Source organism: Neobacillus sp. B24 (genome assembly GCF_055381825.1).
Map to the genome: position 1 here is coordinate 1240983 of NZ_AP035777.1, position 57671 is coordinate 1298653.

Annotated in this window: 59 protein-coding genes and 1 pseudogene (2 of these 60 cut by a window edge); 40 read left to right on the forward strand and 20 right to left on the reverse strand. The window is 39.4% G+C overall.

Annotated elements, in window-relative coordinates:
• Positions 1–1689, forward strand: partial view of an AMP-dependent synthetase/ligase gene (locus tag ACZ43M_RS06095; protein ID WP_464506526.1) — the 3' portion only. Its footprint begins 186 nt before the window's first position; 1689 of the gene's 1875 nt are visible here — the last part of the coding sequence; its start codon lies beyond the left edge, outside the window; its stop codon occupies positions 1687–1689.
• Positions 1690–1722: 33 nt separating this feature from the next.
• On the opposite strand, the gene ACZ43M_RS06100 is transcribed toward ACZ43M_RS06095, so the two are convergent.
• Entirely contained in the window at positions 1723–2811 is a 1089-nt protein-coding gene (locus tag ACZ43M_RS06100) for a copper resistance D family protein (protein WP_464506527.1), read from the reverse strand.
• The gene (locus ACZ43M_RS06105) at positions 2812–3423 is read right to left on the reverse strand and encodes a copper resistance CopC family protein (RefSeq protein ID WP_464506528.1); all 612 of its coding nucleotides are present in this window, start codon (positions 3421–3423) and stop codon (positions 2812–2814) included.
• A gap of 221 nt (positions 3424–3644) precedes the next feature.
• On the opposite strand from ACZ43M_RS06105, the gene ACZ43M_RS06110 reads away from it, so the two are divergent.
• The 5 genes from ACZ43M_RS06110 (at position 3645) to ACZ43M_RS06130 (ending at position 7301) form a co-directional block, all read left to right on the forward strand.
• On the forward strand, positions 3645–3902 hold the full coding sequence (locus tag ACZ43M_RS06110; RefSeq protein WP_464506529.1) for an amino acid decarboxylase: 258 nt from the start codon (positions 3645–3647) through the stop codon (positions 3900–3902).
• A gap of 135 nt (positions 3903–4037) precedes the next feature.
• The gene (locus tag ACZ43M_RS06115; RefSeq protein WP_464506530.1) at positions 4038–4337 is read left to right on the forward strand and encodes a DUF5658 family protein; all 300 of its coding nucleotides are present in this window, start codon (positions 4038–4040) and stop codon (positions 4335–4337) included.
• A 62-nt stretch (positions 4338–4399) separates the two neighbouring features.
• The gene (locus ACZ43M_RS06120) at positions 4400–5536 is read left to right on the forward strand and encodes a DEAD/DEAH box helicase (RefSeq protein WP_464506531.1); all 1137 of its coding nucleotides are present in this window, start codon (positions 4400–4402) and stop codon (positions 5534–5536) included.
• 102 nt (positions 5537–5638) lie between these two features.
• Positions 5639–7108, forward strand: coding sequence for an amidase family protein (locus ACZ43M_RS06125; RefSeq protein ID WP_464506532.1), 1470 nt, complete (start codon positions 5639–5641; stop codon positions 7106–7108).
• Positions 7109–7166: 58 nt separating this feature from the next.
• Positions 7167–7301: a hypothetical protein gene (locus tag ACZ43M_RS06130; RefSeq protein ID WP_464506533.1), complete on the forward strand. Its 135-nt coding sequence runs from the start codon at positions 7167–7169 to the stop codon at positions 7299–7301.
• Positions 7302–7667: 366 nt separating this feature from the next.
• Here the strand turns inward: ACZ43M_RS06130 and ACZ43M_RS06135 are convergent, their stop codons facing one another.
• From ACZ43M_RS06135 to ACZ43M_RS06145, 3 genes are all read right to left on the reverse strand, one after another.
• Positions 7668–9200, reverse strand: coding sequence for an FAD-dependent oxidoreductase (locus ACZ43M_RS06135; RefSeq protein ID WP_464506534.1), 1533 nt, complete (start codon positions 9198–9200; stop codon positions 7668–7670).
• Between the two features lie 84 nt (positions 9201–9284).
• The gene (locus ACZ43M_RS06140) at positions 9285–9431 is read right to left on the reverse strand and encodes a hypothetical protein (RefSeq protein WP_464506535.1); all 147 of its coding nucleotides are present in this window, start codon (positions 9429–9431) and stop codon (positions 9285–9287) included.
• Positions 9432–9501: 70 nt separating this feature from the next.
• The gene (locus ACZ43M_RS06145) at positions 9502–9879 is read right to left on the reverse strand and encodes a DUF1360 domain-containing protein (protein WP_464506536.1); all 378 of its coding nucleotides are present in this window, start codon (positions 9877–9879) and stop codon (positions 9502–9504) included.
• A 105-nt stretch (positions 9880–9984) separates the two neighbouring features.
• On the opposite strand from ACZ43M_RS06145, the gene safA reads away from it, so the two are divergent.
• From safA to ACZ43M_RS06185, 8 genes are all read left to right on the forward strand, one after another.
• Positions 9985–10596, forward strand: coding sequence for a SafA/ExsA family spore coat assembly protein (safA, locus tag ACZ43M_RS06150; RefSeq protein WP_464506537.1), 612 nt, complete (start codon positions 9985–9987; stop codon positions 10594–10596).
• A 153-nt stretch (positions 10597–10749) separates the two neighbouring features.
• Positions 10750–11097 (forward strand): lmo0954 family membrane protein, encoded by a 348-nt coding sequence (locus ACZ43M_RS06155; protein WP_464506538.1) that lies wholly within the window; start codon positions 10750–10752, stop codon positions 11095–11097.
• A 38-nt stretch (positions 11098–11135) separates the two neighbouring features.
• Positions 11136–11780: a PspA/IM30 family protein gene (locus ACZ43M_RS06160; protein ID WP_464506539.1), complete on the forward strand. Its 645-nt coding sequence runs from the start codon at positions 11136–11138 to the stop codon at positions 11778–11780.
• An 85-nt stretch (positions 11781–11865) separates the two neighbouring features.
• The gene (gene liaF / locus ACZ43M_RS06165; protein WP_464506540.1) at positions 11866–12600 is read left to right on the forward strand and encodes a cell wall-active antibiotics response protein LiaF; all 735 of its coding nucleotides are present in this window, start codon (positions 11866–11868) and stop codon (positions 12598–12600) included.
• Positions 12597–13646, forward strand: a complete 1050-nt coding sequence (locus ACZ43M_RS06170) for a sensor histidine kinase (RefSeq protein ID WP_464506541.1) — start codon at positions 12597–12599, stop codon at positions 13644–13646. Before liaF ends, ACZ43M_RS06170 begins: the two co-directional genes overlap by 4 nt.
• On the forward strand, positions 13639–14271 hold the full coding sequence (locus tag ACZ43M_RS06175) for a response regulator transcription factor (RefSeq protein WP_464506542.1): 633 nt from the start codon (positions 13639–13641) through the stop codon (positions 14269–14271). Before ACZ43M_RS06170 ends, ACZ43M_RS06175 begins: the two co-directional genes overlap by 8 nt.
• Before the next feature lie 116 nt (positions 14272–14387).
• On the forward strand, positions 14388–15719 hold the full coding sequence (locus tag ACZ43M_RS06180) for an oligosaccharide flippase family protein (RefSeq protein WP_464506543.1): 1332 nt from the start codon (positions 14388–14390) through the stop codon (positions 15717–15719).
• Between the two features lie 79 nt (positions 15720–15798).
• Positions 15799–17511: an aromatic amino acid hydroxylase gene (locus ACZ43M_RS06185; RefSeq protein WP_464506544.1), complete on the forward strand. Its 1713-nt coding sequence runs from the start codon at positions 15799–15801 to the stop codon at positions 17509–17511.
• A 41-nt stretch (positions 17512–17552) separates the two neighbouring features.
• On the opposite strand, the gene ACZ43M_RS06190 is transcribed toward ACZ43M_RS06185, so the two are convergent.
• Together ACZ43M_RS06190 and mscL are read right to left on the reverse strand one after the other, a co-directional pair.
• Positions 17553–18161 carry a Bax inhibitor-1/YccA family protein gene (locus tag ACZ43M_RS06190; protein ID WP_464507973.1) on the reverse strand — a complete coding sequence of 203 codons (609 nt, stop codon included), beginning with the start codon at positions 18159–18161 and terminating at the stop codon, positions 17553–17555.
• A gap of 83 nt (positions 18162–18244) precedes the next feature.
• Positions 18245–18634 (reverse strand): large conductance mechanosensitive channel protein MscL, encoded by a 390-nt coding sequence (gene mscL / locus ACZ43M_RS06195; protein WP_464506545.1) that lies wholly within the window; start codon positions 18632–18634, stop codon positions 18245–18247.
• Positions 18635–18901: 267 nt separating this feature from the next.
• On the opposite strand from mscL, the gene ACZ43M_RS06200 reads away from it, so the two are divergent.
• The 4 genes from ACZ43M_RS06200 to ACZ43M_RS06215 all read left to right on the forward strand — a co-directional run bounded on the left by ACZ43M_RS06200 (position 18902) and on the right by ACZ43M_RS06215 (position 23689).
• Positions 18902–19477 (forward strand): DUF6230 family protein, encoded by a 576-nt coding sequence (locus ACZ43M_RS06200; RefSeq protein ID WP_464506546.1) that lies wholly within the window; start codon positions 18902–18904, stop codon positions 19475–19477.
• Positions 19478–19490: 13 nt separating this feature from the next.
• Positions 19491–19877, forward strand: a complete 387-nt coding sequence (locus ACZ43M_RS06205; protein ID WP_464506547.1) for a DUF6114 domain-containing protein — start codon at positions 19491–19493, stop codon at positions 19875–19877.
• Positions 19878–19890: 13 nt separating this feature from the next.
• A complete protein-coding gene (locus ACZ43M_RS06210; RefSeq protein ID WP_464506548.1) occupies positions 19891–21180 on the forward strand; it encodes a hypothetical protein in 1290 nt (429 codons plus the stop codon).
• A gap of 1276 nt (positions 21181–22456) precedes the next feature.
• Entirely contained in the window at positions 22457–23689 is a 1233-nt protein-coding gene (locus tag ACZ43M_RS06215; protein WP_464506549.1) for an aminopeptidase, read from the forward strand.
• 32 nt (positions 23690–23721) lie between these two features.
• Here the strand turns inward: ACZ43M_RS06215 and ACZ43M_RS06220 are convergent, their stop codons facing one another.
• On the reverse strand, positions 23722–24993 hold the full coding sequence (locus tag ACZ43M_RS06220; RefSeq protein ID WP_464506551.1) for an MDR family MFS transporter: 1272 nt from the start codon (positions 24991–24993) through the stop codon (positions 23722–23724).
• Positions 24994–25162: 169 nt separating this feature from the next.
• On the opposite strand from ACZ43M_RS06220, the gene ACZ43M_RS06225 reads away from it, so the two are divergent.
• The 3 genes from ACZ43M_RS06225 to ACZ43M_RS06235 all read left to right on the forward strand — a co-directional run bounded on the left by ACZ43M_RS06225 (position 25163) and on the right by ACZ43M_RS06235 (position 29709).
• Entirely contained in the window at positions 25163–27352 is a 2190-nt protein-coding gene (locus tag ACZ43M_RS06225; RefSeq protein ID WP_464506552.1) for a DNA topoisomerase III, read from the forward strand.
• Between the two features lie 276 nt (positions 27353–27628).
• Positions 27629–29140: a histidine ammonia-lyase gene (gene hutH / locus ACZ43M_RS06230; protein ID WP_464506553.1), complete on the forward strand. Its 1512-nt coding sequence runs from the start codon at positions 27629–27631 to the stop codon at positions 29138–29140.
• A gap of 176 nt (positions 29141–29316) precedes the next feature.
• A complete protein-coding gene (locus tag ACZ43M_RS06235) occupies positions 29317–29709 on the forward strand; it encodes a YhcN/YlaJ family sporulation lipoprotein (RefSeq protein WP_464506554.1) in 393 nt (130 codons plus the stop codon).
• 604 nt (positions 29710–30313) lie between these two features.
• Here ACZ43M_RS06235 and ACZ43M_RS06240 read toward each other — a convergent pair.
• Positions 30314–31693, reverse strand: a complete 1380-nt coding sequence (locus ACZ43M_RS06240) for a cation:proton antiporter (RefSeq protein ID WP_464506555.1) — start codon at positions 31691–31693, stop codon at positions 30314–30316.
• A gap of 191 nt (positions 31694–31884) precedes the next feature.
• On the opposite strand from ACZ43M_RS06240, the gene ACZ43M_RS06245 reads away from it, so the two are divergent.
• The 4 genes from ACZ43M_RS06245 to ACZ43M_RS06260 all read left to right on the forward strand — a co-directional run bounded on the left by ACZ43M_RS06245 (position 31885) and on the right by ACZ43M_RS06260 (position 33459).
• Positions 31885–32214, forward strand: coding sequence for a PepSY domain-containing protein (locus tag ACZ43M_RS06245; RefSeq protein ID WP_464506556.1), 330 nt, complete (start codon positions 31885–31887; stop codon positions 32212–32214).
• 49 nt (positions 32215–32263) lie between these two features.
• Complete coding sequence (locus tag ACZ43M_RS06250) at positions 32264–32644, forward strand: DUF2680 domain-containing protein (RefSeq protein ID WP_464506557.1); 381 nt, start codon at positions 32264–32266, stop codon at positions 32642–32644.
• 69 nt (positions 32645–32713) lie between these two features.
• Positions 32714–33088, forward strand: coding sequence for a fluoride efflux transporter CrcB (gene crcB / locus ACZ43M_RS06255; RefSeq protein ID WP_464506558.1), 375 nt, complete (start codon positions 32714–32716; stop codon positions 33086–33088).
• 23 nt (positions 33089–33111) lie between these two features.
• A complete protein-coding gene (locus ACZ43M_RS06260; RefSeq protein WP_464507974.1) occupies positions 33112–33459 on the forward strand; it encodes a fluoride efflux transporter FluC in 348 nt (115 codons plus the stop codon).
• Positions 33460–33495: 36 nt separating this feature from the next.
• On the opposite strand, the gene ACZ43M_RS06265 is transcribed toward ACZ43M_RS06260, so the two are convergent.
• Entirely contained in the window at positions 33496–33891 is a 396-nt protein-coding gene (locus tag ACZ43M_RS06265) for a hypothetical protein (protein WP_464506559.1), read from the reverse strand.
• Positions 33892–34549: 658 nt separating this feature from the next.
• Positions 34550–35278, reverse strand: coding sequence for an amino acid ABC transporter ATP-binding protein (locus ACZ43M_RS06270; protein WP_464506560.1), 729 nt, complete (start codon positions 35276–35278; stop codon positions 34550–34552).
• Positions 35279–36055: 777 nt separating this feature from the next.
• Between ACZ43M_RS06270 and ACZ43M_RS06275 the strand changes: the two are divergent.
• The 3 genes and pseudogenes from ACZ43M_RS06275 to ACZ43M_RS06285 all read left to right on the forward strand — a co-directional run.
• Positions 36056–36454, forward strand: a pseudogene (locus tag ACZ43M_RS06275) (fatty acid desaturase); the annotation flags it as partial.
• Positions 36455–36496: 42 nt separating this feature from the next.
• Entirely contained in the window at positions 36497–36868 is a 372-nt protein-coding gene (locus ACZ43M_RS06280) for a LysE/ArgO family amino acid transporter (protein WP_464506562.1), read from the forward strand.
• Between the two features lie 149 nt (positions 36869–37017).
• Positions 37018–37347 (forward strand): LysE/ArgO family amino acid transporter, encoded by a 330-nt coding sequence (locus tag ACZ43M_RS06285; protein ID WP_464506563.1) that lies wholly within the window; start codon positions 37018–37020, stop codon positions 37345–37347.
• 1009 nt (positions 37348–38356) lie between these two features.
• On the opposite strand, the gene ACZ43M_RS06290 is transcribed toward ACZ43M_RS06285, so the two are convergent.
• The 4 genes from ACZ43M_RS06290 to tnpA form a co-directional block, all read right to left on the reverse strand.
• On the reverse strand, positions 38357–38491 hold the full coding sequence (locus ACZ43M_RS06290) for a S8 family serine peptidase (protein WP_464506564.1): 135 nt from the start codon (positions 38489–38491) through the stop codon (positions 38357–38359).
• A 362-nt stretch (positions 38492–38853) separates the two neighbouring features.
• Positions 38854–40476, reverse strand: a complete 1623-nt coding sequence (gene tnpC, locus ACZ43M_RS06295; RefSeq protein WP_464507943.1) for an IS66 family transposase — start codon at positions 40474–40476, stop codon at positions 38854–38856.
• 47 nt (positions 40477–40523) lie between these two features.
• The gene (gene tnpB, locus ACZ43M_RS06300) at positions 40524–40883 is read right to left on the reverse strand and encodes an IS66 family insertion sequence element accessory protein TnpB (RefSeq protein ID WP_464503325.1); all 360 of its coding nucleotides are present in this window, start codon (positions 40881–40883) and stop codon (positions 40524–40526) included.
• Complete coding sequence (gene tnpA, locus ACZ43M_RS06305; protein WP_464503324.1) at positions 40877–41203, reverse strand: IS66 family insertion sequence element accessory protein TnpA; 327 nt, start codon at positions 41201–41203, stop codon at positions 40877–40879. The genes tnpB and tnpA overlap by 7 nt, the downstream gene beginning before the upstream one ends.
• 240 nt (positions 41204–41443) lie before the next feature.
• Here tnpA and ACZ43M_RS06310 point away from each other — a divergent pair, with 240 nt between their 5' ends.
• The 8 genes from ACZ43M_RS06310 (at position 41444) to ACZ43M_RS06345 (ending at position 45535) form a co-directional block, all read left to right on the forward strand.
• Positions 41444–41656, forward strand: a complete 213-nt coding sequence (locus ACZ43M_RS06310) for a hypothetical protein (RefSeq protein ID WP_464506565.1) — start codon at positions 41444–41446, stop codon at positions 41654–41656.
• A gap of 160 nt (positions 41657–41816) precedes the next feature.
• A complete protein-coding gene (locus ACZ43M_RS06315; RefSeq protein ID WP_464506566.1) occupies positions 41817–42023 on the forward strand; it encodes a DUF1657 domain-containing protein in 207 nt (68 codons plus the stop codon).
• A 70-nt stretch (positions 42024–42093) separates the two neighbouring features.
• Positions 42094–42567 carry a YhcN/YlaJ family sporulation lipoprotein gene (locus ACZ43M_RS06320; protein ID WP_464506567.1) on the forward strand — a complete coding sequence of 158 codons (474 nt, stop codon included), beginning with the start codon at positions 42094–42096 and terminating at the stop codon, positions 42565–42567.
• 17 nt (positions 42568–42584) lie between these two features.
• Positions 42585–43064 (forward strand): stage V sporulation protein AC, encoded by a 480-nt coding sequence (gene spoVAC, locus ACZ43M_RS06325; RefSeq protein ID WP_464506568.1) that lies wholly within the window; start codon positions 42585–42587, stop codon positions 43062–43064.
• Positions 43064–44074, forward strand: a complete 1011-nt coding sequence (spoVAD, locus tag ACZ43M_RS06330) for a stage V sporulation protein AD (protein WP_464507975.1) — start codon at positions 43064–43066, stop codon at positions 44072–44074. The genes spoVAC and spoVAD overlap by 1 nt, the downstream gene beginning before the upstream one ends.
• Positions 44074–44430, forward strand: a complete 357-nt coding sequence (gene spoVAE / locus ACZ43M_RS06335; RefSeq protein WP_464506569.1) for a stage V sporulation protein AE — start codon at positions 44074–44076, stop codon at positions 44428–44430. The genes spoVAD and spoVAE overlap by 1 nt, the downstream gene beginning before the upstream one ends.
• A gap of 12 nt (positions 44431–44442) precedes the next feature.
• The gene (locus tag ACZ43M_RS06340) at positions 44443–44649 is read left to right on the forward strand and encodes a DUF1657 domain-containing protein (protein ID WP_464506570.1); all 207 of its coding nucleotides are present in this window, start codon (positions 44443–44445) and stop codon (positions 44647–44649) included.
• Between the two features lie 25 nt (positions 44650–44674).
• Positions 44675–45535 carry a DUF421 domain-containing protein gene (locus ACZ43M_RS06345; RefSeq protein ID WP_464506571.1) on the forward strand — a complete coding sequence of 287 codons (861 nt, stop codon included), beginning with the start codon at positions 44675–44677 and terminating at the stop codon, positions 45533–45535.
• A 294-nt stretch (positions 45536–45829) separates the two neighbouring features.
• On the opposite strand, the gene ACZ43M_RS06350 is transcribed toward ACZ43M_RS06345, so the two are convergent.
• From ACZ43M_RS06350 to ACZ43M_RS06360, 3 genes are all read right to left on the reverse strand, one after another.
• Positions 45830–46630: an ExeA family protein gene (locus tag ACZ43M_RS06350; RefSeq protein ID WP_464503089.1), complete on the reverse strand. Its 801-nt coding sequence runs from the start codon at positions 46628–46630 to the stop codon at positions 45830–45832.
• A complete protein-coding gene (locus ACZ43M_RS06355) occupies positions 46631–48007 on the reverse strand; it encodes a transposase (protein ID WP_464503090.1) in 1377 nt (458 codons plus the stop codon).
• Positions 48008–48209: 202 nt separating this feature from the next.
• The gene (locus ACZ43M_RS06360) at positions 48210–48806 is read right to left on the reverse strand and encodes a DUF6431 domain-containing protein (protein WP_464503456.1); all 597 of its coding nucleotides are present in this window, start codon (positions 48804–48806) and stop codon (positions 48210–48212) included.
• A gap of 1245 nt (positions 48807–50051) precedes the next feature.
• On the opposite strand from ACZ43M_RS06360, the gene ACZ43M_RS06365 reads away from it, so the two are divergent.
• Positions 50052–50564: a YitT family protein gene (locus ACZ43M_RS06365; RefSeq protein ID WP_464507976.1), complete on the forward strand. Its 513-nt coding sequence runs from the start codon at positions 50052–50054 to the stop codon at positions 50562–50564.
• 3077 nt (positions 50565–53641) lie between these two features.
• Here ACZ43M_RS06365 and ACZ43M_RS06370 read toward each other — a convergent pair.
• Together ACZ43M_RS06370 and ACZ43M_RS06375 are read right to left on the reverse strand one after the other, a co-directional pair.
• Positions 53642–54385, reverse strand: coding sequence for a hypothetical protein (locus ACZ43M_RS06370; RefSeq protein WP_464506572.1), 744 nt, complete (start codon positions 54383–54385; stop codon positions 53642–53644).
• A 927-nt stretch (positions 54386–55312) separates the two neighbouring features.
• Positions 55313–55516, reverse strand: a complete 204-nt coding sequence (locus ACZ43M_RS06375) for a hypothetical protein (protein ID WP_464506573.1) — start codon at positions 55514–55516, stop codon at positions 55313–55315.
• 432 nt (positions 55517–55948) lie between these two features.
• Between ACZ43M_RS06375 and ACZ43M_RS06380 the strand changes: the two genes are divergently transcribed.
• The 3 genes from ACZ43M_RS06380 to ACZ43M_RS06390 form a co-directional block, all read left to right on the forward strand.
• Entirely contained in the window at positions 55949–56137 is a 189-nt protein-coding gene (locus ACZ43M_RS06380) for a hypothetical protein (RefSeq protein WP_464506574.1), read from the forward strand.
• Positions 56138–56752: 615 nt separating this feature from the next.
• Positions 56753–57196, forward strand: coding sequence for a cell wall hydrolase (locus ACZ43M_RS06385; RefSeq protein WP_464506575.1), 444 nt, complete (start codon positions 56753–56755; stop codon positions 57194–57196).
• A 101-nt stretch (positions 57197–57297) separates the two neighbouring features.
• A protein-coding gene (locus tag ACZ43M_RS06390) for a hypothetical protein (protein ID WP_464506576.1) crosses the window boundary here: on the forward strand, positions 57298–57671 show its 5' portion. Its footprint extends 7 nt past the window's final position; only the first 374 of its 381 coding nucleotides appear in the window; its start codon is at positions 57298–57300; its stop codon lies beyond the right edge, outside the window.

Below are 57671 nucleotides of genomic sequence, written 5' to 3' on the forward strand. Positions count from 1 at the left end.
ATATTATCAGAAAACAATCCGTACTGGCCGGTTGCCGACCTGGCAATTATGAGTTTGGGGGCTGTCAGTGTCCCAATTCATTCCACGCTGCCATCTGACCAAATCTCCTATATTCTGCAAAATTCCGAATCTACATTTATGTTTGTACAGGATGAAATAAACTTAAATAAAATTCCTGAAGCCGACCGCTTGCCAACCGCCATCATTTTTCCATCAGAGAACTTCGTACCATCAGAACAATTCGTCTCACTTCAGCATGTAGCCTCACTGGGTTCAAATCACCCACATGAAAATTGGGAAGCGGAGTGGAGCGAACTGACAAGGGATGACCTTGCGACCATTATCCACACTTCGGGAACGACCGGGAAACCAAAGGGGGCAATGCTCACCCATGGGAACATTCTTTCCAATGTGGAAGGAGTCCAGTTCTGGGTGCTTGAAGCGAAACCTTCTGATATCCTGCTCTCGCACCTGCCGCTGTCCCATGTATTTGAACGGATGGCTGGCCAGTTCATGCCATTGTCCGTTGGGTCCACGATTGCTTACGCCGAAGGAATTGATAAAGTACAGGAAAATCTTTTAGAAGTACAGCCAACCGTTTTAGTCAGCGTTCCTCTCCTGTTTGAAAAAGTGTACGCAACCGCCCAGCAAATGGTGGAATCAGGGACCCCGATACGCAAGAAAATTTTTAAATGGGCCATTGATATTGGCTTGAAAAAATATGATCATTATTTAGGTCAAAGCTTTGATGAAATGATGAAAAATGGATTTTTGCCTAAGGAGATCAGTCGGAGCTGGAAAATTGCCAATGCCCTTGTTTACAACAAGGTAAAAAAGAAACTGGGAGGCAGAATTCGCGGACTTATTTCCGGAGGCGGCGCCTTGAATCCGGAAATCGGCCGGTTCTTCTGGGCGGTTGATATTCCGGCACTTGAAGGCTACGGATTAACAGAAACCTCTCCGGTTGTCTGCAGTAATCCGATGATTCGCTCAAAAGTGGGTACAGTCGGGAAGCCGCTGCCTAATCTTGAAATTAAAATTGCCGATGATGGCGAGGTCATGGTCAAGGGTCCGAGCGTGATGAAGGGCTATTACAAGGACGAAGAGGCGACTGCCGAGGCGCTAAGGGATGGCTGGTTTTTGACCGGAGATATCGGCAGCATTGATGACGATGGCTATTTAAAAATTGTTGATCGCAAAAAGCGGATTATTGTGTTAACCACCGGAAAAAATGTCGCCCCACAGCCAATTGAGAATGCAATGACCCAGAGCATCTATATTAACAATGCCGTTTTAGTCGGCCAGGACAAAAAATACGTCATAGCATTAATTACGCCTAGCTTTGAAAACCTGCTGCCGTGGGCAAAACAGAAAGGGCTGCAGACTGACATCAACCAATTGCTGAAGGAGCCTGCCCTTCAGAAGCTGCTCACAAAAGAGGTTGCCAAGTTTACCAGCAAATTTGCCCGCCATGAGCAGCCAAAGAAAATTATCATTATCGGCAAAGAATGGAACGTCGACGATGGCGAGCTAACCCCATCACTAAAGGTCCGTTTGCCGGAAATTCAAAAAAAATACAAAGAGGCCATCGAGCTGGCTTATAGTGAAGAAATGTTTACGGACATGATGATTGCCGCTAATGAAGCGGCCGTAGGATTATCGATGAATCCGGAGAGAAGCAGAGAATAGAGAAAGCGTGGATCCGGGGCAGGGTCCACGCTTTTAAATACTTAGCATCAATGCCAAATAGCCAGCAAGAATAAAGAGGAGGCTCATGACAAGAGCCAGCACTTTCGGCGCTTTTTTAATGAAAATGAAAATTATGAGGGCTAGGAAACCAACCGCTGCTAGGGAAAAAACAATTGACGGGATACCCGGCGCAATTTGTAAAGGCAGCGTGAGCTCTCCTTTGTGAAACAAGCTGAACAGAGGCGAAATACCATCTTCCTTGATGGTTGTTTCAATAACATGAGGTGGTGCCTGCTCACCAAGAGCACCGGTAATTCCAAAAACTAATAGCACTACCACACTCTCGAGTCTTGCCCATGGTAATGGATTAAATGTTGATTGTGCAGAGATTTTTTTCCGGACTAACGTACTATTAATAAAAGCAAACGCCAACAGTGGAATGATGGTTAGATGCTTCAGCAGCAAGGCCTGCCCATAAGATAACGACCAGCTATTGACATAGTCGCCTTCATTCATCGTGTAACCCATAAGGTCAAATCCTGTAAGGGCAACAAGTGCTAAACAAGTAAGGGCAACAGGTGTAAACCATTTTAAAAATCGCTGCCAATTGGCATGGTCACGTGAAAACCAGCTCACAACGATGAGGATGCCTGTCCAAGTGGTAACCGCCAAGAAATGTGTCGCATGGGTTAACGTCCCCTGCCATCCTGATATTGAACTGGCGTGACTTGATTGGCCTGCCAGAAAGATTAAAACCGAGACAATAAAAAGTCCTGTTAGTGAAAAACTGGGCTTACGTTCGAGTTTAATCGGTATAAGGTATATGAACAGAACCGTAGAAACAATCCCCGTCTTAACCCATGCCTTCCCAATCTCGAAATTGGTTAATACCGATTGAATCGTATACCCTAGTCCCAGGTCTTTATACAAATACAGTATGATATTTAGGACCGGAACAAACGAAAGAAAAGCAACTCCGAGAGTTGCTGTCAATAATATGCCTTTTGAGATTTTGATGTCAGGCCGGGACGTTTCCGGGACTAACTGTAAAATAAAACTGCCCAATAAGATGGAAAAGCTAAGATATAGAAATGCCTCGCTAAGAATAGTTAATAGAATCATCTAGACATGTTTCCTTCTATAGAATAACCAATAGCTTCCAGCACCCAGTACGATTAATAGTCCAGCGGAAGCTGGGATTAGGTAATCTTTAAGTGAGACTTCTTCTGTCACTGACTTTTCGGTTAGAGCTGCAGCAGCGTTTGCCTGTTTGGTGTCCGCAGCTGTTTCTTTTTCCTCATTAGCTGTTGTGGCCTCGTCATTGTTTGATGTACTTTCTGTAGCAGCGGGGACCGTTTCACTAGCAGCTTGAGTTTCTGGCAATCGCATGGAGAACGGAATATTGCCTTCCAAAGGATGACCATCACTACCGATAATCTTCCAATGGATAGTATACCCACCGTTTGCTAATTCATCCTTCAGCGTTCCAACTAACTGATTATTGTTCACCGAAATCTTTGATAGTGGAATATCTGTACCACTCTGGTCCTTTAATGTAAATGTGCTTGCAGCCTCTATCTTCGTTTCGTACGTAAGCGTAATGTCTTTAAAGGGTTCTGTCACAATTTCCCCGTTTTTAGGGGATGAATCCTCCAGATGAGAATGTGCGAATACATTTGTTCCTACTAGAAAAAACAGAATCGATATCATAAAGGAGATTTTCTTTAACATCATTTTCAACTCCGTTATATTGTTTAATACCTGTAGTTCATTCTATCATTGTTCCTACCCGCCGATACGATTTTGTCAGCATTGTTCACAAACATGTCATAAAGTGCAGCTTTTTAGATGATGTTCCCTACGTTAGATAATCAATCTTGGCTTGATTTATATCACATTTTTTATTGGCGATTTTGTTAAAGTAGGCTTATCCCAATAAAAGGAGTTTGATTGGAATGAATAATCTCCAAATAGATGGAAAAAGAATTATTATGGATGTGCGAGAACGGATAGCCAAAGGTGAACATCCGCGCCGTGAAATCTTAAATACCGTTAAAGCAGCGCCAGTTGGGTCAATATTAGAATTCCATATGCCATTTCGCGCTGAACCGTTAATTGCTAATTTGCAATCATTAGGTTTGAACGTTGTCGTGACCGAACTTGAGCCCATGCATTTTCGCCTGATGGCGGTAAAACTGGATGACATACAATAGCCCCTGTTATCGGGCTATTTTTTTTATTCTTCTTGTTCTTAATAATGAACATTAAGTTCTTAGTTGTGCTATGATAAAAATAAATGTATTAGCATATGTCTTAGTAGAAACAATGTATATAAAAGAGGGATTGGTATGAGGCTTTGTTTATTTCTGCTTTTCGCCGGCATTCTAGACGCAATCTTAACCCATTTTGGCATTCTATCTGGAATCATTGAGGAAGCAAATCCCCTGATGCAGGCCGTCATGGATAAAGGCTGGACCTATTTTTATTTCATTAAAATTCTTCTTCCCTTCATGCTTATCGGGCTATATTTCTTGCGTCCTTTAGAAGGAAGACTTCGCACCTTATTGATTTCTGCCTGTGTCATTTATTTCTCCGTACTCGTTTATCACATGGCCTGGATACTCCTCTACTTCCATACTTCGACGTAGCTAGACACCTTTAAATAATTAGGTTAGTATCAATACACATGCTAAACAAAAAGGAGTAAATCATGTTAAATAACTTAAAGCCATTTTTACAAGAGGGATGGAAAAAGTCAGGATTTCAAGAGACTACAGCCATTCAAAGAGAAGCGATTCCCCACATTCTCGAAGGAAAAGATGTTATTGCTGAGTCGCCGACTGGTACGGGTAAAACATTGGCCTATCTACTGCCGCTGCTTGATAAAATTGATGCTGATATGCAAACGCTGCAGACCGTTGTGCTGGCATCTTCTCAAGAGTTGGTCATGCAGATATTTCAAGAATTTCAGAAGTGGTCAGAAGGCAGCGGTATTAGAGGGACATCGATTATTGGCGGGGCAAATGTAAAGCGTCAGCTGGAAAAATTAAAAAAGCGCCCGCATATCATTTTTGCCACACCCGGACGGCTGCTAGAGCTAATCAAACAGAAAAAAGTAAAAATGCACGAAGTCAAACTCGTTGTGCTCGATGAGGGCGATCAGCTATTAACTTCAGAACACTTAGGCTCGGTTCAGAACATTATCAAATCGACAATGGCTGACAGACAAGTTGTGTTATTTTCAGCAACCCTCAAACCGGCAACAGAAAAAACGGCGAAGGAGTTAACGAGAGCACCAGAATTCGTGAAGATAGCCAAAGATGAAGCAGCATCTTCCGGAGAAGTGGAGCATGTTTATTTCACCTGCGAGCGCCGTGAAAAAATTAAACTGCTTGAAAAAGTAGCTCGCTTGAAAGACAGCAAATCGCTCGCATTTATCAACGATATTGGCGAGCTTCAGGTAATGAAGGAAAAGTTCGATTACAAAGCAATATCAGCCGGAATCCTGCATAGCGAGATGAAAAAATTGGAACGCCAAGCGGTGTTGAAGGCTTTTCGTGATGGAAAGCTGCAAATGCTAATCGCCACCGATGTTGCAGCGAGGGGTCTGGATATTCAGGGCGTGACACATGTAGTTCAAATCGACTTGCCAAAGGATATCACCCAATACATTCACCGCGCCGGCAGAACAGGACGGATGGGAGCCGATGGTACGGTAATTTCACTTGTGACGGACCGGGAAGAGCGCGAATTAAAGCAATATTGCCGCGAATTAAATGTACCGCTTGAGAAACGAATTTTTTATAAAGGTCAAATTGCGGCAGAAGAGCAAAACCTGCGGCGCTAAGGTTGTCAGGGACATCTTGTCCTGGCGGCCTTTTTTTACATAGAAAAAAGGATTTATCTTATTTTTCTTGAATAATAAAAAGGAGAAATGGAGGGGATTTAGGTGGAAAATCCAAAGTTGAAAAAGTATTATGACGAGTGGCTGGAGGAAGCCACAATTACCCAAATGCAGGAGAAACTTGACAGTGGCGAGCTGACATCAAAGGAATTAGTCCTTTTATATTTAAAGCGAATTTCAGTGTATGATAAAGTAATTAACTCGGTCCTTGAGATTAACCCCGATGCTGTACAAATTGCCGAAGCACTTGATTATGAACGCAAAGAGAAGGGACCACGTAGTTCTCTTCACGGGATTCCGGTCCTTATTAAAGATAATATCGATACCCAAGACAAAATGCATACAAGTGCCGGGTCATTGGCATTGAAGGATTCAATTGCGCCTCAGGATTCGTTTGTCGCCGAACAATTGAGAAAGGCAGGTGCTGTGATTCTTGGAAAAACCAATATGACTGAGTGGGCCAATTTTATGACACATGGAATGAAAAACGGCTATAGCTCACGCGGTGGACAGGTGTTAAATCCTTATGGACCGGGTACGTTTGATGTTGGCGGCTCCAGTTCCGGTTCGGGTGCAGCTGTTGCTTCAAATTTTGCCGCCGTGGCCGTTGGAACTGAAACTTCCGGTTCAATTCTAAATCCATCGTGCAAAAATTCCCTTGTTGGTATCAAGCCGACAGTGGGCTTGGTCAGTCGCCGCGGAATTATTCCAATTGCGCACTCTCAGGATACTGCCGGGCCGATGGCCAGAACCGTAGCTGATGCTGCAATTCTACTTACGGCACTATGTGGAAGGGACGAAAAAGATTGCATTACCGGAACCAACCCGTTTGATGGTGTCGATTTTTCTAAGTCCCTTGTGGAAGATGGCCTGAAGGGAAAAAGAATTGGTATTGCTGTTGATGGATTTATCGAGTTTTTAACAGAAGAAAAGAAAAAGGTATTCCTTGAAGCTGTTGAAAAGTTAAGGGAGAGCGGAGCTGAAGTGGTGGAAGATATTAAAATTCCTTCGGCGAAAGCAACGTGGAAATATGATGTATTAACATATGAGTTCAAATCTGATTTAAATGCGTATTTGAATGGCTTGCATCCTACAGTCAAGGTGCGGAGTTTGAGCGATGTTATTGCGTTTAACAATCAGGATGAAGAGAAAATGCTGAAATACGGTCAGACCGTTCTGCTGGAATCGGAAGAAACAAGCGGTTCATTAACAGAAGAAGCGTATGTGGATACACTCGAATTTGACCTGTATCATTCACGAGAGAAAGGAATTGATTTCGCACTGGAAAACTACAATCTGGATGTGATTGTATTTCCGGCGGATGAAGGGTCGCATATCAGTGCCAAAGCAGGCTATCCATCGATAGCCGTACCTGCCGGTTATACGACAAGTGGGGAACCAGTTGGCTTAACTTTTGCAGGAACGGCGTATAGCGAACCTGTCTTGATTGAGGCGGCCTACGGCTTTGAAATGCTGACAAAATATAGAAAAGCACCCGTACTTCGGTCAGAATAACACAGGTTGATTGCACTCATACTAACAATGACTTTCTTTGATAAAGGAGTTGACTTAGGTGGGTAGAACAAAGCTTGGCAACGCAAATGCACAGCGTAACAATAATCGCAAAAAAGCAATGAAAACAAGCTCTGAGCTGGTGGAATTCGAAACCGGCGAAGCGCTGAAACGAAACCGTCCACACGGCAGATAAATGAAGCATGCCTCCCACTTAGCATGAGTGGGAGGCGTTGTTTTTGTAGAATTCCGGGTAAATTATGTAGAATTCTCCGCAATGTGTGTAGAATTCCTGTTAATCTTTGTAGAATTATCCTTCAATCGTGTAGAATTCACCACATGACGTGTAGAATCCCTCCTAAAATTTGTAAATTGCAAATGAGGAGACCAGCTAATATGTTGATATCCCTCATCTTTGTGTAGATATAGATTAAAAACGTGTTGATATCCTCAAATTCTGTGTCGATATCTGCCTAAAATGTGTTGATATCCATCAATTTTGTGTCGATATCCACAAAATTGGGTATAATAACCGTTCAAAAGTGTCAAGTTACCTCTAAATTTACGCTTCTTCCAATAAATCCAGCCCTTCTTTTGCCGGACCTTCGATGACTTCGCCAGTAAAGGAGTAGCGCGAGCCGTGGCATGGGCAGTCCCATGTTTTTTCGGCGTGATTCCACTCGCATTCGCAGCCAAGATGGGTGCACGTTGTGTCAACGATGTACATTTTGCCGCTTTCGTCCTTGTAGGCACCCGCCCGCTGGCCGTTATAGGTGACGGCACAGCCTTCTCCGGCTTCCAATTCATCCGGATCTTTGGCAACAAATTCAATCTTGCCTTTTATCAGATGCTTGGCGACATCCAAATTCGCCGTGATGACCTCTTTCAAATCCGGATCGGCCTGGAAACGATGCGGCGAATACAGCTCTTTATATTGATTGTCCCGGCCTAGTGCATAATCGCTCAATATATGCCCTGCCAGAATACCCGTTGTCATGCCCCATTTTTTAAAACCGGTCGCCAATAACACATTTTCCCGATCCTGCGTAATCGGGCCGATGTACGGAACATTGTCTAAGGTAATCAAGTCCTGGGCTGACCAACGATAGGCATATTCCTTAATTCCAAATACCTCTTCGGCAAACTGCCCTAGAGCTTCGAAATGTTTCATCGTATCTTCGCCTTGCCCAGGTTTATGTTTTTCACCACCAACTATAATCAATGTTTCCCCGCCCTCAAGCGGAGTTGACCGAATCGAGCGCGGTGGGGTATCGGCGCTGATATACATGCCGCCTGGATACTCCTTGTCCGTTTTAATCCCAATTGCATAGGATCTACTCGGATACATTCTCGCAAAATATAGCCCGGGTTTGTCATAAAACGGGAAGTGCGAGGCCATGATGACATGCTTGCAGGATACTCGATTGCCACCCTTTGTCGTAACAGTTGGTTGGTCGCTTTCAGCATTTTCAATATCCCAGGCGGTCGTATTTTCATATACCTTGCAGCCTGCTTTCACCGCTTCATCCAAAAGCCCGCGTAAAAATTTCAATGGGTGGTACTGGGCCTGATTGTGCATAGCCAAAGCACCTGTAACCTGAATAGGGAAGGGAATACGGTCTTTTAAAGTGCCAGGGATCCCGAGCCGCTGATAGGCTTCATATTCGGTTTGCAGCTTGCTCTTTGTCTGCTCAGTGGTGGCATAGACATAGGCATCTTCCTTACTAAAATCGCAATCGATTCCTAATTCATTGATCTTTTTTTCCACAAAATCAATCGCGCTAGAAGTTGATTCATAATATTGCTTCGCCTTGTCTTCACCGAAATGGTTGATTAATTCATCATAAATAATATCGTGCTGGGCCGTTAATTTGGCGGTCGTATGGCCGGTGGTGCCATTAAGGACTTTTCCTGCCTCAATCAACGCCACCTTTACTCCTTCTTTGCAAAGCAAATAAGCCGCAGTAATCCCGGTGATACCGGCGCCAATAATCGCGACATCGACAGTCAAATCTTCGGTTAATTTTTCAAAAGAAGGCAGCTCCAAATCACGCCAGTACGGCTTAGGCATTTTGGGAATTTTCTCGGATGTCATAAATACCCTCCAAAAATCAAAATATTCTCCTGTCTAATTTTTCCTAAAATAAAAAATTTATGTAGCATTCATTAAAAAAGAACCCTATTTCGGGTCCTTATCTGCAGGGATTTTATCGATTCGCTTAGCATCATCCGAATCCAGGGCATCTCTTAAGAAGTGTACCATTGTGCCTCCCACTATCCCAAGACTGAGCACCATTCCGATCGTAATTGTCCACCATAGTGCCATTCTTCATCCCCCTTTTTTCTGCAACCTTTTTAAAAGATATGCACAAGGAGGACGAATCTTGCCTTCAATCCTACTCCTTCTTCTTTAAATCTGCATAGTAGTCCACTTTTTTAATATTCACACCAACAAAGGTCTCAATAATCGACTGACCTCCGGCAATGGATAAAATCAGGATTACCACAAACATCACATTAGGAAAAAGCAGATATCCACCCCCAAGGAAAATGGCACTCCAAACCCCGGCGCACCAGTAACATTTCAACAAATAACCAAACATTGATTTCGGGACTTCTTTTGTTTCAACGGTCCCGTCACTTGATTCAACTTGCACTCTTTTGACAAACGGCCGGCGAATGGATTCGGTAATTTTATCGAAAACAATTAAATGGGTAAACCGATAGCTGGCCAAGATTAACATGATATAGATCATCCATGAGATGTCGCGCACGAGGTGTCCTCCAAGACCTTAAAATTAACGGCATAAATTATATTTTTTACTACCTGTATATTTTGAGCTGGAAATCAAAAATATATATTCGGAGGAGGCGAAAAAATGAAAAAATCTTTTTGGTTTGGGTTTATGTTTTTACTGGCACTTTTCTGTATTCCAAGCGTTTCATTTGCCCAGCAAATTCATACGGTTCAGCCGGGAGACTCACTTTGGAAAATTGCCGTCAGGTATCAGGTTGGCCTCTCAGAAATTATTTCTGCCAACCCGCAGTTTAAAAATCCCAACCTGATCTATCCGGGGCAAAAAGTGACGATTCCCAATATCAGCGGGACAACATCAATTGAAAATCAGGTAATTCAATTAACCAATCAGGAGCGGGCGAAAAACGGCCTGCCGGCGATGACGGCTGATTGGGAACTGTCACGGGTCGCTCGCTATAAGGCGATGGACATGCGTGATAAGAACTACTTTAGCCATACGAGTCCAACCTACGGCAGCCCGTTTGACATGATCAAAGCATTTGGGCTAACTTATCGTTCCGCAGCTGAAAATATCGCTGCCGGCCAAACGACTCCGGCATCCGTCGTCCAGTCTTGGATGAACAGCTCCGGCCATCGTGCAAATATCTTAAGCTCCAATACCCGTATCGGTGTCGGGTACGCCAAAGGCGGCTCCTACGGCCATTACTGGGTACAGATGTTTATCACAAAATAACGTGAAAAGGGTCAGTTTTTTAAGCTTGAGCTTAAGAGACTGACCCTTTCTACGTCTTAAGACCGAGTTGAAAATCAAGCTCAGGCGCAATTATGGATCCGGGGAAAAACAGGTAAGATGAAATCAAGAAAGAGAAAGGGAGTGAATAACAAAATGAAAAAATTTGGTTTATTGTTAGCGGGAGGTATCGCAGCGGTCATCTTGTTATCAACAATTGGTCCGCTAGTAGGATTAGCCGTCAGCCTGGTGCTTCTATATTACATCTTCAAGCAGTTCATGAAGGCGGACTCCACTTGGATGAAAGTTGGGCTTGCCATGATCGGTTTCGTTGTCCTGATGGCGTCCATCCATAATACGCCAGCCATCATCGGTGTAGCTGCAGCATACGTGCTGTACCTTGTTTATAAAAAGTGGAACGGGGTTAAGCAAACCAAGATCAAAGAAGAATCCGATCCATTTGCCAACTTTGAAAAAAAGTGGAATGAAATGAAGCATTACTAATTAAAAAATCATTTTTGAATTAAAAGGAGAGAATGAACATGACAAACTTATTTACAAGAATTAAAAACACTGTATTAGCCGATTTACACGAGGCACTGGACCAAAAGGAAAAGCAAAATCCAATCGCGCTGCTGAATCAGTATCTCCGCGAATCAGAGCAGGAAACAGAAAAGGTCCGCAAGCTGCTGGAGCGCCAGTATAAACTCAAAGAAGAATTTGCAAGAGAATATCAGCAGGCACTAGAACTAGCTGAAAAGCGTAAGTACCAGGCTGAAATTGCTTCAAGAGCAGGAGAAAATGATCTCTATCAATTTGCTCAAACTGAGTATCAGCAATATGCTGACCGTGTCCAGCGCCTGGGCAGTTCACTTGAACAAGTGAAGACTCAATGTGGAGAATTGGAAAGAAAATATGAAGAGATGAAGCACAAATTGAAAGATATGCATCTCCGCCGGATGGAATTAATGGGACGTGAAAATGTGACCCGGGCCAACCTTCGGATGAATCAGGTGCTAGATTCCAATAACTATTCTGATAAACCATATTCCCGCTTTAACGAAATTGAGAAGTATCTTGATACCCTGGAGCATCAAGTGAACAGCTCCTATTACCGCAGCACGATTGATGCGAGAATTGCGGAATTAGAAAAAAATGCAAAATTGGAAGAAAGCAAGTCCATTTAATAGGTAAAAATGGTATTCTTAAAGAGGCGTAGCGGTTAAAGCGCCTCTTTTCCCCATAAAAAAATAAAAAAGGGAGGGTGAGCCAATGTTTAAGAGTGCGAAAAAAGATTATACCGCTTGGCTGGTATTCATCGGCATTGTAATTCTGCTTTTAGAAGTTCTATTTTTTAACGAAGGGCTTATATTCTCCCTTTTTATTGCAGGTGGAATGATTTATCTGGGCCGCCGGAAACCGGGCAAGAAGTTCAGTAAATTCCTGTTCTTTGGAGGAATTGTAGTATTGGTCATCAATGTGTTTAGCATGATGACATTCAGATTTTTATTATTAGCTATTCTATTGCACTTTTTTATACAGTATTTAAATTCAAAAAAGCAGCCTCAGAAACTGGTCGTCGAACTTCGCAAAGCAGACGATGCACCTAAACAGGAAACAGTCATCAAAACAAAGCCGTTATTTGAAAATATGTTTCTCGGTCAGCAAAAGACGCCGCCCGGGGTTTACGAGTGGAACGATATCAACATTCAGGCGGGAATAGGCGATACGATTATCGACCTTAGTTATACACTGCTGCCTAAGGGTGAAACAGTTATCTTTATCCGTAATCTGATCGGGAATGTCCAAATTTTAGTTCCCTATGAGTATGAAGCCAGCGTTCAGCATTCCTGCCTGGTGGGTTCGGCAATGGTGTTTGAGAATCATGAGCCAAGAATGTTCAACCAATCGTTTCTAGTGCGCACATCTGGGTATGAACAGGCTGAGCAAAAGGTGAAAATCGTAACGTCGCTCATCGTAGGAAACTTAGAGGTGAGCCGGATATGAGTGCAGCGGGGCGTCAAATTGTCTGGAGTATTGGGTTGTCCCTGTTGATTGCCATTGTGGTGTCCGGCGTTTTTACCTATGTTTTTCCCTTAAACAGCCTGTCCCAATTATGGTCGAAACATTTTATGGATATTCCGTTGGCTTTATTCATTCCCGCTTTTAGCATTGCAATGGGGATTCTCCTCGGGGCTTTATCGGGATTTTATTGGAGAAAGCAATTCCGTTTTATTGAAAATTCGCTGCACCAATTGGAAGAAGGAAAACACGTCGATTTCAATAGCAGTCCCCCAGTTGGGGAAATGCAGACGATTGCAGTGCGGATTGAAAAAATCGGCAAACAAATTGCCGAGCAGGCGAAGCTGTCACAGCGTCTGGCAACGGAAAAGGTCGAGGACCAGGAAGCGAGAATGCAAGAAATCATTGAACAGGAACGAAATCGTCTTGCCCGCGAGCTGCATGATTCGGTCAGTCAGCAATTATTCGCGGCCTCGATGATGATGTCGGCGATTAACGAAACGCGGGAGCCGACAGAGGGGAACGTTGAAACGAAACAGTTAAAGATGGTCGAGGAAATGATCCATCAATCGCAGCTTGAAATGCGGGCGCTCTTACTTCATTTAAGACCGGTTGCGTTAAAAAATAAGTCGCTTCAGGAAGGAATCGAGGAGCTGTTAATTGAATTATCTCAAAAAGTAACAATGGATATTAAATGGAAAGTGGAAGAGTTTCCGCTTGATAAAGGCGTCGAGGACCATTTGTTTCGGATTCTCCAGGAATCCATTTCCAACACCCTTCGGCATGCCAAGGCGAATAAGCTGGAAGTGCTGTTGATTCAGCGGGATGATTTGATTATTATGCGGATTGTTGACGACGGGGTTGGATTTGAAGTGGAAGAGGGTAAGGCCGGCTCCTACGGCATGCAAAATATGCATGAACGGGCCGTTGAGGTTGGCGGTACCTTAAAGGTAATCAGTGTGAAAAATAAAGGGACAAGGCTGGAAGTGAAGGTCCCGGTGTTAAAGAGTGGAGAGGGTGCAGATGATTAGAGTAGTGTTTGTCGATGATCATGAAATGGTAAGAATCGGCGTGTCCGCGTATTTATCCGCACAGCCTGATATTGAGGTTGTCGGGGAGGCGGGAGACGGCAAAAAAGGGGTCGAGCTGGCACTTGAACTCCGTCCCGACATTATTTTAATGGACTTGGTCATGAAGGAAATGGACGGAATTGAAGCGACCCGGCAAATTATTGAAAGGTGGCCGGAGGCGAAAATCATTATTGTGACAAGCTTTCTGGATGACGAAAAGGTATATCCGGCATTGGAGGCAGGAGCGACCAGCTATATGCTGAAAACCTCAAAGGCCAGCGAAATTGCCAAAGCGGTCCGTGATACATATAACGGCCAGTCTGTACTCGAGCCTGAGGTCACTGGAAAAATGATGCTCAAAATGCGCCAGAAAACACAGCACCTGCCCCACGAAGACCTCACCAGCCGTGAACTCGAAATCTTGCTGTTGATGGCCGAAGGAAAAGCCAATCAGGAAATCGCCGATGAATTATTTATTGCGCTAAAAACAGTTAAAACCCATGTGAGTAATATTTTAAGTAAGCTTGATGTACAGGACCGCACCCAGGCGGTTATTTATGCGTTTAAGCATTCGTTAACGAAATAATCAATAGTAAAGGCTGATATCAGCCTTTTTTTTATGCCAAAAAAACCCCTACTATTCCGAGAACTTGTCTCATAAGTTTATAAAAGTGAGACTGTTGGACAAAGGGGACTTTAATCATGGCTATTTACTACAAGAGTATTTTCTTTTTAGCAGTGACTGCCTTTTTAGGCGAAGGAATAGAGATCTTAGTTAATATGATACTTGCCAGGGAGCTTGGGTCGCACGGGCTTGGGCTTTATATGACGATTCTGCCCACAATCTTTCTAATCGTCCTGCTGGCGAGCTTCGAACTGCCGGTGTCGATTTCGAAATTCATTGCCGAGCGGGATGAACGATTTCATCGGAACATCCTTCATCATGCGATTACCCTGACGATTACGTTTACGATTATTCTGTTTTTGGCGGGCACAGCGCTCGTCCCATTCGTACCGATATTTAACGGATATCATCCGTATATCAGATGGCTTGTGCTGCTGTTGATCCCGGTTATTTCTTTTACTTCTGTTGCCAGGGGATACTTTATGGGGCGCCAGCAAATGGGGAAAATCGCGGTCTCCAATTTTTTGCGAAAAATAATTCAGCTTGTCGGACTGTTCGTGCTGTTTCGTTTCTTCGAATTTGATTCTGAAGCCTCGCTGTTGGTGGCCATCTCCGTTCTGATTGCAAGTGAAATCGTTGTTTTTCTTTATTTAATCTTAATGTTCATCATTCAATTCCAAACAATCAAGCGCCAGCCGTTTTCCAATTTAAATCGTAAAATAGTCCGGAAAAATCTGATGGCCGTCTCCATTCCCACAACGAGCATGCGCCTGTTCTCGGCATTAACGAATGCGATTCAGCCATTTATCATTAAGGCCGCATTGGTGCATGCGGGTTTAAGCGGCAGTATTGCGACGGAACAATTCGGAATGCTGATGGGCGTGGCAATGTCGATAGGCTTTTTCCCTGCGTTTATTGCCCATTCCTTGCTGATCGTGTTAATCCCGGCTGTTTCCAAAACCCATTCCGAGCGGGATTATTCTTCCCTGCAAAAAATGCTGCAGCAAACCATGCTGTTAACATTTGGCTATGGAGTTGTTGCTGTTACTATTTTTTATTTCTTTGCACCACAATTGACGTCATTATTTTTCAAATCGGCGACACCTGCTGTTTATCTACAGCTGCTCTGGCCGTTTTTCCTGTTCCATTATTTCGTGATGCCGCTGCAGGCCTTCATGATTGGACTAGATATGATTAAAGAAGCGTTTATCCATATAATTTGGTCAACCGTCATCAGCTTTGGAATCATTCTTTGGTTAGGCTCGATGCCGGAGTGGCGGATGGATGGAGTCATCATCGGCATGAACACTGGGGCCGTGTTGTTGACACTGATGCATTATGTTACAATCTGCAGGAAAATTGGCGTAACAGTTTTGATGAAGGCTACTACCCCGAGGATGTACTCGTAAACATAGTACAGTACTTTCCTGCCCAGAATCTGAATATTATTGTAGTGATAACAATTTTTTTAAAAAGGGGAAGATTAGGGTGGCTAAAAAGATTCCTGCCCACTTGGTGCAGTTCATTTCAAAACAGCATTATCAGCAGTACACGCCGATTAATCATGCCGTTTGGCGTTTTGTAATGAGGCAAAATCATTATCATTTGAAAAATATTGCCCATACCGCCTATGTAAATGGCTTGAAAAATTCAGGCATCAATATCGAATCCATTCCAAAGGTTGAAGAAATGAACGAAAGCCTCGCAAAGGTGGGCTGGGGGGCAGTAACAATCGACGGCTTAATTCCTGGAGCTGCTTTCTACGGTTTTCTGGCAAATGGTCTCCTGCCTATTGCAACAGAAATCAGGAAGTTGGAAAATATCGCCTATACCCCTGCGCCGGACATCATTCACGAGGCAGCCGGGCATGCGCCAATACTATTAGATAAATCCTATCGCCAGTTTGTCAGGAAAATTGGCGAAATGGGAGCGAAGGCACTCTCCAGTAAGGAGAAGCTTGAGGTATTTAAAGCGGTACGGAACTTAACAATCGTTGCCGAGGACCCCCAATCAACTCCGGAACAAGTAAAAGAAGCGGAGAATTTGGTGACCGAGGCAAGAAAAAAGGTAAAGGGATTAACGGAAGCGGATAAGGTATCACGGCTTTTCTGGTGGACGGTCGAATACGGGTTAATCGGCGATCTAGATGACCCTAAAATTTATGGCGCAGGCTTATTATCCTCAGTCGGAGAAAGCCAAAGCTGTTTAGCTCCCGATGTTAGAAAAATACCCTTTTCAGTGGAAAAATGTATCAACACCCCCTATGATGTAACCAAGCCACAGCCGCAGTTATTTGTCTGTAGTAACTTCGATGAACTGGTTGCAAAAATTGATGACTTCGCCAAAACAATGTCCTTCCGTAAAGGAGGCACAGAAAGTCTGGAAACAGCTTTGAAAACAGACAGCATTGCCACAACCGTTTTTTCCTCAGGTATCCAGATTACTGGTATAGTAGCAGAAATTATCAAAGATGAAACTGGGGAAGCAATCTATATACGGACCAATGGCCCGACGGCTTTATCCTACAATGACGAACAGCTAGCCGGACAAGGAACCGAAACCCATCGTAAAGGGTTTGGCACCCCAATTGGGGTGTTAAAAGGCCAAATTGCCATCGAAGATTTCAACGAAAAGCAATTACCGTATTTAGGAATCTCTGAAGATTGCAAAACTAGCTTAAAATTTGAAAGCGGTGTCATAATCGAGGGGATTGTCAGTAAGGTTCACCTTGGTGATGGTAAACCAATTGTAATCTCGTTCCAGAATTGTACCGTAACCTATAAGGACAAAATTTTGTTTAAACCAGATTGGGGGACCTATGACATGGCAGTCGGGGCGTCGGTTAGCTCCGTTTTCGCCGGTGCTGCAGATCCGTATTCTTATTTTGATATGCAGCCGGTCCCGGAAATAGAAGAGCAGGCAGCACGGAAAGATGAAAGTGAGCTTGAAAGTCTGTATGGGGCAATCCGCAGGATTCGCGAACAGCAGGTTTGGAATTCATCGGAAGTAGGAAGAATCGCTGCCATTTTGGATGAAAGATATCCAACACATTGGCTGCTAAGACTAGAAATTCTTGAACTCTATCAACAATACGAGCCTTCCCATACCAGTGTTCAACATATATTGAGGGTACTACAACAAACCGAGTGGAACCCAGCCATCAAACAACTGATTCAACGCGGATTAGAGCAAATACATTAAAAAGGAGCATGGGGGTTGATCCCATGCTCCTCTAAAATTTATTAGTCTCTGCTATTTAAAATCCCGAAGATACGTAAAATGCTGATAAACAGGTTAATAAAGTCCAAATATAGGCTTAACGCCATCCATGGAACATCTTCAGCTCTGACACCGTAATGTTTCATCCTGCTAATATCGAATAGAACGTAACCGCTGAAAACCATGACCCCGATAAAGGAGTAAGCCAGCATACCAGTTGAACTTAATGGAAAGAAAATATTGAATAATCCAATGGCCACTAACGCGAGCAGGGCAGCTAATAGAAATCCACCCAAGAACGAGAAATTGCGTTTTGATTTAGCGGCATATACAGCAACGCCTGAGAAAACAACTGTGGTCGTTGCGAAGGCCATTACGACAACACTGGCCCCAGCAGTTGCGGCATAATAAGCAACAATCGGATACAGGGTTACACCCGAGATAAAGGTAAATAGATAAAGAAATGAGTACGAAATTGCTTTTTTTCGTCTAAAAAACACGGCCGCGATAATCATAACTAATTCCAAAATCGCTAATGGTAAAAATAATGCCGGTGGAACATAGACTCCGGCCATGGTGCCTAAGAAGGCAATGGCAAGGGATAGGGCAAATGTCCGCAATACAGAAGGCATAAATTCAGTGGATGATGTTTGTGTATACAATTTCACTTCACCTCATAAATAATATCTTACAATTCAATTATACGTACAAGTCATCAATGAGTTTCATTTTTTCTTAAAAAATCTTTATCTTCTTTTAACAAATCGCGAATTTCTGCCAGAAGTTCCTCAGTGCGGTCGGCTTTTACTTCCACTTTCACTTCTTCTTTCTTCCTTTTAAATCGGTTTAAAAATTTAACAAACAGAAAAATCGCAAAGGCAGTAATGAAAAAGTCAATCACCGTCTGGAGAAAGACGCCATAAGTAACGGTTTTAAAAGCCAAGTCTTCGACATTTAGTTTTCCTGTTAATAAAACAATGAGTGGCATAATGATATTATTAACAAGTGAGGAGACAATTTTACCGAATGCTGCACCAATAACTACCCCGACAGCAAGGTCAATGACATTCCCTTTCATTGCAAATTGCTTAAATTCATTCCACATGTAGGCTACCTCCGGTCACAAATTTTATTATCATTCCAATAGTACCACAATGTAGGGTAATAAGCTTTATACTAATCACCTTACCGCTGTACCGGTAATTCCGCTGAGCTTTTGATCACTTACATTAAAAATATAGTACCCTTGTCATATAAATTGATGTTTTTTTACTACTACCGACATATTGGAAATTTTTCCATCGAAGCTTATGATAGTACTATATCGTATCCTAAGGTTTTTTATTTTTTAAAAATTCAGAATAGGGGGAGTATGATGGAGAATATGGTTCAGCCTTTGGAAGGGACTACGAGTAAGAAGGTATTCTGGTCAGCACTGGCTTCAGGATTTTTAGCATTGGGTTTACTGCTTGTATCATTTGGGGTATCTGGGGTAGCTTATGCTGTTCCGATTGCCGGTGTGGGAGATTTCTATGTAGAGTTTGATAAGTTAGTAGGGAAAGGATACACTTTCTATCCAAAAATGGGGGAAACAAGCAGTTCCGATTCTGCCCCGCAAGGAACCAATATTATTGAATCTTTGACCATCGATAATTTACAGCTATACAAGGATTTTCAAGTCGGCGGCGAGTGGATTCGGGTAAAAATTACCGCATCCAAGCCGGTGCAAATCAGCGGCCTCCAGCATGACGCCGGGTTGATTGAAGCCAATGCCAAATTTGAAAACCTGGTCCTTGAAGAAAACCACAGTGATGATTGGCAAAAGCAGTTCCAGCAAACATCCTCAACAATTGTGTTGGAAAATGCAAAATTGAAAACGCATTACTTATTCCAAAAAACGATTAATATGAACGGAATGAGATTGACTGTTGAAAGAATAAAGAAATAAGGGGGTGAGTTGGATGGGGTTAAAAACATGGCGGAAGAAACGGCCGCTTTGGGGCGCGCTGCTTACCGTCATCAGCGGCCTAATGATATTATGGATTCCATTAAACCTTTATCTAAGCACCTTCCTGCCAGGATCAATTGCTATCATAGGTTTATTTTTCGGTGGAATGATTATCTTGATTGGAATTCTTGCCTTTATTTTTCCAAGTTCCTCTAGGATTCTTGGAGTCATGACTATCTTTCTCTCGATTCTTTCTGTGATTGGGGCATTGGGGGGATTCCTCTTCGGAACGATCTTGGGAATTATCGGCGGAGCATTGCTGACATCGTGGCAGCTGGCACCGGCTAAGTCAAAATCCCCGCGCACCAACCCGATAGAAGAGTCAGTTCACACCTTTTAAAGGAGAGAAGACTATGTGGTGGAAAAGAAAATTAATGTTGATAAGCTGCAGTCTTGTGCTCCTAGTTTCCTCAGCCGCTTTTTTTAGTGAAGGTGTAAAGGCTGAAGAAGTGGATACAGAGGGTTTTGTGATTGAAGCAGATCGGGTTGTCGGGTCAGGAATGAAAGCGTCGCTTGTGACGCAGGAAACTTCTAAAAATGACGGAAAGCCAATGCTGAGGTTTCAATATCAATCGGCAACGATCTATGGAATGAAATTGACGAAGCAGGTCAATTCGGGCAAGGGGACAGTCAGCATTACCTTGAATGCTAAAGGTCCAGTAACCGTTTATGGGATGACAGTGGATGCCTCGGCGATTTCGTTTCAGGGAGCCTGTATAAAGGCATCGGAAACTGTTCCGCAGCTAGGAATGGAAAATGTAGTTATGGTTGCGCATTTTATGAAATCGGATAACAGCGTGATTGACCAACTTACATTGAGTACCGTATCCGGGAGTGCCGGGACGAAAAAGCCTGGACAGTTGGAGATACTTCAGAATTTGGCGGGATTGCCGCTGGAACAGCTAAAAAAGGAGATTGCGAGAATCTCGGCGGGACATCTGCCTCTGACGTGTGAGGATGGGACTGTTGCTGATGATGTATCTGGCGGCATTGGGATGATTCCAAATCCGCTTGATGAGGTGATTGGAGGAGTTACCAAACCACTCGATCCGATACTGCGGCCGTTAGATCCCGTGTTGAAGCCTTTGGATCCGGTTGTGGGGGTGCTTGACCCAGTGTTGGATCCGTTGAAACCGGTATTGGACCCGGTATTGGACCCGTTAAAGCCGGTATTGGACCCGGTATTGGATCCATTAAAACCAGTACTTGATCCGGTGGTGGCAGTACTTGATCCCGTTTTAGATGTGTTGGACCCAGTCACCAAGCCATTAGAGCCAGTGCTGAAGCCGATTGAACCAGTGCTGAAGCCGCTCGAACCTGTAGGAGTAACAACGGGAGCGGCTGACCAAGTAGTTCAAACGGTCTGCCAAAAGGTGCAGGCAGCTGGAGGCGTTATTACAAAGGAACTTGGGTTAGCATTAATTGATGAAGCAATTGCCAAAAAGGTTCCGCTAAATCAAGTTTGTCCAACCGACACATCGGTCATTTCAGTTGTTGCCAAACTCGAAGACAGCTTGCTGAAAACATTGGGTTTAGGAACACTATTGGGAAAATTGATTCCAACCGATCCGATAGAGCAGCTGAAAAAAATGCGTGAAGAAATTGCCAAAAAACCGGACGGGACAATTCTTTATAGGCCGTAGAATGGTTTGCGGAGAGCAGTGGACGAGGGATGAACCTTGAAGCTGCTCTTTTTTGTTAGTGGATTCATTACGATTGTGCCCTAGTCCTTCCAAAGATGGAAAAACCGGTGCGACGGTAACTATGAGGGGTTCATAGTGCCCGAGAGGAAGGGAAAAATGAAGGGACGGTAACTATGAGGGGTTCATAGTGCCCGAGCGGATGGAAAAAAGGAAGAGACGGTAACTATGAGAGGTTCATAGTGCCCGGGCGAATAGAAAAAATGAAGAGACGGTAACTATGGGCGGCTCATAGTGCCCGAGCGGATGGAAAAAAGGAAGAGACGGTAACTATGAGGGGTTCATAGTGCCCGGGCGAATGGAAAAAAGGAAGAGACGGTAACTATGGGCGGCTCATAGTGCCCGAGTGAATGGAAAAAATGAAGAGACGGTAACTATGAGAGGTTCATAGTGCCCGAGAGGAAGGAAAAAATGAAGAGACGGTAACTATGAGGGGTTCATAGTGCCCGGGCGAATGAAAAAAATGAAGAGCCGGTAACTATGAGGGGTTCATAGTGCCCGAGCGGATGGAAAAAATGAAGAGCCAGTAACTATGAGGGGTTCATAGTGCCCGTGCGGATGGAAAAAATGAAGGGACCGTAACTATGAGGGGTTCATAGTGCCCGAGTGAATGGAAAAAATGAAGAGCCAGTAACTATGAGAGGTTCATAGTGCCCGAGAGGAAGGGGAAATCGGTGTGGGTAACTATGAGATGTTCATGAGGACAAAGTCGAGGGTTTATCAAAGGATTTTGATCCTCATAGGAGGTTCATGAGGACAAAGTTGAGAGTCAATCAAGGAATTCTGTCCCCATAAGATATTCATGAGGACAAAATCAATGAATTCTCAACGAATTTGTTCTCATAAACTCTACATTCAATAATGTTCGAAAATTCGTCAATGAATCGTCGTAAAATGTTCACAATTACCCCTTTTAGTATTATAATTAATGTGTAAAAGGGTTTTATATTAAAAGGGCGGTGGACCTAATGGAATTATCGCAATTCATGTCTCCAACTTCATTATCGGGAATCATCACATTTATCGTTTTATTTTCAGCAGGTGTTTATTTTAATATAAAAGTGTACGGAAGCAAGCTGCAGTAGGGTGAACAAACACCCTGCTGTTTTTTTTATCCGTAAATATGGAAAGTCTATCATCCGAAGACCATAGGTTTTCAGTTTCCTTTTCTAACAAAAACAACTACAATATAAGAAGATTCTGAAAAGGAGATATACATATGAGTGAATTTCAAAAGAACCTTGAGAAATATGCAGAACTTGCAGTAAAGGTCGGTGTGAATATCCAAAAGGGACAAACATTGTCCATTAATGCAACATTGGATGCTGTCGATTTCGTCCGTCTGGTAGTAAAAAAAGCTTATGAAATCGGAGCTTTCAATGTCATTGTCAACTGGAATGATGACGGTGTCACCAGAACAAAATACGAGCTGGCCCCTGATGAAGCTTTCAATGAATACCCGCTATGGCGCGCAAAGGAAATGGAAGATCTGGTGGAAAAGGGTGCTGCCTTCATGTCAGTCGTTTCATCAAGCCCAGACCTGCTAAAGGGTGTTGACCCACAGCGCAATGCCAATTTTCAAAAAGCGGCTGGTAAAGCGTTAACGAAACACCGCCAGGCTATACAATCTGATAAAGTCAGTTGGACAGTTGTCGCTGCGGCATCTCCAGCCTGGGCAGCCAAGGTATTCCCTGATAGACCAACTGAAGAGCAAGTCGGATTGCTGTGGGATGCGATTTTTAAAGCAGTCCGCGTCGATTCCGAAAATCCTGTGGATGCTTGGAAAAAGCATGATGAAAATCTTCACGAAAAGGTTAGATACTTGAACGAAAAGCGTTATGCCAAGCTTCATTATAAGGCATCGGGCACAGATTTAACGATCGAGCTTCCGAAGACTCATCTTTGGGTTGGAGCCGGTAGTACCAATGAGAATGGCGTTGAATTTATGGCCAACATGCCAACCGAAGAGGTTTTCACTGTTCCATATCGGACCGGTGTCAACGGCACTGTTGCCAGCACCAAACCGCTTAGCTATGGCGGCAATATCATCGATAATTTTTCTATTACGTTTGAGAATGGGAGAATTGTAGGCGTGAAAGCAGAGGAAGGCGAAGAGGTCTTGAAGCGTCTTGTTGATACGGATGAAGGGTCTCATTATCTTGGTGAAGTCGCCCTCGTCCCTTACAACTCGCCAATTTCTCAATCGAACATTTTGTTTTTTAACACATTGTTTGATGAGAATGCCTCTAACCATTTGGCAATCGGCAGTGCCTATGCTTTCTGTATTGAGGGCGGCAAGAAGATGTCACCTGAGGAATTGAAAAATAACGGTCTGAACGAGAGTATTAGCCATGTCGACTTCATGATTGGCTCCGCCGAAATGGATATTGACGGCATTACAGCTGATGGAAAAATTGAACCGGTGTTCCGCAACGGAAACTGGGCATTTTAAAGCGAAAAAACCGCCTCAGGGCGGTTTTTATTTTAGGATCCTAATTTAATAGTTTGTTTTTCATAGGAATAAAACATCAGCCAATACAACCCGGCGCTAAGCAAAGCGAGGATAAACAAAACAAAATAGGTCCAGTTGTAGCCGATCCAAACTGTCATCGGAATCGATAACGGAGCAATTGTCCGGCCCAGCGTATACCGCAAACTTGATGCAGCAAAATATTGGCCCCGCATATTCTCAGGGGCAATTTTGGAGACAAACGTTTGCTGCAGCCCGGCACCCATCAGTTCCGCGAACGTAAATACGGCCATGCCCAAGATTAAGCCCCAAATCCACTGAGTAGAACTAAAAATAATCAACGAAATCCCATAAACAACTGAGGATATCACAAATACATTTCTTTCATAATAACGAATCATCCATTTTGTCACCGCGACAGTTAACAACGCCACTAAGAAGCCATTTTCTGCTAAAACTATTCCAAAGGCCTGCTCGCCGCTAACCTTAAACGACCAATCGCCGAATGAAAATAGGCTTTGATTTTCCACCACATCCTTGATATATACGGGCAGCAGTAAGTCTAATTGCATGAACGTTTGCCCGGCTAAAACACCTGCGGCGATAAACAGCAAAAACGTCCGATCCTTCACAATAACCGAATAATCCTTTAGCTGGTTGAGCAAAAATTGGTACCATTTCCTATCACTGGATACCCCCGTAGCTTTATGAACAGGCGCGGTTTCCTTCGTCCATTTTGCCAGTATCAGACCAAGTGCGATACAAACAATTCCGGCAATCAGCAGTAACTCAAAGCGGTAACGGGCATAAAATATTCCTCCTAGAATCGGGCCAATGACGACAGCGATATTGATGGAGGTGTAAAATATGGCAAAAACTTGGCTGCGATGTTTTTCTTCCACGACATCGGCCACCATCGCCTGACTTGCCGGCCAATAAAACGACCCGAACACCCCAGCAATCGCAAAGGCAATAAAACCGACCCAAGGCGACTGATACCATGGTGAACTGGCAAACGCGAATACCACGAACGAAAGTCCTTGCCCAATTGCTGACAAAACCATCATCCGCTTCCGGCCAAAGCGGTCGGCGCAGTAACCGCCCATTAAATTGGCAATCACCGAGAAAATCTGCGAAAAAACAAGTAAAAATCCAGCTTTATTTTTTCCAAAGGCATCGGCAAAATATATTGCCAAGAACGGAAAAAACATCCAAAACGTAATATTCATCGCCGCCTCGCTAAACAGGCGGACCTTTAAATTTGAATCCCAATCTCTTATTCTCATACTAAAATCCTCATATTTCATCATACTTTCCAACCAATTCATCATACTATTCGGTTAGATGATTGCACAAGAAAAACATGCGCTAACACGCTGGGGCTCCCCGAGTTACATTGTATTAGAGGCGTATGTTATAGTTAACATACGGAAATTTGAAAGGATGTATTAACTTATGAGCAAAAGTGTTGTCATAGCTGAAAAGCCTTCGGTCGCCCGTGATATTGCGCGCGTCCTTCATTGTAATAAAAAAGGAAATGGATTTCTTGAGGGTGATAAATATATCGTAACTTGGGCTCTGGGGCATCTCGTCACACTGGCTGACCCGGAAAGCTATGATGTGAAATATAAAACATGGAAATTGGAAGACCTGCCAATGCTGCCGGAACGGTTGAAATTGACGGTCATTAAGCAGACTGGAAAACAGTTTAATGCGGTTAAAAGTCAGCTTGTCAGAAATGATGTCAACGAAATCATCATCGCTACAGACGCGGGAAGAGAGGGAGAATTGGTTGCCAGATGGATTATCGATAAAGCAAAAGTCAATAAACCAACTAAACGTCTATGGATCTCCTCTGTTACCGATAAAGCAATTAAAGACGGATTTGCCAACTTGAAGCCAGGCAAGTCATATGAGAATTTATATGCTTCGGCAGTTGCGCGTTCAGAAGCGGATTGGTATATCGGCCTGAATGCAACACGGGCTTTAACAACCAGGTTCAATGCCCAATTAAACTGCGGCCGTGTACAAACGCCTACAGTTGCCATCATTGCTGCCCGTGAGGAAGAAATCAGGAACTTTAAACCGCAAACCTATTACGGTATTGAAGCCCAAACGACAAATCAACTAAAGCTGACTTGGCAGGATGCAAAAGGCAACAGCCGCAGTTTTGATAGAGAAAAAATCGAAGCAATCGTAAAAAAACTAGGCAGACAAAATGGTGTTGTTACGGAGATTGAGAAAAAGCAGAAGAAAACTTTTTCACCAGGTCTGTATGATTTAACAGAACTGCAGCGCGATGCCAATAAAATTTTTGGATACTCGGCAAAGGAAACGTTAAACATTATGCAAAAGCTTTACGAGCAGCATAAGGTGTTAACCTATCCACGTACCGATTCGCGGTACCTTTCATCCGACATTGTTGGGACGCTTCCAGAAAGGTTGAAAGCTTGTGCAATAGGTGAATACCGTCCGTTGGCAAATAAAGTGTTAAGTAAACCAATCAAGGCTTCCAAGGCCTTTGTTGATGACAGCAAAGTATCTGATCACCATGCGATTATCCCAACAGAAGGGTATGTGAATTTCTCTGCCTTTACAGATAAAGAGCGTAAAATTTATGATTTAGTCGTGAAGCGCTTCTTGGCTGTACTATATCCTGCCTTTGAGTATGAGCAATTAACGCTTCGTGCAAAAATCGGTGATGAGAACTTCGTTGCTAGAGGGAAAACAATTTTATCTTCGGGCTGGAAGGAGGTATATGCCAATCACTTTGAAGATGAAGAGGCTGGAGATGATCTGAAAGAACAGATACTGCCTCGCATTGAAAAAGGCGATACATTAAATGTGAAACTGATTGCGCAAACATCCGGCCAAACCAATCCACCTGCACGTTTTACTGAGGCAACATTGCTGTCGGCAATGGAAAACCCTGTGAAGTACATGGAAACAACTAATAAACAATTGGCAGAAACATTAAAGTCAACCGGCGGACTCGGTACTGTTGCGACTCGTGCTGACATTATCGATAAACTGTTCAATTCTTTCTTAATCGAAAAGCGCGGGAAAGATATTCATCTTACTTCCAAGGGCCGTCAGTTGCTGGATTTAGTCCCGGAGGAGCTTAAATCTCCTGCATTAACTGCAGAATGGGAACAAAAGCTTGACCAAATTGCTCATGGCAAGTTGAAAAAAGAAGTATTTATCAGCCAAATGAAAAAATACACTAAAGAAATTGTTGCTGAAATTAAAGCAAGCGATAAAAAATACAAGCATGACAATATTTCCACAAAGAGCTGTCCGGACTGTGGCAAGCCAATGCTTGAAGTGAATGGCAAAAAAGGCAAAATGCTTGTGTGCCAGGATCGCAAATGCGGCCATCGCAAAAATGTTGCCCGCGTTACGAACGCCCGCTGTCCGCAATGCCATAAGAAATTGGAGCTGCGTGGAGAAGGTGAGGGTCAAATTTTCACATGTAAATGTGGTTATCGTGAAAAACTCTCCGCTTTCGAAGCACGCCGTAACAAAGAGTCTAAAGGGAAAGTAGATAAACGCACAGTTCAAAAGTACCTGAAAAACCAGGACAAAAGTGAAGAACCGTTGAATAATGCATTGGCAGAAGCATTAAAAGGGTTGAAATTTGACTAAGATCCAAAACGGGGGCTATTTAAAAAGAGTAGCCCCTTTCATTCGTTATTCTGCTAAAGTGCTATTGTGGTAAAATTCAGAAAATTAAATTGACATTTCAAGGATTCTTCCGATACAATTATTATCAAAGGAATAATTTTTAGAATGGATGATATGTCATGTGGCATCACCATAAAAACAATCAAATGTCTAATAATGAGGCTGGACTCCGAATCTGATTGATGAGGAATCCAGCCTCTTTCTTTATTTTACTAAAGTGGTAGAGGAGTGGGATGGATGATTACACTAACAGGCAATAGTTTAACTTTGGACCAAATGAAGGATGTACTGTATAGAAACCAAAAGGTTCGCGCTTCTGATGAAAGTATGAAGGCAGTGGCAAAAAGCCGTGAAGCAGTCGAACGAATCGTTTCGGAAAAAAGAGTTGTGTATGGAATTAATACTGGGTTCGGCAAGTTTAGCGATGTCTTAATTGATCAGGCCGATGTTCAGGACCTCCAGCTAAATTTGATTCGTTCCCATGCCTGCGGTGTGGGGGAGCATTTTCCGAAGGTAGTCGCAAAAGCAATGGTGCTGTTACGAGCAAATGCTTTATTGAAAGGTTTTTCCGGAATCCGACCAATGGTTATTGATAGACTGATTGACCTTGTAAATAAGGATATTGTCCCGGTGATTCCTCAACAGGGCTCCTTAGGTGCAAGCGGTGACCTGGCCCCATTATCCCATTTGGCATTAGTCCTAATTGGCGAGGGTGAAGTGTTTTACAAAGGGCAGCGGATGGAGTCATTAATTGCATTGCAACAGGAGGGAATCCAAACTGTCACTCTGGAAGCGAAAGAGGGGCTAGCACTTATCAATGGAACCCAGACGATGACGGCGATGGGAGTCGTCGGCTACTTAGAAGCTGAACAATTGGCATACGAAAGTGAGCTTATTGCTTCCATGACAATTGAAGGATTACACGGGATTATTGATGCTTTTGCGGAAGAAGTTCATATCGCACGGGGCTATCAGCAGCAAATTGATACAGCAGCCCGGATTAGAAATTACCTAAGTGACAGCCTGCTGACAACGATGCAAGGTGAACTGCGTGTCCAAGATGCCTATTCGTTACGATGTATTCCGCAGGTGCACGGTGCCTCGTGGCAAGCGCTTGATTATGTAAAAGAAAAACTGGAAATTGAAATGAATGCAGCGACAGATAATCCACTGATTTTTGACAATGGGGAAAAAGTTATTTCTGGTGGAAACTTCCATGGCCAGCCAATTGCGTTTGCGATGGATTTTATGAAAATTGCTGTGGCGGAGCTGGCCAATATTTCGGAGCGGAGGATTGAACGGTTAGTGAATCCGCAGTTAAATGACCTGCCGCCATTTTTAAGCCCGCAGCCGGGATTGCAATCGGGGGCGATGATTATGCAATATGCCGCAGCTTCTCTTGTTTCGGAAAACAAGACATTGGCCCATCCGGCAAGTGTCGATTCCATTCCGTCTTCGGCTAACCAGGAAGATCATGTCAGCATGGGCACCATTGCATCAAGACATGCGTATCAAATTATTCAAAATGTACGAAGGGTCCTCTCAATTGAAATGATTTGTGCGATGCAGGCAGTGGAATACCGTGGTGTCGAAAAAATGGCCACGCACACCAAACATTTTTACGAAAAGGGCAGGGAACAGGTACCATCGATGAAGCAAGATCGCATTTTCTCAAAGGATATCGAAAAAATGGCGGAGTGGCTTAAAACCGTCGAGATTTCTCAATTCATCAGAAGTTTGACACATTAAGAAAAGGCTGCCATCATGGGCAGCCCTATTGGAATTGAAGAGGCGCCTACTCCGTCTGGTCCGGAAGCCAGCGGCCGGTATCCTGCCGCTCCTCTTCTTCTTCCATTCTATTTTTAAATGCCTCTTGGACGACGATTAGCTCTTCATCCCCTGGTGCTTCTTCCGATCGTGATCATGTGACAAAGAACGACATCACCAACAACAGAAACAATAATGCTTATGATAATCGTTCTAAGATGAGAGTTGCTGATGAGGCAGCTAAAAAAGTAGCAGACTTGCCAGAGGTGGACACTGCAAATGTTATTGTGACAGGAAATAATTCATATGTAGCAGTAAAGCTTTCACCTACATCCCGAAATAAGAATACTTATAATATTGAGGATAAGATTTCACAAATAGTTAAATCCACTGATCCTGACATTGATTACGTTTATGTATCGGAAAACCCTGATTTTTATGATCGAATGAACAAATATGCCTCAGATATTCGTAATGGTAGACCAATCTCAGGTTTCATTAATGAATTTACTGAAACCATTCGTAGAGTATTCCCTAAAGCCAAATATTGAAAAAAATGTTTGGCATATGCGAGGACACTGAAAAAGTCCTCCTAAATAATGTGAAAAAGGTATAATACCTAATATTCTGTAGGAATTATACCTTTTTTATATGAATGAAGTTAAGGCTCTTATTGATGTTATTGCCACCCTGTTGAATGAGGGTAACTCCAAAAATCATAATAAGCACCAATTTCATCCGCTAATCCAACAATTACGAAACTGACCACAAAGGCAAAAGATATTAACAGCATTCTATTACGGTCGATTAAGAATACGAACAAAATAAAAAATATTAAATTTACAATAACAATACTCCACCATTCAAGCACTAAATAAATCGTGATGAAGCCATATATCTGTTTGAAGTGAATGATATTTGCTACCCATTTTATCTATTTGGCGGTACATATTCGTTCCTCATTATTAAATGATTTTTAATAGTAATATTTTGCACCTTTTATTTTTAGCTATACTGTTATATTTATTTATGAAAAATCATTCTGAAATTAACCTGCGAGTTACTTCAAAAAGAAAAAAGACCGCTGCAACGATCTCTTTCCGGACATTGGATTTCATTTCCTAGAAGCGTAAAGATAAGCATACTAGTTTCATTTTACAAACGATTCTCACTCAAGGAACTCTTGTCTCTTTTTTGCTCAATTTTAATTTGTTTTTGCAGGTCTATTATGTCACTAAAGTTATTCGAATTTTTGTCTAAAATTAACCCCTCATCATCCGGCATTAATTTCCAGCCTTTATATAAGGTAAAACGGAGCCAAGACCCAGCAAGCCACGATGTTATAAGGGCGAGCATAACAAGAATGGCAAAAAACTCTTGATTAATAATGCCTGCTGAAAAAGCAACTGTTGAAAGTACAATTCCCGGCCCCCCTCTTGCATTCATCGCCATAGCAAAATTCATACTTGTTAAATGATCCTGGGGTATCATCTTACAAGCTAAAAACACAATAATAGATTGAGCAAGTGTAGCAATTAGCAGATATTGCAGGAAAAAGACTGGTTGAAAATGTTGCGCGAGATTTAGATTTAAACCAACAATTGCAAAGTATAGTGGAATAAACCAAGAAAATGATATATGGATAATAGACTGTTCTAATCGTTTGAATAAAGTGGAAGGTAAAGTTAATTTTGCCCCAATACCTGTTAATAGCGCCCCAAACATGGTATCCACTTTTAAATAACCTGCAATCGAACAAATTACAAAGAGGATAAACAAGAAATAACCAACATTAGAAGCTCTAAATAGGAAATTTCCATTTCGAATGGTTAATTTCTTAAATAAAAAGTGGAGAATAACCAAAGTACCAATAATAAACGCTAAAGTAATGCCAATACTTGAAAAAACTGCTTTTGCGGAAACAGGGGCTGCACTACCTACGACTGAGGTTGCAATTCCTAGAGCTACCCAAAGTAATATATCATGGACTCCGGCAATCGCTATCACTAGTTTTGCAAATCTTGAATGCATAATCCCCAGGTCGTTAAAGATTTTTGAAATTACAGGAATAGAGGTTACAGCAATTGAAATAGAAATAACAATCTTGAGTGCAAACTCATTGTTAGCTGGCCCAAGAAATTGTTTAAAATCAATTAAGTAGGTAGCAAGCCAGCCAATTGCAAACGGGAGAATAGTTGAGGCAAGAACAATCGTAGTTACGATTTTACCGTCCCCACTTTTAAATTTGTTGTGAAATTTTAATCCTGAACAGAACATGAGTAAAGTAAGACCAATTTGGTACATAAGTCCAAACATGCGATCTTCTTGTGGAAAACCAGCAAAAAGCCAAGTGTAGATATGAGGAAAAAAGTAACCAAGCAATGATGGACCTATTACCAGTCCTGCTGAAACTTCACCAATTACACGAGGAATCATTATTCGTTGAGCAAGATACCCTAGTAAATGAGCCAACCCTAACAAAATTGCCATCGCTAACAAAAGGTGGCTAAGATCTATAGAACTAAAGTTAAACAACGTCAACCCTCCTTTTTTCTGCTTTTTATTATAACTATGACAACCCCTAAAAAGCGGAAGGGCTAATGTACAAGTACTCGGAAATTATAAGATATCCAAGGAGGTTACAATAAAAAAGGCAGAAATAACTATTTGCATAAATAATTTTTATTTTAGGTCACATACTAAAAGAAAAATTAGGAGTGAAAATAATGAAAAATGTTGTCCTGTTTTTAACCCTCTATCTCTTACTGGGTTTTAATCAACTTACTGCCAATGCCCAAGAAGCTAAGCCCCTGGAAGCAATCAGTATGGAAAAAGCGAAACAAATTGCACTACAAAAAGTCAAGGGAACGATTGTGAGTTCTCACACAGAGAAAGACGATGGAATGACGAAATATGAATTTATCATTCAAGCAAAAGATGGAAAATATGAAGTTGAAATTGATAAAGCAACCGGAAAAATTTTAGAAGTAGAGAAGGAAGGAACAGGAAGCCCTGGCAGGGATGATGATGATCAAGACGAGCCTAATGATGATTAATCTTGTGACAATATCAAAGGTAAAATTCAGTTAAAGCGGGTTACAACTAATGACAAAAAAACTAATCATTTTATGTTTATTTTTAAGCAGTTTCACGTTTATATCAACGACCACCCATGCAAAAAAGGAACCTTTATTACAAACAAAAAAAGAAATATACGATCCAGAAATGAATTGTACAAAAAAGATGCATTTGACTTTGGAGCAGCAGAAACAGCTTGACCAAATTTATAGTAAAATCCGTCAAGATTACAGTGAGTTAATTAGCGTTTACTCTCAGGTGGGGGCTTTACCACCTTCGCAAGTAAAGCTGCGCCATGTCATGTTAAATAATTATATTAAAACTTTTTATAAAAGAAATTATCGCTGGTGTTCGGAGCATGAGTCTGATGAATGGGAAGAAGAATGGTACAATAACGATAATGATTAAGAGTCAGAGGATACACCTCTGATTCTTTTTTAAGTTGTCCTGCATAAAATAAACTAAGGTGGGATGATCATGTATTTAGTCGTAGGGATTGGAGGAATAATCGGTTCCTTTCTTAGATTTAGCATTTCTGAATGGTTTTTAACCTTAGGATATATCTCTGTTGCTGGAACATTATGTGTAAATTTAATCGGATGTTTTATGTTAGGGCTTGTTCAAGGCTGTGCAAGAGTTTTTGAATTACCACCCTGGTTGGTAACGGGTGTTGGAACTGGATTAATTGGCGCATTTACGACCTTTTCTACTTTCAGCATAGAGGTTGTTCGTTTTTTAGAGCAAGGAAACATCATGCTTGCGTTATATTACATATTAATTAGTTCCGTGGGAGGATATTTCTTAGCGAACATGGGATTCTCGCTAGTGACCTATAAGAAAAAAGAGGTGTAACTGACATGGTTAGCCAAATTGGAATGGTAAGTCTAGGCGGTTTTTTCGGAGCAATCGCTAGATACTATTTAAGTCAGCATTTTTCGAGGTTTAGGTTATTCCCTTTGGGAACTTTTCTTGTGAACACAACTGGTTCATTTTTAATGGGTATTCTAATGGGGTGTGACTGGGTATCCAGCGCTCATCGGCATTTAATCGGTTCAGGATTTTTAGGGGCATACACAACCTTTTCTACATTTAAATTTGAACTGTCTATGCTAAAAAGGAATCATAGAGATTTTCAATTCTGTCTTTATTTCGTAAGCAGCTATTTTCTTGGGATTGGATTGGCGTTTTTTGGATATTATTTAACAAAGTATATTTTCAACTAATAATTGAGCTTTACGTTTCTAAGTTTGTGGCAAAATTCATCTTACTTGAAACTCCCCAAAAGACATGTTAAATCCATTATATACCTCTATTTGATAATTTTCGCCGGCTGGTATATTTTCCAAAATGATTTCAAAACTCTTCGAAACCTTATAATCACCATAGACCACCACTTGGCCATATACTTTTCTTTTTCCCCACCAATTCATTTTTTTTACAATCGAATAACGAATGGGTACCTTTTGGAGAGCTACCTCTTGTAAAACATTAATAGATATGGATTCACTTACAACCGTAAAGGTCTTGCTATAAAAACAACAGCAGTCGACACCCAATCCCCATTGGATCCAACCCTCTCTTTTTTTTCTAAAACTTTTCCTAATCATTAAATACATTAAAGTGAGAGCACCGGCTAATACAATATAAACACTCATTTTACAATTCACATCCCTTTGTTCTATTTTTTGACCAGGGTTGTCTTTAAATTGAACTTAATTGCACATGTAGGTCCCTTGGAGGAACAGAAGTACTTCGAGCAGATTAATGTTTGTCCAACAACTACACAGCTTATTTGATTCAAAGATATAAACGGATAAGCGGAACCAATAAAAAAGACAAGCCCTAGGTAACAAGCTAAAGGAAAGCCGGATATTAACATTCACTTTAACTTAAAAATCCCCACTTTGTGGCCTAATAACAAGTTATGTTAAAGAAAAAAATAGTGAAGGGCCATAATCTAATTTTGCAGACAAGTTTTATTAGCATAAGGTTCCATCTTTGATGGATCCTTTGTAAGCGAAAAAAGTCCCAACCTTTTGAAGGCAGGGACTTGAAGTTTTATTTAGTTAACTTGTTAAAGGCGATGCAACTAACAGGAATGTCGTTAACCAATGAAGTAATTTTCTCAGGCCATTTTCGTTAGACATATACATCGTGGGAAGTTACTCAAATAGATAGCGAAGATAAAAATTTGGATTTAAACCATTTCTTTTGCCATCTTTTTAATTCATTCATTGCTATTTATATTGTTACCCCACACCTCGTATCCATATGGTATTGGCGAGGTTCTTTTTTTAAGAATTAGAAATCTGTTTATAGCACCTTACTTAAGAAAGCCTTTGTTCTCTCATGCTGAGTGTTTCCAAATAATTGATTCGGTTCATTTTCTTCTACAATATACCCTCCATCCATGAAAATAACACGATCGCCAACTTCCCGGGCAAATCCCATTTCATGTGTAACAACGACCATTGTCATTCCTTCTTTTGCAAGCTGCTTCATAACCTCCAAAACATCACCGACCATTTCCGGGTCAAGTGCAGAAGTCGGTTCGTCAAACAGCATGATTTTGGGATTCATGGCTAGTGCTCGAGCTATGGCAACTCGCTGTTTCTGTCCGCCAGATAGTTCTCCCGGATAACTGCTAGCTTTTTCTCTCAATCCAACCTTATCAAGTAACTCAAGGGCCATTTTTTCAGCCCCCTCTTTACTAATAGAAAGAATTTTAATAGGGCCTAACGTGATATTTTCTAAAACTGTTTTGTGTGGGAACAGATTAAATTGTTGAAATACCATTCCAACCTCTTGTCTAACCTTATTTATATTAATTTTTTTGTCCGTGATATGGTGTCCGTTAATCACTAATTCACCACCTGAAATTTCTTCCAGGCCATTTAGGCACCGAAGGAATGTACTCTTTCCTGATCCAGACGGGCCAATTACACATATGACTTCTTTTTCTTGCACATTTGCATTAATATCTTTTAAAACCTCTAGTTTCCCAAATGATTTGCTTAAGTTTTTTACTGTTATAATGCTCATCGAACCTGAATCCTCCTTTCAACAAAATTAGCAAGAAGGGTTAACAAATAAATAATGATAAAATAAATGATCCCTAAGTATTCCAAAGTGGCTTGTGTTTTAATGAATTTGATTCCATATCCTGTTTAAATCTAAAGGCACATAGATTTTATTACCATGAATTTCTCTATGGATAATAGGATTGGCAAAGCTCTGATTTAATCTATCAATTAATTAAAATTCTTGTGATTCGGATAAACATAAATAGAAATTGTTCTTGCAACCAGCTCTTATCTCTCTATTTATACAATGGAGGATGAACATGAACGGTTTGTCAAAAACATATTAAAAATGGCCTGAATTTATTACATATTCCTCATGTGCGGAAGTTGGCCGAACAATATCAGGGGTATGGGTGCAGCTTCTGTTCCAAACCAGCAAAATTTAAGTTATTTTATAGCTTTCCTTTAGAAATCCCAAATCGAAGAATTATGAAGAAATAGAAGTATCATAAAATTATTAAATTAATAATTTCGAATCTCCATAGTTTTTAAGGGATTAGGGAGTAATACAATAACACCAAAGTTAAGCCCGTCTATCGACGGGCTTAATGTATAATCAAAAAATTGAATGGAGGATGGGGAATGATTACATATGTAAAGTTAAAAAAGCAAATCTTTCTTCAGATATACGGTCAAAAATTAAGGAGTTACATATGAGGAATAATTGGTATAATTTCTTTTGTATTGGCTATGAGAACAATTAAAGTAAATATCTTTTTAAAACAAGAACTGTGTTTGGTTATCTATTATTGCGTTGAGCATTACTTTTAACTTCTGGATGGAATTAATTATGTTCTGGTTCGTCCCTTTTCTTACTACATTTCAAATTATAAATATTGGGCAGAAATGGGGGAACATTCAGGTTTAAAAAATGAAAAATGAATTATATACTAGCAGAAATACTTTTGGTAATCGAGTAGAAAGATTCTTTTTACATCCTCATCATGACAATTTTCACTTGGTACATCATTTGTTTCCAGCAATTCCTCATTATAACTTAAAAAAAGCTCATTTAATCTTAATGCAGGATCCAGCATATAAGGAGGCTCACCATTGTACAGGATTTTTCACATCATTCCTTCCTGGTTTTTATAGTGTTATAGAAGATATATGTGGCCAGTATCTAGACATTTGATCAAAAGAAAACTAGCTAATTTTTTAGAAAGGGGAGAACATTATGCTAGCAGCACTACTTCATGGATTCGTATTAGCCTTTGGGTTAATCCTTCCCCTTGGTACTCAAAATGTATTTGTTTTTAACCAAGGGGCTTCTCAACAAAGGTTTAGAGGAGCAATCCCTGTGTTGATTACGGCATCTCTGTGTGATACATTACTCATTTTGTTAGCGGTATTAGGCGTTTCTGTTATTGTGTTAACAGTTCCGGTGTTGCAAACAGTCATCTTTTCTATTGGACTATTATTTCTCTCCTTTATATGGGGTGGTCTATTTGGGAAAAGCGATCCTGCAAACTTAAATCAAAAGGAAGTAGCTATGTCACCTAAGAAACACATTATGTTCGCTATGTCAGGGGTAGTAACAACTAAATGACCCAAAACATACGCTAAGAAATTGTTCAGATAATCAGGACTGGATGAACACCTTATAAATAATGAATTTATTAAGCTTTAATACTCCTTGAAATGTCCAATAACTCATACTGAAATCTATGTATAGAAATATCTGTTTTAATTAAGTTAATGAACAGATTTATATCCTTAGCGTATGTTTTCCGCGTTTTGTTGGTTGGTGCCCTGTCAGTATCTTTACTTAATCCCCACGCCAACCTTGATACGATTGGTATAATGGGGACTAATTCTCTTAGGTACACAGGTTCAGAAAAAGTGACATTCACTACTGCTTGTATTGCTGTTTCGTGGATTTGGTTTTTGAGTCTTGCAATAACCGGTAAGGTAATCGGCAACCTTGATACAAAAGGTACTTTTTTAAAAATGATAAACAAAGTGTCAGCGATAATTATATGGGGTGTAGCTCTATACATAGCCAAGCAGATGTTCGATATCTTCTAAAAAGAACAGAGTTATAAAAGACAAGTGTGAGTTATTTATTTTAAGTATCTGAGCAATTTATTTATTTTACGAATAATAAGTAAAAGACGGTCATTTCTTAGTTGGAATTATCGGCTTTATTTATGTGAAAATTTCCTTATCGTAGGACTCCTTAGAATGCAAATTAGCATTTAATCCAAGTAACAAGCCCCTCCTTTTGTTATTTTAGACAAAGCCACCCTTAGGGAGGGTAGCTCCGGAATATGGACAGTTTTATTCAGTAATATAAGTATTCCTGAATGCGAAAAATGGAAATGGGCAAAGCGGCAGATATAAACAAAACAGGATAATAACATGGTACTAGATGGATTAGATAATAAATAACTAAAGCCTTTTATCTCTTTCTAGGAGCGTTAAACATAAGGAAATCAGCCTATTCCTAAGATTACAGTGGAACATAGTATAAATGGAATTCATTGAAAAGAAAAAAGATATGGGGAGATGTGAGCTTTGAAGGGTATGGAAAAATGCTCATCATGTGGAATGTATTTTTGGAAAAGTCAACTTTCATCATTACCAAATGGTTTATTTCGTTTTAACCAGAAATATTGTCCACAATGTTTTCCTGATGTGTTAGAAACACATACCGAGCTTTATTATAAGTATAAACCTCCTTGGAGTGAAGTTTATTTAGATTAAATATAGGATTAGTTATTTTGGCGTTGGATGGTTTCATTATTGCGATAGGTTTTAATAGATTAGGATTAAAACCATTCTTTTTTTCATGTTTAACCATTTGGCCTTATCGGGATTATTGTTTCCTTAATAGTTAGCCCCTCTAATAGCTAACTGGATATTTTAGAAATCGTGCAATGTTTAAAAAGGTCACTTTTTAAAATTATAATATAGAATTGGAACGCATTGGTAGACCAAAGGCTTTAACTTTTTAAAAGTGGTATAAAAGGTCTTACCTAAGGGCAATTATTAGGCAAGTTTAAAGCCTTGGTCTTATCAGAGTTTGTGCTTATTTTTATTGAAAAACAACACTAAAATTCAGAGTTTTTACAATTCGACCATTTATCTCACTCGCCATTTGACGTAATTTTGGGGTTGTTGGATGTTTCTTGAATTTGACGATTATTTCATTCTTATTATAGTGGCTCACATTTTTTCATTATGTTTAATGAGAAAAATGGAAGGATCATTCCTTAAGTCCTTCTTAATCGTTTCACCCATAGCGATACTATTTATATGAAGAACATGTCTTTCGTTTTCAACATTCTGTACTCTAGCGATTGACGGATTTAATCTGTTGTTGACCGTTTCATTTTCTAAGTTACGTGTGTTTCTTGTATTTTGAAACAGGAATATTGACCCAATGGATAAAAGCATAATTATAGAAACGGTGATAACTGATCTAGTTATTTTGTCCACACATAACACTCCTCAGAAAGATTATTAGTATTAGCTTGTTTTAATGTAAGCGTAAAATAATCCCCACCTGTGAACCAGGCGGGGATCGCGTTATTATTTAGGTAAGTTTTTAAAATCTCTACAAACAATTGGAAGTGTTGTTGACCAAGGCAGCACTTTATCCAGGGCATTTTTATCTGTTAGATCAATGTTGGGTAACCTCCCAAAAAGAAAGCGAAGATAACAATATGGATTTAACCCATTTTCCTTTGCTGTCTCCACAATACTATAAATAATTGCACTAGCCCTTGCACCTCTCGGTGTATTTGAGAATAAGAAGTTTTTTCTTCCAATCACAAAGGGCTTGATTGAACGCTCACTTCGATTATTATCAATCTCCAAACGTCCATCCTCTAGGTATGCCACTAATTTATCCCATTGATTAAGACAGTAAGTTACCGCCTGACCTAAAGCACTTTTTGGTAACGCTTGTTGCTGCTGTATTTTTAGCCATGACAAAAAAGCATCCAAGACCGGCTTGCTGCGTTCTAAACGTTTTTCGTATCGTTCTGCATGGGATAATTCTTTTAGATCACGCTCAATGCGATATAGTTGGTTACAGTATTGGAGACCTTCTATTGCTGCTGCTCCTGATGTCAGACGCTTTGAAGAAGGCAATACTTTTAAAGCCTCATCAAATTTACGTCGAGCATGGGCCATGCAACCGACTAGTTTTACATTAGGTACCTTATGGTACCCGGCGTATCCATCAACCTGTAAATATCCTTTAAACCCTGACAGGAATTTCTCGGCATTTTTACCTGACCTAGTTTCCTGATAATCGTAAAGGATGATTGAAGGTCCTTCCTTTCCAGTGCGGTAGAGCCAGAGATATGATTTTGACGTGGCTGGCCGACCGGGTTCGTGAAGTACCTGCAGAGTCGATTCGTCCGCATGCAAAATATCCTTTTCCAAAAGAAGTTGATGCATGCGATCATAAAGTGGACTCAACCACCGGCTGGCCCCGTGAATCATCCAATTGGCAAGAGTTTGGCGTGATAACGGTACCCCCAATCTGGAAAATTGCTTTTCTTGGCGATATAATGGCAGCCCATCCACATATTTTTGATTCATAATATGTGCCATTAGAGATGGAGATGCTAAACTTCCCGAATGAACCGGTCTAGGCATTGGTGCTGTTACAATCGGAGTTTCCAATTCCTCTCGCTCACAATGGCGACAAGAATAAATGTGTTGAATATGCTTGACCACTTTCAATTCCGCAGGAATGTATTTCAGTTCCTGGCGTACTTGCGTACTCATTTCATGTAGGTTTCCACCACAACACGAACAAACCTGCTCTTCAGGGGATAGACGATAGTCAATCGTCTCCACAGGCAAGTTTTCTAACATCATTTCACGTTGGCCGCTAACTTTGCGGCGCCGTTGATAGGTAATGGAGTCCAAAGTAGGTTCTGGCAAATCTGGATTGGCTTCTTTTTCGACTTCATTGAAAAGTTCCAATTGATCGGGGTTAGTTCTTTCGCTGGAAAAGCCGAATCTATTTTTCTGCAGAAGGCGAAGCTGTTCTTCAGTCCATTTTAATTTTGCCTCTAACGAGCTCTGCTTTTTTAGCTTCGCCTCTAATTCTGCATTTTGCTTCTCCAGCATTTCCAAGCGTTGCAGAAGTTCTTCAATTGTAGGGGTTGGGGTAGTAGAATTCACTGTCTTTTTCATAAATTTATTATACGACAAAATGGGCGAATTCCCTGATTTTTCATTATTTAAATTACTGTTCTTGCCGTTACAACAGGGTGAGCATGTTTTTGTTCCAATGATAATCCATCGAGGAGCCACCGCAATTGTCGAGGACTAATTTTCAAAGGAGCTGTACTATTACTTTCAGATGGCCAATGAAAATTTCCTCTCTCCAGCCGGCGATAATAAAGCCAAAAGCCGTTATGCTCCCACTGAAGAATTTTTAACTTGTCCCGCTGCCGGTTACAAAAAACAAATAGACTTGAAGAAAAGGGATCTAGTTCGAATTCTTCTTTTACAAGAGCAGCCAATCCATCGATAGATTTCCGTAAATCTGTGCTACCTCGTGCGAGGTAGACACGATCTACCGTAACTTCTTTTAACATACTGATTTCAATGCCTTTACTACTTCCGCCAGTAGTTTTGGATTGAAGCCAGGTTTAACCTCGATGGATGCTGAACCAACTTTAATATTTAATGTTTCATTTTGTTGCTCATCAGATTCTTCTAATGCTATCGGTATCCACTTGTTATTGGATTTTTGGCTTGAATCAGAACTATCGATTTTATAAAGCCAATACTTTAACTGATGAATACTTATTTCATTGATTTCACACCATTTGGATTGGGTTAGACCACTCGTCTTGTAAAGGGCGATCCTCCGCTCCCATTCTTTATACAATTCTAGATTATTTCTCTTGGACATAGAAAACCTCCTCAAACCTTGATTTGAAGAGATTATCTCACAGGTACTATATATGTTAATAGGTGGATTCTATTTGACGCTTACGTTTTAATAACAGGAATTTAAATGGTGGGAATGGATGGAAATGAGGTAATAATTTGCGTTAAACCATCATTTGATTTTGAAATTTTTACAGTATAAAAAATTGGGCCATAAGAAAAGATATAATGGTGTTGAAAAAACCAATAGGAGGAACTAAACATGCCACAACAAGTAGATACAAATCAATTAAAGAAAGCGGAAGCATCAGTTGCACTTAGTAAGGAGCTTATTAATCAAGCAATTCAACAATCTGCTGCGGATGAACTACAATGTGAAGAAGCTTTAAAACAAGCTGCCGCTGAAATAGCTCAAGCTCAAACAATAGTAAGTCAGGCTCAATCGTCTCTTCAAGCCCATTCAAATCAACAATAAAAATAATGTCACGCATAAAAACGCTGATCGAGATCAGCGTTTTTATTATGGAGACAATTTTTCAACATGGCAGTAGTGGCTAAAATTAGAAAACATAAAAAATCATCTTTCCTACCATAATAAAATTCGTAACATAGAAAAAATCACAAGGAGGATTTTCATGACAGTTATTACCCAAGTAAAACAGACATTAGCAGGATTAAAAAGTGCACAAGCAAGTTTTGAAACATTTGCTCTTGGTACAGATAATCAACAGGCAAAGCAACTTTACCAAGATGCTGCTAAACAAACCCAATCCGTTATTGACAGCTTTGAACCACGCATTCAACAAATCGAACAAGAAGAACCTCAATACAAACAACAATAATTAACAAAAAAGGTTGGTTGAGAGGCCAACCTTTTTTAGTCTAAATAATGGAAAAAACGGAGATGGTTTCATGAAGGACAAAATAACCAAAGTAAAAATTGTTCTTTCAATCATTGTAGTTATCGGGTTTGCAACAGGATGTAACGGTAACCAAAATCAATTGGATGAGGATCATAATGAATTAGCTATTTCACAAGTGCATACGAGTAAACCCATTGATCAATCTATTGCAAATAGAGCTAAAGAAAAGATAATCACCAAGAAAGAAATTTCAGATGTTAAGGCTGTGAATACAGATAAAGAGCTTTTTGTAGCAATAAAAGTCGATAATTTTGATCGCTTTCGATTAAAGAAAATTGAAAAGTCAATAAAGTCTGACTTAGAAAAAATGTACCCCAACCATGAAGTAATTGTTTCAACAGATAAAAAAATGTTTTGGGAATTGGAACAATTAGAACAAAAACTCCAAAAAGACAACACGAATATGAAAAACTTAAAAAAGGATTTCAACAAAATCAAAAATCTTATGGAAGAGCAAACGTAAAGAGAAAGGGTCAAGCTATGTCAAATAATCAAAAGAAACAACTAACCCCGGTGCAACAAGAATATCAAAAATTGCAAAAAAATCGTGAGATCAAAAGACCCGTTTTTAAAAATTGTATAAAGGCCTTTTTAACAGGTGGTCTGATTTGTCTTGTTGGCCAGGTTATTCAAGACTTATACATTTACTATTTTAATTTCACAGACCAAACGGCTGGAAATCCAACTGTGGGTACATTAATTTTTATTGCTATGCTGCTTACAGGTTTTGGGGTTTATGATCGAATTGCTCAATTTGGAGGAGCTGGTTCGGCAGTTCCAGTTACTGGTTTTGGTAATGCTGTCATTTCAGCTGCTATTGAACATCGAACCGAAGGTTTTGTATTAGGTGTCGGAGGCAACATGTTTAAATTAGCTGGGTCGGTCATATTATTTGGTGTTTTTTCTGCATTTGTTATTGCTTTAGTAAAGACGATTTTAATAAGGTGGGGTGGTTTATGATGCTCGCAGGTCATCGTACATGGATCTTCGAACAAAAACCTGTGATACTTTCTACTGGAACAGTTGGTGGGCCATTTGAAGCAAACGGAGCGATCGCAGAAGATTTCGATCTCCTTCATGCTGATTTATGGCTTGGACAGGATTCCTATGAAAAGGCACATAAAGTCCTTTTTGAAGAAGCCTGTCAAAAAGCCATGGAAAAAGGGGGCATCCAAAAAGATCAAGTTCAATTTATCCTAGCTGGGGACCTAATCAATCAGATCACCCCAACAAGTTTCGCTAGTCGAACAATTGGAGCCCCGTATTTTGGTTTATTCGGTGCCTGCTCTACGTCAATGGAAGGACTGGCTCTAGGTGCTTATATTGTGAATACAAAAGGAGCTAAATATTTGCTAACCGGGGCATCTAGTCATGATACAGCTGTTGAAAAACAATTTCGTTATCCAACTGAATACGGTGGTCAAAAACCTCCTACTGCACAATGGACCGTCACCGGTGCCGGCGCGGCCCTTTTAAGTGATTCTGGAGAAGGACCTCGTGTCACTTCTGCCACAATTGGACGTGTGATTGATATGGGTTTAACAGATCCATTTAATATGGGAGGAGCTATGGCGCCAGCTGCGGTTGATACCATTGAAGCCCATTTAAAGGAACGAAATATTAAGCCATCTTATTACGATTTAATTATAACCGGGGATCTGGGCCAGATTGGACAGGAAGTTTCCATGGATCTATTTAAAAAGCACGGAACTCCTATTAGTGAAGAGCAATACCAAGATTGTGGTCTTATGATTTATCGGGAGGGACAACCTGTTTTAGCAGGGGCAAGTGGTGCAGGCTGTTCAGCAACGGTGGTTTACGGTCATTTGTTAAACCGCATGAAAAAAGGAGAATTTAAACGAATATTAGTTGTAGCAACAGGTGCTTTACTATCACCCCTGTCTTTTCAGCAAAATGAAACCATTCCTTGTATTGCCCATGCAGTGTCGATTGAATACGGAGGTGAATAATGAATATGATCTATTTTTGGGCTTTTGTCACAGGTGGTTTGATTTGTGTGATCGGGCAAATTATGTTTGATGTATTTAAATTGACTCCTGGACATACCTTAAGTGCACTTGTAGTGATGGGTGCCCTTTTAGATGGTTTTGGACTATACGAGCCTTTGATTGATTTTGCTGGGGCTGGGGCTACAGTACCTATTACAAGCTTTGGGAATGCACTTGTTCATGGAGCTATGCAAGAAGCTGAACAACATGGTTTCGTTGGGCTTATGACGGGTATATTTGAAGTCACAAGTGCCGGTGTTTCTGCTTCTATTATTTTTGGATTTCTAGGTGCGCTGATTTTTAAACCAAAGGGATAAGGAGGATATGGAATGACAATTGCATCAGATGTAAAACAGTCACTTGCCAGCCTTAAAGGTGTAGAAGCCAGTCTTTCAAGTTTAGCCTTACGAACTCTAGATAATGAATCGAAACGTACATTACATGAAACCATGATGATTATACATGAAGTAGTTACAGATTTAAAAAAACGAGTTGGAGAATTAGAACGAGAAGAATTCCAATATAAAGGATTTTAAATAAGTTACTAGGAGGTGTTATGCAGTGCCTGATTGGTTAGATGTAGTAGTGCGGTCGTTGGTGTTTCTAACTATTCTTTTTCTTATAATAAAATGGCTAGGAAGAAAACAACTATCTCAAATTTCTTATTTTGAGTATGTTACTGGTATAACTATAGGTAGTATTGGGGCAGAAGTTGTTACGGGTCTTGAACAAAGTATTTTTTTGGGTGTTTTAGGGATTGTAACCTTTGCAACTGTCCCATTTTTAGCTGGATTGATTTCTTTAAAGAGCAAAAAATTCCGGGACCTTATAGAAGGGAAAGGTACTATTTTCATCAAAGATGGAAAAGTGATGGAGGATAATTTGAAAAAGGAAAGATATACAACGGACGAAATGTTAGAATTGCTTCGAAAGAAGAATGTCTTTCAGGTTTCTGATGTGGAATTTGCAGTATTAGAGCCCACTGGAGATTTATCTGTCATGTTGAAGAAAGAGAATCAACCTTTGACGGCCAAGGCGCTAAACTTGAAGCTCGCTTCAGTCAAGGAGCCTCAGACTGTTATTATGGATGGCCATTTATTGGATGAGCCACTTGCCACGATTGGACGAAGTCGGGGTTGGTTACACACAGAACTGGAAAAATTAGGAGTTACAATTGAAAATGTCTTTCTTGGACAGGTAAATTCCTATGGAGAATTAACTGTTGACCTTTTTGATGATAAGCTGCAAGTGCCATCTCCTCAAGAAAGACCTTTAATTCTTTCGACGATGAAAAAATGCCAAGCGGATTTAGAATCATTTGCACTTGGAACAGAAAATAAGGATGCTAAGATATTATATGAAAAAAATAGTGAAAAACTACAAAAAGCTATTGATAAAGTCACCTTCATCTTACAAAGTTAGGTTACTAATTTACTTTCTGTTTCAGTATAGAGTTATTCATATATCGCTTTAGGTTATGTCAAAAGCAGAGAGTAGAACGAACTCGTAAGGGTGGACAGAGTATTCTGTCAGGAGCCATTTTTAATGACGGTAAATTCGGAAACGAAAGTTTCGGTGATGAATATATTTCGCAACCGAAACTTTCGTTTCCTTTTTATTTTCGCCATATTAATTGGCACTTTATGGATATAAGTTCCATTGAAATCTATTGTTGTTTGTATTATTCTCAATAAAAGAAAAAGGACCGACAAGGTCCTAAAAACGGTAGTCATCAATGACTCTCTCTACGGAGTCTTCATCTACCAATTCTTGTTTTCTGGAAACGGCATCAAGCAGGCATTCTGTACATAAACGGTTAGTTAAGCGTAGAATGCCCCTTGTTTCCTTGTATATCTTCTTTAAGGATGCTTCAGTGAAAATCTGCCGATTTTCACCAGCGTTTTCTAACTGATGAGTAATGTACTCACGCGTTTCATCATATGTGAGACCTTCAAGGTGGAATCGAGTGTTAATCCGTTGTGAAATGGCTTCTAAACTTCGTAAACGCAGCTTGTCTCGTAATTCTGGCTGCCCAACCAAGATTAGCGCTAGCGGCGAAAGAGAGTCAATTTCAAAATTTGTTAGAAAACGAATCTCCTGCAACATCGATGGAGATAATAAATGCGCTTCGTCAATGATTACGACGGGCGTTTTCTTTTTATTTTCATAGATATCCATCAATGCCGTTTTGAATTGCCTCTTTAAATCACTAGCTAAAAACATAGGTTCAATTCCCACTTGGAGAAGCATCTCCCGATAAAAGTCGCGTGGCTTCAAAGCTGAATCCGATAAATAAAGAAATACATGCTGATTTGCTTCTAATCGATCTTTTAAATCTCGAATCGCTGTAGACTTACCTGCCCCAACCTCGCCGGTAATCAAGCCAAATGAACGTTGTTGAATCATAAAGGTCAGACGCGCTTGCAGTTCTTTAAATTGCTTGGTCATAAACAAATGTTTTGTTTGAACATCCTTTTGAAAAGGGGTAAAGTTCCATCCAAAATGTTTAGAAATCATCTATTTTTCTCCCTCCACAAGGGATTGATAACTTAATGCTCCTCGCTTTTCTTTTTGTTTTGTTTCATGACTAGGCGCAGTTAATTCAAGAAAGTTTAAGCCGGATTCTTCGCTTGTTTGAATCAATTCTTCAGATGCTGCTTTTTCATGTTTTGGCCGTGAAAGATTCAAGGGAATGGCACTCTCAAATTGTTTTCCGTCAAACCAAACTTCTAATTTTTCTAGATCATTAGGATTAAAACGAATCGTGATGTATTCTCCGACAAGCTGCGATTCCACCTCATACTTGTTCCCCTGAAAGGAAATACAACCGGTTTTATCCACCTTTCGTTCCTCTTCCCAATAAAATGCCTTTTTTAATTCATCAAAGGAAACAGAAACCGTAGGTTGCTCACATTCTTCCCATCTTTGTTTTGGTGTCTGTTTTGTTTCACCATGCTTTCGCTCATGGTAAATAGATTCTTTCCAAATATGAAAATAGCGATTTAACTGCTCTATAGATTGAATCCTTCCAGATTCTATTAAGTCATAAGCCTCCGGCTTAAATGATGAATCTACAAATTGAAAGAATCGCTCAATTTTCCCACGCCCCTGGGGCCTTCTCGGGGTTGAATGTGAAAGCTTAATCCCCAATCTTGCACAGGTAGTTTCTAATGCCTTTGCTCGATAAATTGCTCCATTGTCGACATAGATTTGCTCGGGCTTTCCGTGGCTCATTATGGCTTTAAATAAACAGTCCTCTAACTGTGCCCCTTTTTCATCAAAATAGAACTGCCCATGCACGATATGCCTAGAATAATCATCAATAAATGCAAATAGTTTTGCTACTCGCTTTTTGCTTGAGTCCTTCGGATCCGGTAAATAAAGAGTGTGCTGCACATCGCCTTGCCAACAAGCGTTCCGATAAGGAAATTCAAATCGGCGAAATTGCCTTCCTTTTGGTGACTTTTGTAATTTCTTTCGGGTAATTCCTGCTTTGCGCAACTGTTTAGATAATGTACTTTCTGAAATAGATCCTGGCTCTATTACTTCTGCCAATTCCATGATTCGAATAATCTGTTGAACGGAGCGCTCTGGACGCTCTGTTTTCAATAGTATGGCTTGTTCAAGCACATCGTTTGAAACAGCTCTCGGAGCGTATCCGCCCCGTTTAGATGGTTTCAAAGCTTCGAATCCACCTTTACGATAAAGTTGCAGGTAGCGTTCTAATGTACGGATCCCGACTTTTTGCAACTCCCCATATGGATTAAGATGCTCACTCTCTGCAATATTCCGAAGCCTTTGTGCCTGCTCTCCATTTGGAAGCTCTCTTGTTACGATTTCGGCAATTAGGCCGAAACGGTATAAAGCAATATCATTTCTTAACTTTTCATCCATTAAAAACTCTCCTTTTCATAATTAAAATTCTTATATGTTCCATTTAATAATGATTACAAATAGAAAGGGAGAGTACAGATTTTGTGGGAACATTAGTTTCGAATAGGGGAAATGAGCTAAAATTACCCCGAAGGGGTGGAAAATAAGGTTCGGAAAGGAATATGGCAAAACAGTGGGAATGGGCAATAATGGATTTGGAGGTTTATATTCTATGGATTAGTTGATTTATCCATTTGAAGAAGCCACAGAAAGGGTAAGGGGCACTGGGATGAAATATTTTCCATGCCAATGGTAAGAGGAATATAAGTGCTTGTTCATCTGTTAATGGTTTTATAGCTTGAAAATCAAACGCAATTGGATGATTCTCAACTATATTTGAAAGGAGAAAATTTATCAGTTTGCTTTTTTTATTCTTCCAAATCCCATCCCATTTTTTAACCGTCTTATAACTGATGCCCCCAATTACATTTGTAGAAATATACGTTTGAATTTGGTTATAACTTTTTCCTTTTGCATACCGTAAAAGCCATGCTTTTTGAAGAATTTCCTCACTATGCACATGGTATCGAAAAAGAAAATCAGGCAATAAAGAAAATGTCTTTCCACAGGCAGGGCAAAGCCAGCGATAAATAGGGATTTTTATAATTTTATTTCTAGTTACGACTGATCGATAGTAGCGGCCATGTCTGTATAATTTCCTTTGACAGTCAGTGCAACCCTCCTCACATATCGGAGGTACATCCTGGTAAAGCCGTAGGTAGCCCTTGACTGTCTTACCAAGATATCTTACTCTATTCATAGTTTATTAGTTCAATCTGCCTCGAAGATACTGCAATCTCTTCGGGGTATTTTTTTGTCCTCCTCCCGCCAGGGAATTATTTGTATTTTTACATTGTCGCATAATATTCTCTAATTGTACCGACATAAAATTTTCCTAAAACAATAAAAAACACTGCCATTGAAAGTGGCAGTGGACAGTATTCCATTTCCCAAAAAATTTCGGTAAAAAGGCGCGCATTAACATCTTGGGTATTCCGTGCCTATGCATCAAGGAGGTAAACAACACCTCCTTGTACTTACCCGTAAGATTTCATTATGGATTTATGGAAACGGTTTAAAGAAGGGAGTTTTTAAATTTATAAGTAATAAACTTGTCTTGTGGAATTAAATTTATTCTTTCCAGTCACCTAAAGTTAAATTCATAAACAAATTGAAACTTTTCCAAAAAAACTTTTGGAGATTATACTCAAGCATAAGCAATTATTGTGTTGCATGTAAAAAACAACTTACAGGTATTATTTGAATGCCTAAATAAATATCATTCTGAAAGTTTAAGTTCATAATAAAGTTTGGTAAGAAAAAAATAAAGATAGCATTTGACAGTATTTCCGGTAAAATGTAGGGGTTCCATTTGGCAATCGAGAAAGATGATTTTTCCAAAAATATCTTGCCCAAGAATTACATATTCCTATAGTCTTCAAAAAAAGACATCTCCCTTTATAATTCACGGTTACCTTAACCCATCAAAATTTAAACCGGCGTGCTGAAGGAATTAGAAGCATTCGGATGCATAAGCAGCCGCCCACTTAAAATACAATGACAGATTTCAATCGAAAATACCCGCCTTTACCTGGAGGTTGGCGAGCAAAAAAATATCATTTTGGAGGAATTAATAATTATTATTGAAAATCAATTCTTTTTCAAAATACAGTCTTTCCTACCAAAAATAGAAGAGGCGTTTTCCTTAATGCATAATAAAGTATTCATAGCTAACGATAGAGGTTATATTTCGATACATTGTCAGGACAAATTGTTTGAAAATGAAAAGCAAATTCACATTGTTTATGAAATTCCGTTAACAGTCTTCCTTTAGGTCATTACAAAATATTCCAATTAAATTCTTGTATTGGTTCATAACTTTTATCCTTCTTCTGAAATCCTACCCTTGTACATATATTAGCAGTAAAAAACGTTAAAAGGTGAGATTTATATAATTCAGAAAGTATCGGCTGTTTTTATAGGTAGTCTCCTATTAAGTATAGGAATAAACGGTTTCTTAGTTCCCCATCATCTGTTAGACGGAGGAGTAACAGGAATTGCTCTCATACTACATTATTACTTTGGGTTTCCAACAGGTTTAGCTATGTGTCTTTTAAGCATTCCTATATGTATATATGCTTGGGTCTATGAACGAAACTTCTTTTATAATAGCTTTCTTGGTCTGATTATTGCCTCTATAATAATTGATTTGTTAGAACCTTTAAGAACAAAATTTTTACTTTCTATTTTTCCTAGTGTGTTGTTAGGAGGGGCATTTATTGGAATAGGAGTAGGGATAATGTTCCGATATAAGGCAAGCACTGGAGGAACAGATTTGTTAGCCCAAATTATTTCGAAATCATTTTCTATAAATATAGGGGTTGTTATTTTGATGATAGATGGATTAATTGTAGCAGTCGCTTTTAATACACTAGGATTAAGAGCATTTCTTTTTTCTTGTTTAACCATTTGCTTCATCGGACTTATTACTTCACTAATGGCTAGACCCATCGAATAACCGAATAGTTAATTAACATTAATTTCAGCAGTAGCATAAGCAAGCGATACAACAGCAACAGTTAGGACAAATGATGGAGTGACACTATTATGAATACTAATAAATCATTATTGCTTGAAGCGTTACTCGTAACAAGGGAAAAGAGGTTCTTTGCTGGTTGTCAGGACACCCTCTTTTGGTGCTTAAAGGAAAATCTATCAATCTTGAAATAAAAGTAATACCGATGCATCCCTTGAAGATTGCAAAATTGGACAAAAAATTCAAGGGATAAGGAACCGTTTTATATACAGTATCTAGTACTAAACGCTCTTCTAAGTCATCAGGAAACATCAAAGAATAAATTTTTCGGGGCGCATTACTGTGATGGATTTTTTTATAAAAGGGTAATGCCGACAAACAAATGATACACTAAGGTATTTTCAGAAAAAAAGGCGTCTATGCGACTAAAGGGCGCATCGATCCACCTCAATCCCGAATGTATTTGGTAAACATCTGACACAGTACGTTATTTTTCCGGTACTTAAAAAAGGGTCAGGAAAATTGCTCTATCGGCTGTGGGCTTCGAACCCTTGCCAATAGGAGGATAATATCTTTTGCCTATGCTAACCCCCTCCAGTGTCCTCTCCTTCCCGTTATAACAATAAAATGAACAAGATCAATTGAGCAAGTTACTATTTTTATGGATTAAGGCTTGGCACACCAAATGAAAAAGCTAATAGAAAGGGTATAGAGGATATGGATATCAGTAAGGACCAATTAACGTACTAACCAATTGACCACCTACCCAGTACTCCTGCTAGAAAGGGGTTGTTTACAAAATAGGGTCTCCAGAAAAATGGAGGTCTTCAAAAAATGAGTCTCCTTATATTCGTTCATCTGTACTTGCATATTTCTTTGTTGAGGTATAACTTGCGCTTCTGAATGCATAAAAAAGTCAACATTTTTCCTTTGGAAACAAATATTCAAAAAAACATGGAGAAAACGGGCATTGGCGTGTAAGTTTTGTAAGAGTGGCTAGGGGAGTAAGAACTATATAAGGCGCAAATCCTGCCAATGATGGATATAGGAATTGTATGCTAAACAATTTTTCCATTACGCTTGCCTTGGATATTCTCAACCTTTAATCACCGGGATCATTATAAAATTACCGTAATGGAAAGTAATAGTACGGGGGAAACAGACTTGTTAATCTCTTAGGTTTCTATTCATCCAGAACGTTACAGCTATCACCAATGTCCTTTTGGATATAGACGGACTTCTTCAACATCGATATCACGGTATCGAGTAAAAAACCTGACTCAAACCGCGTATTATTGATATTGCAAGTCAATTAAACTTCCACAAATCGTGCTCGACTTGCAATATCAATAAGAATCATATCGCTTAACCAAATGTATGCTCCATTTAAAAGGTTACCATGACAAAGTTCTCACAATCTTTTAAAAAAGATCAAAGGATTCCAAAACTTTTGGGTGTTTCCAATCAATGCAAACATAGAAAAGGTTTATCAAAAGTATGAATTAAAACTTTAGAAAGGATGAAAATGGGAGACGCATTTTAAGGGGAAGAAGCATGAAACAAAATCAGGGTAGGATAATATTAGAACTATTGGATGAAATAGTTAAAGATTGATAATAAAAAGAAAAAGTAACTTGGAGGAAAATGTCCCCAAGTTATTTTTTATGTGAATTTCCTGCGATTTGTATTTAAGTTGAATTATTGTTGATTTAACCATAGAGAGGTTCCTTTTCGTTTTTGTCCTCCTTCTTTAGAAAATCACCACTCACTTACTTCCTTCCGTATATCTTTAGCACAGAAGACTTAAATAATAGGACTTAATCATCCTAGCAACTATTTCTATAATTAACTTTCTTGTTTTTTTTAGTGTAATACTTTTTAATATAATTTTGCCATAAGCTCCTCTTTTTCATCTCAATATATGTATATTAAAAAAATAAATAATCTGGTTATTTATTGTATCAGGTTAATAAATAGGAGTGAATTGGTTTGTCCATTTTTTAAATAATTTATTGAAAAAATTTTTGGATATTTAAATCGACAATTGGTCATCTTATTAGGGATCTTTTTAAGGTCTATTTATTAAAAACATGGAGGTGAATTATAGATAACCAAAGGACTTAGAAATTGCTCAAGAATTAACTGATTTAAGAACTAAATCATCTACAAAGATAGGCCAATTACCAAGGACAACAACAATCAGGATCAAATGGGGCAACAACAGACTTGGCAACAAAATCAACAACAACAAAATCAGTTAATGCAACAAATAGAGCAATTTGCTAATCAGGCACAAAACCAACTACAACAAAATAACCAACAATAAAAGCAATCAATTCAACAAGCAATTGAGTCTTTAAATCAATGTCTTCAATATGCTCAGTACACAAACACTTAATCAAATCAATCAAGTGTTCAACAGCAATTCAACCAAATGGGAAAAATCAACAAGGGAAACGACAGTCTTGGCAACAAATCTGGAGCAAAATTAGCAACAAAATCAATTACAATAATAATTTAAATTGGCTTTTTTATCACTAATAAAACCCATTGCAGAATTCAGTTAATATACAAAAAGTACAATTTATATCTGATAACAGATAAGGAGCAATTTTATGTACAAGTCTGAGTTAGCAAATATATTTGGTTTTCATGCAAGACACAAACACAAAATTGATACGGAAAACCTAGATAAATATTTTTCAAACCCAATTATTCATAAGCAAATTCATGGAAATAAAGTATATGTTCCATTAGACTCAAATAGATTCTGGCCTAATTACAAAAATTAGGGTAGCCAGCCATAACGGCTGCCTATCCCTCTGGGTTAATATTTCAAAAGTAGTATTTACATTAAAAAAGGGGGGCTAATTAACATTTGACCCTAAACAAAGTGGTTTACAAACTTCTAAGGGCTTTTGCATTTTTTAACGAAAAGAACCATCTGATTTTAGTAATGTACTAAACTAGCCCAAATAAAAAATAAGCACAGACCAAAATGGCATTTTTAATTATAAAGAAATAAAATTGTAACAGGCAACTAGAAGCTAAATTCCCATTTAGCTTCTCACATCACATTCAACCTCAATCAATTCTTGATAAGTATTCGCTTCTGTGGATAACTGTTCCCAATGTTCATATAGTCTTTTAGCTGTTTGATAGTCGTCGAGGTCCACTTTTAAATCTTCCTGTAATTTCTCTTTTAATTTACGGCATGACTCTTCCCATTCATCTAAGCTTTTTAAATCAAAGAGGTTTGAAAACCTCGGTTTCATACTTTCCCAGTGAAAATAAATGTTATTGCACCATTCCAACAAAACTTCACGGTATTGTTTCTGCTCTTCCATTTCCGCACATTTTTCAGATTCAATTTTCATCGCTTCTTCATATAATCTTTTAGCTGTCTGATAGTCATCGAAGTCCACCTTTAAATTTTCCTGTAAATTTAATTCGCTGCATGAACCTTCCCATTCCTTATTCAACAAAACTTCACGGTATTGTTTTTGTTCTTCCGTTTCCATACATTTATCAGATTCAACTTCAATTTCTTCTTGATTAGTATCAGCTTCTCTGTAAAGCAGTTTCCAATGTTCATAAAGGTTTTTAGCTGTCCGATAGTCATTGTGGTCCACTCTTGCCTGTAATTTTTCTTTTAATCGGCGGCATGAACCTTCCCATTCATCTAAGTTTTTTAAATCAAAGAGGTTTGAAAACCTCGGTTTCATACTTTTCCAGTGAAAATAAATATTATTACACCATTCCAACAATTCATCACAGTATTGGTTCTGTTTTTCTATTTCCATAATTATCATCACCCAGACAAATTTATTTTTTAACCATCTTGATTTTTAAGTTTTTTATTTTGAAAATCCCCGGACTAATAAATAAACCGTTTTATTTACCCTTAATCTGAAAGTGTGATTTATTTAAAAATAAAGTACAGTATGTTTTTTAACACATTAGGATAATATCTTAGTTTGTCTCTTGGTAAGATGATAGTTGATTTTTCCAAAAGTAATTTCACAAAAGACACATTTCCCTTTATCCCTCAAAAAACATCCCCTTTAACCATTTTTGTATTTATGATGACCACAATTCTATGCTATGTTCCAGGATTGTCCTAGGACTAGACATTTACCCAAATGTTTCTAAAAAGTATGACGTTTGAAACAAATCACAGAGAGCTATTTGACCTATTTACAAGGTTGTACTGCTAGACTAAAATTAACGGTTTGGGAAAATTTTAAGTATAAAATAAGGTCCGAATGTATTAACATTCTGAAGGATCCAATAGCGAGATTGAGTAAAATACAAAATGTATCAGAATTAGATTTTGAGGAACAGCGATATAAACCATATATTGAGGAGAAGGTGAATGAACTTACCTTGGAAGGTTTCTTAATACCCTAAGAAGGGAATTTACTTAGGCGATAAGTGCCTGAATTAAGAGAGGTCAGCCGAGATAATATGAATCAAGTCTTTCAGAAGGTCAAGGAAAAACCAGCAAGTTTCGATAAGAAAGATTAGAAACGTAAGCTAGGAATTCGGCGAATAACTTTTTTAACCATAAAAAATTATCACCGAGAAGATCGTTTGAAATTATCATTGGTGGAATTATGTCAAGTATTGATGAAAATGGGGTTCCATTATTTCTTATATATATGGTTATCAATTTTTATTTTTGTTTTATTTATTTACCGAGGATTTATGGTTAATAAAATATTTAGGAATTATTGTCCTTTTCCTGCTTGATTCATTGCTTTTTCGATGATTTCTACCACAAACGGATCTCGATTTTCCAACTCATTCAGTGTGACAGACCCATTCATTAAACTGTTGCAAATCTCATTTATATCTTCTTGAACTGAGACTGGAACCAGGTTCCAGATCATCATTTTTTGAAGTTCAGTTGCTACTTTTGTTTCTTGATTCAATAAAAACACAACCTTTCCGGAGATAGTCAATTTAGTGTTGGTTTTTAAAGGTTTTTTATTCACTAGTGACCTTTATTCCCTTTTATTTAGGTTACTAAATTTCCATTCGACTTCTAAAGAAATCTTCAATTATTTCTTCTTTGATTAAAGTTCTTCTTCAACAGGGCACGTTAGTTTAACAAAATAGTAGCAATGGCAATTGCTGAGTAAGTTTTTACACTAAATGAATTCCCATTTGATTTTACAGATATTGAATAAAATGATGTAAAGATGTTTATAGAAAAGGGGCTAAAAATATTAAATAATTTTAAGGGTGAGGAATTTTTAGACTGGGTTAAAAAGCCACACTCAAAAAAATACCAGTCATCCTAAAACAATTAAAAAGATATACTAAAAATGATTAAATTTTATGTTAAACTTTGGTGTGGTATAATGAAAAACTCAAAATTATTTTTACTAACTATACTAATTCTTCCTTTGTTAACTGTACCTTTACTAGGTAGGAGTGCATTAAAAAAATATTTCCCATCTGCAATATTTATGGTTACATCGACAAAAGCATTAGATATATTTGGTGAAAATGAAAAATGGTGGAGATTTTATAAAGGGATCCCCCCTTAACCCTTAAATAGCATGAATTTTTTTTATTTTGGTCCTTACTTGGTCACTAGCCTTTGCCTTTGGATGTTAAAAATGCCTTTGGATGTTAAAAATGACTTTTAGTAAATTTCCATTGTATTTAATTTCTAATACTATACTTCACATTTTATTTACCTTCCTAGGATTAAAATATTTAAAACGTTATAAAATAGCTTCCTTAGTAAAATTAACAAGAATTCAATACATAGCAATTAACTTTTTAAGAGCATTATTTCTTTATGGTTTTCAATACATTAATGATTTTAGTCATAGTAAAAAGCGCTTTTTAACAAATAATCATTGTGAATTTATAGCAAAATGGCGGGAATTTCTATAAACCAAACGGTTGCAGTATATATAAAATCTTATACATATAAAGCTTTACTTTAGCCATTTTTATTTAGAAAGCACTACAGAAAGTAACGGGTGCATTAGTTTAAGATTGAGCTGCCAGTTTGGGGCTTTTTCTTATTGCACTAAAGAAGCAGTTGAATAAAGGTATAAAAAGAATGCCATAGTTTTCATTTTACTTGCTTATTATATAAACAATGACATGAATGTAGGCTTTTTTTCATACTATATTTTTGGGGTGGAAAAATGCCAAGAGTAAGTTACCGAAGTTCAGACGTTGGCTTAATGGCAAGGATGATGAGAGCAGAAGCCGAAGGTGAAGGAAAACAAGGAATGTTATATGTTGGAAATGTAATTGTTAATCGTCTTAAAGCAGATTGTGGAGACTTTAAAGGATTGAGAACAGTTCAACAAGTCATTTTTCAAGTACAAGGAGGAAATTTTTCATTTGAAGCTGTTCAAAAAGGTAATGTATTTTATCAAAGTGCGAGAACTGCTGAAAAAAGATTAGCAAAAAAGAATTTGGATTATTGGAGAGAACACCCAGCGAAATTTGCTCTTTGGTATTTTAATCCACATGCTCCATGCCCTCCAACATGGTACGGTCAACCTTTAACTGGTCAATTTAAAAATCATTGTTATTATGAACCAAAACCTGGAACATGTGATAGTGTTTATAGCGGAGGCTAAGCTTACTCTTTGAGGTAAGCTTTTTACATATTTTCAAAATATTAACATAAAATAAAACTTTTAGTAATAGTATTTATCCAAGAAAGCAAGATTGTGAAATATTGTACTGTGCGAAACGTTTCCTTATAAGTACTTTTGGCAGTGCTCCAATAAATGCTGAAACTGACAATAATCCTGGTTTTCCATCCGATGATGCCATTTCTAACTGGGCTTTAAAGTATGATTTGTATGAAGACTATTTGAGGTCGTTATTCGGATCAATGAGGATTGACGACTTTTTTAAACCTCGTATTGAACCAACTGGATTTAGAAAACACCTATCGGTTTTAAAATCGATTGAAAAAGATGATCGTGTATATTCCGTAACCGTTAGACGACAGTATGAGAATGCTAGTGTTATACAACTTCATATCGATTGGGATGAAGCAAAGGATTTACCAATGGATCTCCATCATCATAATACTTTTGAATTGTT

Excerpts from the sequence above, each read along its gene's own strand:
- safA (WP_464506537.1), top strand. The coding sequence starts at position 9,985 with ATGAAAAAATCTTTTTGGTTTGGGTTTATGTTTTTACTGGCACTTTTC.
- liaF (WP_464506540.1), top strand. The coding sequence starts at position 11,866 with ATGTTTAAGAGTGCGAAAAAAGATTATACCGCTTGGCTGGTATTCATC.
- ACZ43M_RS06170 (WP_464506541.1), top strand. The coding sequence starts at position 12,597 with ATGAGTGCAGCGGGGCGTCAAATTGTCTGGAGTATTGGGTTGTCCCTG.
- ACZ43M_RS06200 (WP_464506546.1), top strand. The coding sequence starts at position 18,902 with ATGATGGAGAATATGGTTCAGCCTTTGGAAGGGACTACGAGTAAGAAG.
- ACZ43M_RS06215 (WP_464506549.1), top strand. The coding sequence starts at position 22,457 with ATGAGTGAATTTCAAAAGAACCTTGAGAAATATGCAGAACTTGCAGTA.
- ACZ43M_RS06140 (WP_464506535.1), bottom strand. The coding sequence starts at position 9,431 with ATGGCACTATGGTGGACAATTACGATCGGAATGGTGCTCAGTCTTGGG.
- ACZ43M_RS06270 (WP_464506560.1), bottom strand. The coding sequence starts at position 35,278 with ATGAGCATTATAACAGTAAAAAACTTAAGCAAATCATTTGGGAAACTA.
- ACZ43M_RS06135 (WP_464506534.1), bottom strand. The coding sequence starts at position 9,200 with ATGACATCCGAGAAAATTCCCAAAATGCCTAAGCCGTACTGGCGTGAT.
- spoVAE (WP_464506569.1), top strand. The coding sequence starts at position 44,074 with ATGAATATGATCTATTTTTGGGCTTTTGTCACAGGTGGTTTGATTTGT.
- spoVAC (WP_464506568.1), top strand. The coding sequence starts at position 42,585 with ATGTCAAATAATCAAAAGAAACAACTAACCCCGGTGCAACAAGAATAT.
- ACZ43M_RS06320 (WP_464506567.1), top strand. The coding sequence starts at position 42,094 with ATGAAGGACAAAATAACCAAAGTAAAAATTGTTCTTTCAATCATTGTA.
- ACZ43M_RS06340 (WP_464506570.1), top strand. The coding sequence starts at position 44,443 with ATGACAATTGCATCAGATGTAAAACAGTCACTTGCCAGCCTTAAAGGT.
- ACZ43M_RS06285 (WP_464506563.1), top strand. The coding sequence starts at position 37,018 with ATGAACAGATTTATATCCTTAGCGTATGTTTTCCGCGTTTTGTTGGTT.
- ACZ43M_RS06160 (WP_464506539.1), top strand. The coding sequence starts at position 11,136 with ATGACAAACTTATTTACAAGAATTAAAAACACTGTATTAGCCGATTTA.
- ACZ43M_RS06100 (WP_464506527.1), bottom strand. The coding sequence starts at position 2,811 with ATGATTCTATTAACTATTCTTAGCGAGGCATTTCTATATCTTAGCTTT.
- ACZ43M_RS06180 (WP_464506543.1), top strand. The coding sequence starts at position 14,388 with ATGGCTATTTACTACAAGAGTATTTTCTTTTTAGCAGTGACTGCCTTT.
- ACZ43M_RS06315 (WP_464506566.1), top strand. The coding sequence starts at position 41,817 with ATGACAGTTATTACCCAAGTAAAACAGACATTAGCAGGATTAAAAAGT.
- ACZ43M_RS06105 (WP_464506528.1), bottom strand. The coding sequence starts at position 3,423 with ATGATGTTAAAGAAAATCTCCTTTATGATATCGATTCTGTTTTTTCTA.
- tnpA (WP_464503324.1), bottom strand. The coding sequence starts at position 41,203 with ATGTCCAAGAGAAATAATCTAGAATTGTATAAAGAATGGGAGCGGAGG.
- tnpC (WP_464507943.1), bottom strand. The coding sequence starts at position 40,476 with ATGAAAAAGACAGTGAATTCTACTACCCCAACCCCTACAATTGAAGAA.
- ACZ43M_RS06370 (WP_464506572.1), bottom strand. The coding sequence starts at position 54,385 with ATGGAAATAGAAAAACAGAACCAATACTGTGATGAATTGTTGGAATGG.
- ACZ43M_RS06360 (WP_464503456.1), bottom strand. The coding sequence starts at position 48,806 with ATGAATAGAGTAAGATATCTTGGTAAGACAGTCAAGGGCTACCTACGG.
- tnpB (WP_464503325.1), bottom strand. The coding sequence starts at position 40,883 with ATGTTAAAAGAAGTTACGGTAGATCGTGTCTACCTCGCACGAGGTAGC.
- mscL (WP_464506545.1), bottom strand. The coding sequence starts at position 18,634 with ATGTGGAATGAATTTAAGCAATTTGCAATGAAAGGGAATGTCATTGAC.
- ACZ43M_RS06190 (WP_464507973.1), bottom strand. The coding sequence starts at position 18,161 with ATGCCTTCTGTATTGCGGACATTTGCCCTATCCCTTGCCATTGCCTTC.
- crcB (WP_464506558.1), top strand. The coding sequence starts at position 32,714 with ATGTATTTAGTCGTAGGGATTGGAGGAATAATCGGTTCCTTTCTTAGA.
- ACZ43M_RS06380 (WP_464506574.1), top strand. The coding sequence starts at position 55,949 with ATGAAAAACTCAAAATTATTTTTACTAACTATACTAATTCTTCCTTTG.
- ACZ43M_RS06310 (WP_464506565.1), top strand. The coding sequence starts at position 41,444 with ATGCCACAACAAGTAGATACAAATCAATTAAAGAAAGCGGAAGCATCA.
- ACZ43M_RS06205 (WP_464506547.1), top strand. The coding sequence starts at position 19,491 with ATGGGGTTAAAAACATGGCGGAAGAAACGGCCGCTTTGGGGCGCGCTG.
- ACZ43M_RS06110 (WP_464506529.1), top strand. The coding sequence starts at position 3,645 with ATGAATAATCTCCAAATAGATGGAAAAAGAATTATTATGGATGTGCGA.
- ACZ43M_RS06280 (WP_464506562.1), top strand. The coding sequence starts at position 36,497 with ATGCTAGCAGCACTACTTCATGGATTCGTATTAGCCTTTGGGTTAATC.
- ACZ43M_RS06355 (WP_464503090.1), bottom strand. The coding sequence starts at position 48,007 with ATGGATGAAAAGTTAAGAAATGATATTGCTTTATACCGTTTCGGCCTA.
- ACZ43M_RS06245 (WP_464506556.1), top strand. The coding sequence starts at position 31,885 with ATGAAAAATGTTGTCCTGTTTTTAACCCTCTATCTCTTACTGGGTTTT.
- ACZ43M_RS06265 (WP_464506559.1), bottom strand. The coding sequence starts at position 33,891 with ATGAGTGTTTATATTGTATTAGCCGGTGCTCTCACTTTAATGTATTTA.
- ACZ43M_RS06385 (WP_464506575.1), top strand. The coding sequence starts at position 56,753 with ATGCCAAGAGTAAGTTACCGAAGTTCAGACGTTGGCTTAATGGCAAGG.
- ACZ43M_RS06155 (WP_464506538.1), top strand. The coding sequence starts at position 10,750 with ATGAAAAAATTTGGTTTATTGTTAGCGGGAGGTATCGCAGCGGTCATC.
- ACZ43M_RS06250 (WP_464506557.1), top strand. The coding sequence starts at position 32,264 with ATGACAAAAAAACTAATCATTTTATGTTTATTTTTAAGCAGTTTCACG.
- ACZ43M_RS06120 (WP_464506531.1), top strand. The coding sequence starts at position 4,400 with ATGTTAAATAACTTAAAGCCATTTTTACAAGAGGGATGGAAAAAGTCA.
- ACZ43M_RS06220 (WP_464506551.1), bottom strand. The coding sequence starts at position 24,993 with ATGAGAATAAGAGATTGGGATTCAAATTTAAAGGTCCGCCTGTTTAGC.
- ACZ43M_RS06225 (WP_464506552.1), top strand. The coding sequence starts at position 25,163 with ATGAGCAAAAGTGTTGTCATAGCTGAAAAGCCTTCGGTCGCCCGTGAT.
- ACZ43M_RS06175 (WP_464506542.1), top strand. The coding sequence starts at position 13,639 with ATGATTAGAGTAGTGTTTGTCGATGATCATGAAATGGTAAGAATCGGC.
- hutH (WP_464506553.1), top strand. The coding sequence starts at position 27,629 with ATGATTACACTAACAGGCAATAGTTTAACTTTGGACCAAATGAAGGAT.
- spoVAD (WP_464507975.1), top strand. The coding sequence starts at position 43,064 with ATGCTCGCAGGTCATCGTACATGGATCTTCGAACAAAAACCTGTGATA.
- ACZ43M_RS06210 (WP_464506548.1), top strand. The coding sequence starts at position 19,891 with ATGTGGTGGAAAAGAAAATTAATGTTGATAAGCTGCAGTCTTGTGCTC.
- ACZ43M_RS06115 (WP_464506530.1), top strand. The coding sequence starts at position 4,038 with ATGAGGCTTTGTTTATTTCTGCTTTTCGCCGGCATTCTAGACGCAATC.
- ACZ43M_RS06260 (WP_464507974.1), top strand. The coding sequence starts at position 33,112 with ATGGTAAGTCTAGGCGGTTTTTTCGGAGCAATCGCTAGATACTATTTA.
- ACZ43M_RS06350 (WP_464503089.1), bottom strand. The coding sequence starts at position 46,630 with ATGATTTCTAAACATTTTGGATGGAACTTTACCCCTTTTCAAAAGGAT.